This is a genomic window from Vreelandella gomseomensis (assembly GCF_031451645.1).
Lineage (GTDB): Bacteria > Pseudomonadota > Gammaproteobacteria > Pseudomonadales > Halomonadaceae > Vreelandella > Vreelandella gomseomensis.
Genome location: NZ_JARWAI010000014.1, coordinates 1 through 56402, shown reverse-complemented (window position 1 = coordinate 56402; position 56402 = coordinate 1). Strand labels below are relative to the sequence as shown.

At 60.8% G+C, this 56402-nt stretch carries 52 protein-coding genes, 5 tRNA genes and 1 pseudogene (1 of these 58 running past the window's edge); 38 read left to right on the top strand and 20 right to left on the bottom strand.

Annotation, left to right across the window (positions count from 1 at the left end; all coding sequences use genetic code 11):
• The 4 genes from QC815_RS16130 to QC815_RS16115 form a co-directional block, all read left to right on the top strand.
• Positions 1 to 659, top strand: partial view of a glutamate racemase gene (locus QC815_RS16130; RefSeq protein WP_310540920.1) — the 3' portion only. The gene continues 187 nt to the left of window position 1, outside the view; 659 of the gene's 846 nt are visible here — the last part of the coding sequence; its start codon lies off the left edge, out of view; it ends in the stop codon at positions 657 to 659.
• A 66-nt stretch (positions 660 to 725) separates the two neighbouring features.
• Complete coding sequence (trmA, locus tag QC815_RS16125) at positions 726 to 1829, top strand: tRNA (uridine(54)-C5)-methyltransferase TrmA (protein ID WP_230447552.1); 1104 nt, start codon at positions 726 to 728, stop codon at positions 1827 to 1829.
• Positions 1830 to 1986: 157 nt separating this feature from the next.
• Positions 1987 to 6810, top strand: coding sequence for an NAD-glutamate dehydrogenase (locus QC815_RS16120; protein WP_230447553.1), 4824 nt, complete (start codon positions 1987 to 1989; stop codon positions 6808 to 6810).
• 106 nt (positions 6811 to 6916) lie between these two features.
• Complete coding sequence (locus tag QC815_RS16115) at positions 6917 to 7930, top strand: quinone-dependent dihydroorotate dehydrogenase (RefSeq protein WP_230447554.1); 1014 nt, start codon at positions 6917 to 6919, stop codon at positions 7928 to 7930.
• Between the two features lie 50 nt (positions 7931 to 7980).
• Here QC815_RS16115 and rmf read toward each other — a convergent pair whose 3' ends face one another.
• Positions 7981 to 8190 carry a ribosome modulation factor gene (gene rmf / locus QC815_RS16110; protein WP_230447555.1) on the bottom strand — a complete coding sequence of 70 codons (210 nt, stop codon included), beginning with the start codon at positions 8188 to 8190 and terminating at the stop codon, positions 7981 to 7983.
• Positions 8191 to 8532: 342 nt separating this feature from the next.
• Here rmf and rlmKL point away from each other — a divergent pair, with 342 nt between their 5' ends.
• Together rlmKL and QC815_RS16100 are read left to right on the top strand one after the other, a co-directional pair.
• Positions 8533 to 10725 (top strand): bifunctional 23S rRNA (guanine(2069)-N(7))-methyltransferase RlmK/23S rRNA (guanine(2445)-N(2))-methyltransferase RlmL, encoded by a 2193-nt coding sequence (rlmKL, locus tag QC815_RS16105; protein ID WP_310541027.1) that lies wholly within the window; start codon positions 8533 to 8535, stop codon positions 10723 to 10725.
• 24 nt (positions 10726 to 10749) lie between these two features.
• Entirely contained in the window at positions 10750 to 11085 is a 336-nt protein-coding gene (locus QC815_RS16100) for a glutaredoxin family protein (protein WP_230447556.1), read from the top strand.
• 18 nt (positions 11086 to 11103) lie between these two features.
• Here QC815_RS16100 and QC815_RS16095 read toward each other — a convergent pair whose 3' ends face one another.
• Entirely contained in the window at positions 11104 to 11385 is a 282-nt protein-coding gene (locus QC815_RS16095; protein ID WP_027335173.1) for a hypothetical protein, read from the bottom strand.
• Positions 11386 to 11469: 84 nt separating this feature from the next.
• Here QC815_RS16095 and pdxB point away from each other — a divergent pair, with 84 nt between their 5' ends.
• Entirely contained in the window at positions 11470 to 12618 is a 1149-nt protein-coding gene (gene pdxB, locus QC815_RS16090; protein WP_310540914.1) for a 4-phosphoerythronate dehydrogenase PdxB, read from the top strand.
• Between the two features lie 92 nt (positions 12619 to 12710).
• Here pdxB and htpX read toward each other — a convergent pair whose 3' ends face one another.
• The 3 genes from htpX to ylqF form a co-directional block, all read right to left on the bottom strand.
• Positions 12711 to 13616: a protease HtpX gene (htpX, locus tag QC815_RS16085; RefSeq protein ID WP_230447558.1), complete on the bottom strand. Its 906-nt coding sequence runs from the start codon at positions 13614 to 13616 to the stop codon at positions 12711 to 12713.
• A gap of 147 nt (positions 13617 to 13763) precedes the next feature.
• Positions 13764 to 15011 (bottom strand): pyridoxal phosphate-dependent aminotransferase, encoded by a 1248-nt coding sequence (locus QC815_RS16080; RefSeq protein ID WP_310540911.1) that lies wholly within the window; start codon positions 15009 to 15011, stop codon positions 13764 to 13766.
• 58 nt (positions 15012 to 15069) lie between these two features.
• Complete coding sequence (gene ylqF / locus QC815_RS16075; protein ID WP_230447560.1) at positions 15070 to 16023, bottom strand: ribosome biogenesis GTPase YlqF; 954 nt, start codon at positions 16021 to 16023, stop codon at positions 15070 to 15072.
• A 166-nt stretch (positions 16024 to 16189) separates the two neighbouring features.
• Here ylqF and QC815_RS16070 point away from each other — a divergent pair, with 166 nt between their 5' ends.
• Positions 16190 to 16651: a YeeE/YedE family protein gene (locus QC815_RS16070; RefSeq protein WP_230447561.1), complete on the top strand. Its 462-nt coding sequence runs from the start codon at positions 16190 to 16192 to the stop codon at positions 16649 to 16651.
• Positions 16648 to 17067 carry a DUF6691 family protein gene (locus QC815_RS16065; protein ID WP_230447562.1) on the top strand — a complete coding sequence of 140 codons (420 nt, stop codon included), beginning with the start codon at positions 16648 to 16650 and terminating at the stop codon, positions 17065 to 17067. The genes QC815_RS16070 and QC815_RS16065 overlap by 4 nt, the downstream gene beginning before the upstream one ends.
• A 12-nt stretch (positions 17068 to 17079) precedes the next feature.
• On the opposite strand, the gene dsbG is transcribed toward QC815_RS16065, so the two are convergent.
• Positions 17080 to 17901 carry a thiol:disulfide interchange protein DsbG gene (gene dsbG, locus QC815_RS16060; RefSeq protein WP_230447563.1) on the bottom strand — a complete coding sequence of 274 codons (822 nt, stop codon included), beginning with the start codon at positions 17899 to 17901 and terminating at the stop codon, positions 17080 to 17082.
• Positions 17902 to 18011: 110 nt separating this feature from the next.
• Positions 18012 to 19775, bottom strand: coding sequence for a sugar phosphorylase (locus tag QC815_RS16055; RefSeq protein WP_310540908.1), 1764 nt, complete (start codon positions 19773 to 19775; stop codon positions 18012 to 18014).
• Between the two features lie 143 nt (positions 19776 to 19918).
• Here QC815_RS16055 and nrdR point away from each other — a divergent pair, with 143 nt between their 5' ends.
• From nrdR to QC815_RS16005, 10 genes are all read left to right on the top strand, one after another.
• A complete protein-coding gene (gene nrdR / locus QC815_RS16050; protein ID WP_230447565.1) occupies positions 19919 to 20395 on the top strand; it encodes a transcriptional regulator NrdR in 477 nt (158 codons plus the stop codon).
• Positions 20392 to 21558 carry a bifunctional diaminohydroxyphosphoribosylaminopyrimidine deaminase/5-amino-6-(5-phosphoribosylamino)uracil reductase RibD gene (ribD, locus tag QC815_RS16045; protein ID WP_340331307.1) on the top strand — a complete coding sequence of 389 codons (1167 nt, stop codon included), beginning with the start codon at positions 20392 to 20394 and terminating at the stop codon, positions 21556 to 21558. The genes nrdR and ribD overlap by 4 nt, the downstream gene beginning before the upstream one ends.
• A 43-nt stretch (positions 21559 to 21601) precedes the next feature.
• A complete protein-coding gene (gene ribBA, locus QC815_RS16040; RefSeq protein WP_230447567.1) occupies positions 21602 to 22759 on the top strand; it encodes a bifunctional 3,4-dihydroxy-2-butanone-4-phosphate synthase/GTP cyclohydrolase II in 1158 nt (385 codons plus the stop codon).
• A gap of 14 nt (positions 22760 to 22773) precedes the next feature.
• Positions 22774 to 23265, top strand: a complete 492-nt coding sequence (gene ribH / locus QC815_RS16035; RefSeq protein WP_230447568.1) for a 6,7-dimethyl-8-ribityllumazine synthase — start codon at positions 22774 to 22776, stop codon at positions 23263 to 23265.
• Complete coding sequence (gene nusB, locus QC815_RS16030; protein ID WP_230447569.1) at positions 23258 to 23761, top strand: transcription antitermination factor NusB; 504 nt, start codon at positions 23258 to 23260, stop codon at positions 23759 to 23761. The genes ribH and nusB overlap by 8 nt, the downstream gene beginning before the upstream one ends.
• A gap of 59 nt (positions 23762 to 23820) precedes the next feature.
• Positions 23821 to 24798, top strand: a complete 978-nt coding sequence (thiL, locus tag QC815_RS16025) for a thiamine-phosphate kinase (protein ID WP_230447570.1) — start codon at positions 23821 to 23823, stop codon at positions 24796 to 24798.
• A complete protein-coding gene (locus QC815_RS16020; RefSeq protein ID WP_027335189.1) occupies positions 24795 to 25268 on the top strand; it encodes a phosphatidylglycerophosphatase A family protein in 474 nt (157 codons plus the stop codon). The genes thiL and QC815_RS16020 overlap by 4 nt, the downstream gene beginning before the upstream one ends.
• A 48-nt stretch (positions 25269 to 25316) precedes the next feature.
• A complete protein-coding gene (locus tag QC815_RS16015) occupies positions 25317 to 26573 on the top strand; it encodes a DUF945 family protein (protein WP_230447571.1) in 1257 nt (418 codons plus the stop codon).
• Between the two features lie 91 nt (positions 26574 to 26664).
• Complete coding sequence (gene lon, locus QC815_RS16010) at positions 26665 to 29109, top strand: endopeptidase La (protein WP_310540900.1); 2445 nt, start codon at positions 26665 to 26667, stop codon at positions 29107 to 29109.
• Positions 29110 to 29326: 217 nt separating this feature from the next.
• On the top strand, positions 29327 to 31492 hold the full coding sequence (locus tag QC815_RS16005) for a methyl-accepting chemotaxis protein (RefSeq protein WP_230447573.1): 2166 nt from the start codon (positions 29327 to 29329) through the stop codon (positions 31490 to 31492).
• A 57-nt stretch (positions 31493 to 31549) separates the two neighbouring features.
• Here the strand turns inward: QC815_RS16005 and msrB are convergent, their stop codons facing one another.
• From msrB to QC815_RS15980, 5 genes are all read right to left on the bottom strand, one after another.
• Positions 31550 to 31948, bottom strand: a complete 399-nt coding sequence (gene msrB / locus QC815_RS16000; RefSeq protein ID WP_230447574.1) for a peptide-methionine (R)-S-oxide reductase MsrB — start codon at positions 31946 to 31948, stop codon at positions 31550 to 31552.
• Positions 31949 to 32062: 114 nt separating this feature from the next.
• On the bottom strand, positions 32063 to 33649 hold the full coding sequence (locus QC815_RS15995) for a gamma-glutamyltransferase family protein (RefSeq protein ID WP_310540897.1): 1587 nt from the start codon (positions 33647 to 33649) through the stop codon (positions 32063 to 32065).
• A gap of 30 nt (positions 33650 to 33679) precedes the next feature.
• Complete coding sequence (locus QC815_RS15990) at positions 33680 to 35005, bottom strand: TRAP transporter large permease (protein WP_310540896.1); 1326 nt, start codon at positions 35003 to 35005, stop codon at positions 33680 to 33682.
• A gap of 3 nt (positions 35006 to 35008) precedes the next feature.
• Complete coding sequence (locus QC815_RS15985; protein WP_310540894.1) at positions 35009 to 35518, bottom strand: TRAP transporter small permease subunit; 510 nt, start codon at positions 35516 to 35518, stop codon at positions 35009 to 35011.
• 1 nt (position 35519) lies between these two features.
• Entirely contained in the window at positions 35520 to 36623 is a 1104-nt protein-coding gene (locus tag QC815_RS15980; RefSeq protein WP_310540892.1) for a TRAP transporter substrate-binding protein, read from the bottom strand.
• A 303-nt stretch (positions 36624 to 36926) separates the two neighbouring features.
• Here QC815_RS15980 and QC815_RS15975 point away from each other — a divergent pair.
• The 10 genes from QC815_RS15975 to QC815_RS15930 all read left to right on the top strand — a co-directional run bounded on the left by QC815_RS15975 (position 36927) and on the right by QC815_RS15930 (position 41391).
• Positions 36927 to 37002, top strand: a tRNA-Glu gene (locus QC815_RS15975).
• A gap of 24 nt (positions 37003 to 37026) precedes the next feature.
• Positions 37027 to 37101: transfer RNA gene (locus QC815_RS15970), tRNA-Gly, on the top strand.
• A 96-nt stretch (positions 37102 to 37197) separates the two neighbouring features.
• Positions 37198 to 37273, top strand: a tRNA-Glu gene (locus tag QC815_RS15965).
• A gap of 22 nt (positions 37274 to 37295) precedes the next feature.
• Positions 37296 to 37370, top strand: a tRNA-Gly gene (locus QC815_RS15960).
• A 147-nt stretch (positions 37371 to 37517) separates the two neighbouring features.
• The gene (locus QC815_RS15955; protein WP_230446471.1) at positions 37518 to 38486 is read left to right on the top strand and encodes an ABC transporter ATP-binding protein; all 969 of its coding nucleotides are present in this window, start codon (positions 37518 to 37520) and stop codon (positions 38484 to 38486) included.
• Positions 38483 to 39256, top strand: a complete 774-nt coding sequence (locus QC815_RS15950; protein WP_230446472.1) for an ABC transporter permease — start codon at positions 38483 to 38485, stop codon at positions 39254 to 39256. Before QC815_RS15955 ends, QC815_RS15950 begins: the two co-directional genes overlap by 4 nt.
• 2 nt (positions 39257 to 39258) lie before the next feature.
• Positions 39259 to 40092, top strand: a complete 834-nt coding sequence (queF, locus tag QC815_RS15945) for an NADPH-dependent 7-cyano-7-deazaguanine reductase QueF (protein WP_310540889.1) — start codon at positions 39259 to 39261, stop codon at positions 40090 to 40092.
• Between the two features lie 48 nt (positions 40093 to 40140).
• Positions 40141 to 40701 (top strand): nitroreductase family protein, encoded by a 561-nt coding sequence (locus QC815_RS15940; RefSeq protein ID WP_310540888.1) that lies wholly within the window; start codon positions 40141 to 40143, stop codon positions 40699 to 40701.
• 2 nt (positions 40702 to 40703) lie between these two features.
• Positions 40704 to 41210 carry a YiiD C-terminal domain-containing protein gene (locus tag QC815_RS15935; RefSeq protein WP_310540886.1) on the top strand — a complete coding sequence of 169 codons (507 nt, stop codon included), beginning with the start codon at positions 40704 to 40706 and terminating at the stop codon, positions 41208 to 41210.
• Positions 41211 to 41303: 93 nt separating this feature from the next.
• A tRNA-Ser gene (locus QC815_RS15930) sits at positions 41304 to 41391 on the top strand.
• A gap of 137 nt (positions 41392 to 41528) precedes the next feature.
• Here the strand turns inward: QC815_RS15930 and QC815_RS15925 are convergent.
• The 4 genes and pseudogenes from QC815_RS15925 to QC815_RS15910 all read right to left on the bottom strand — a co-directional run.
• A pseudogene (locus tag QC815_RS15925) lies at positions 41529 to 42129 on the bottom strand (IS3 family transposase); the annotation flags it as partial.
• On the bottom strand, positions 42123 to 42323 hold the full coding sequence (locus QC815_RS15920) for a hypothetical protein (RefSeq protein ID WP_199285533.1): 201 nt from the start codon (positions 42321 to 42323) through the stop codon (positions 42123 to 42125). The pseudogene QC815_RS15925 and the gene QC815_RS15920, both read right to left, overlap by 7 nt.
• A gap of 169 nt (positions 42324 to 42492) precedes the next feature.
• Entirely contained in the window at positions 42493 to 42837 is a 345-nt protein-coding gene (locus QC815_RS15915; RefSeq protein WP_092825976.1) for a hypothetical protein, read from the bottom strand.
• A 30-nt stretch (positions 42838 to 42867) separates the two neighbouring features.
• Positions 42868 to 43071 (bottom strand): DUF2933 domain-containing protein, encoded by a 204-nt coding sequence (locus tag QC815_RS15910; protein WP_092825701.1) that lies wholly within the window; start codon positions 43069 to 43071, stop codon positions 42868 to 42870.
• A gap of 347 nt (positions 43072 to 43418) precedes the next feature.
• Here QC815_RS15910 and QC815_RS15905 point away from each other — a divergent pair, with 347 nt between their 5' ends.
• The 9 genes from QC815_RS15905 (at position 43419) to QC815_RS15860 (ending at position 53060) form a co-directional block, all read left to right on the top strand.
• Positions 43419 to 43925, top strand: a complete 507-nt coding sequence (locus tag QC815_RS15905) for a Spy/CpxP family protein refolding chaperone (RefSeq protein WP_092825699.1) — start codon at positions 43419 to 43421, stop codon at positions 43923 to 43925.
• 330 nt (positions 43926 to 44255) lie between these two features.
• On the top strand, positions 44256 to 44621 hold the full coding sequence (locus tag QC815_RS15900) for an NADH-quinone oxidoreductase subunit A (protein ID WP_233337241.1): 366 nt from the start codon (positions 44256 to 44258) through the stop codon (positions 44619 to 44621).
• A gap of 50 nt (positions 44622 to 44671) precedes the next feature.
• Complete coding sequence (locus QC815_RS17395) at positions 44672 to 46576, top strand: heavy metal-binding domain-containing protein (protein ID WP_422828729.1); 1905 nt, start codon at positions 44672 to 44674, stop codon at positions 46574 to 46576.
• Positions 46573 to 47469, top strand: coding sequence for a complex I subunit 1/NuoH family protein (locus tag QC815_RS15885; protein ID WP_092825693.1), 897 nt, complete (start codon positions 46573 to 46575; stop codon positions 47467 to 47469). The genes QC815_RS17395 and QC815_RS15885 overlap by 4 nt, the downstream gene beginning before the upstream one ends.
• Positions 47469 to 48005: an NADH-quinone oxidoreductase subunit J family protein gene (locus QC815_RS15880; RefSeq protein ID WP_092825691.1), complete on the top strand. Its 537-nt coding sequence runs from the start codon at positions 47469 to 47471 to the stop codon at positions 48003 to 48005. Before QC815_RS15885 ends, QC815_RS15880 begins: the two co-directional genes overlap by 1 nt.
• Positions 48002 to 48313, top strand: a complete 312-nt coding sequence (gene nuoK, locus QC815_RS15875; RefSeq protein ID WP_092825689.1) for an NADH-quinone oxidoreductase subunit NuoK — start codon at positions 48002 to 48004, stop codon at positions 48311 to 48313. The genes QC815_RS15880 and nuoK overlap by 4 nt, the downstream gene beginning before the upstream one ends.
• Positions 48310 to 50211: an NADH-quinone oxidoreductase subunit 5 family protein gene (locus tag QC815_RS15870; RefSeq protein WP_199283600.1), complete on the top strand. Its 1902-nt coding sequence runs from the start codon at positions 48310 to 48312 to the stop codon at positions 50209 to 50211. The genes nuoK and QC815_RS15870 overlap by 4 nt, the downstream gene beginning before the upstream one ends.
• 15 nt (positions 50212 to 50226) lie before the next feature.
• Complete coding sequence (locus QC815_RS15865; RefSeq protein ID WP_092825685.1) at positions 50227 to 51696, top strand: complex I subunit 4 family protein; 1470 nt, start codon at positions 50227 to 50229, stop codon at positions 51694 to 51696.
• The gene (locus tag QC815_RS15860; RefSeq protein ID WP_310540880.1) at positions 51696 to 53060 is read left to right on the top strand and encodes an NADH-quinone oxidoreductase subunit N; all 1365 of its coding nucleotides are present in this window, start codon (positions 51696 to 51698) and stop codon (positions 53058 to 53060) included. Before QC815_RS15865 ends, QC815_RS15860 begins: the two co-directional genes overlap by 1 nt.
• 479 nt (positions 53061 to 53539) lie before the next feature.
• Here the strand turns inward: QC815_RS15860 and QC815_RS17440 are convergent, their stop codons facing one another.
• From QC815_RS17440 to QC815_RS15840, 4 genes are all read right to left on the bottom strand, one after another.
• Positions 53540 to 53752 (bottom strand): tyrosine-type recombinase/integrase, encoded by a 213-nt coding sequence (locus QC815_RS17440; RefSeq protein WP_442786520.1) that lies wholly within the window; start codon positions 53750 to 53752, stop codon positions 53540 to 53542.
• A gap of 450 nt (positions 53753 to 54202) precedes the next feature.
• On the bottom strand, positions 54203 to 55588 hold the full coding sequence (locus QC815_RS15850) for an MFS transporter (RefSeq protein WP_310540878.1): 1386 nt from the start codon (positions 55586 to 55588) through the stop codon (positions 54203 to 54205).
• 33 nt (positions 55589 to 55621) lie between these two features.
• Entirely contained in the window at positions 55622 to 55927 is a 306-nt protein-coding gene (locus tag QC815_RS15845) for a metal-sensing transcriptional repressor (protein ID WP_310540876.1), read from the bottom strand.
• Between the two features lie 165 nt (positions 55928 to 56092).
• The coding region (locus QC815_RS15840) for a hypothetical protein (RefSeq protein ID WP_310540874.1) at positions 56093 to 56402 on the bottom strand (310 nt) is incomplete at its 5' end.

The window sequence follows — 56402 nt, the reverse complement described above, 5'->3', positions numbered from 1 at the left end:
CGGCCTGCCGGCCCAGCGTTCTGGTGGTGGCGTGCAATACCGCGAGTACCCTGGCGCTTGAAAATCTGCGCTGGCATCTGAGCATCCCCGTGGTGGGCACCGTGCCCGCGATTAAACCGGCAGCGGCCCTCAGTCGCACCCGGCATATCGGCTTGCTGGCGACCCGCGCCACCGTCGGCCGTCCCTATACCCAGGAACTGATCAGCCGCTTTGCCAGCGATTGTGTGGTCACGCGTGTGGCCGCAGACGGCCTGGTCAGCGAGGCCGAAGCCTGGCTGGCGGGCCGATCGCCGGATACGGCGCGCATGCACGCCGCCTTGGCCCCGCTCTGGCAGGCTGCCGCACCGGGGCAGGCAAGTGGCGCGGCGGATTCGCCGATCCTTGATAGAACGTCGCCTGATCAACCGTGGCTGGATACGGTGGTACTCGGGTGTACGCATTTTCCGCTGCTGAAACCATGGCTTACCGAGCTTGCCCCGGTGCCGCTTGACTGGGTTGATTCCGGTGATGCCATCGCCCGGCGGGTGGCGCAGGTGGCCGCGCCGCTGATGTCGAGCGAGCCCGACGGGCGCTGTTTTACCACGGCGCCGGCCGTTGCGTTGAGCGCGGGCCTGGCGCGCTATGGCTTTCAGCCTGCGCAGCCGTTATCCCTCATGTAGTCACCGCTTATTGATCATTGATGCGATGATGTCACCTTTACCTGAACAAGATGAGAAGGAGCCGCCTTGGCTATCCCCGTTGTTGACCCCGACCGCTACGGCGAACAGTTAGCCGACAAGCGTGCCTATGTCGAACGTCTTTTTGCGTCTTTCGAGCCGCCTAAACTTGAGGTTTTTGCCTCGCCGCCCAGTCATTACCGCCAGCGCTGCGAGTTTCGTATCTGGCACGAAGGCGATGATCTTTTCTACGCCATGTTCGAGGTGCCCCCGGGCGATCCCAAGCGCAAGCGGGTTATCCGGCTCGACCAGTTCCCGGTGGCCAGCGAGTCGATCAACCAGCTGATGCCGGCGTTGCGCGCCGCCTTCCTGGCCAGCGATGAGCTGCGCCGTCGGCTGTTTCAGGTCGAATTCCTGACCACGCTCTCCGGCGAAGCGCTGGTCACGCTGATCTACCACCGCCCGCTGGGGGATGCCTGGGAGGCCGAGGCGCGCGCCCTCGAGGCCGAACTGGGTATCATGATCATCGGGCGCTCGCGCAAGCAGCGTCTGGTACTCACTCGCGACCACGTCTGGGAGCGGTTGCAGGTAGAGGGGCGTACGCTGCACTACCAGCAGGTCGAAAACAGCTTTACCCAGCCCAATGCGCATATCTGCCAGGCGATGCTTGGCTGGGCAAGCGACGTCACGGCGGGGCGCCAGCAGGAAGACCTGGTCGAGCTTTACTGCGGTAACGGCAACTTTACCATTGCGCTGGCGGAGAATTTTCGCCGCGTGCTGGCCACCGAAATCTCGCGCACCTCGGTGGCCAGTGCCAACGTCAATCTGGAGGCCAACGGCGTGACCAACGCCCGGGTGGCAAGAATGTCTGCCGAAGACTTCGCCCAGGCGCTCAAGGGCGACAAGACCGGGCGCCGTGTGGCGGAGATGGGGCTTGAATCCTATGACTTCTCAACGGTGCTGGTGGATCCGCCCCGCGCCGGCCTTGATCAGCAAAGTTGCCGACAGCTCAGCGAGTACGCCCATATCGTCTATATTTCATGCAACCCGGTAACGCTGGCGGAGAACCTGGCCCAGCTGACGCACACCCACGACATCGTGCGGTTTGCGCTGTTTGACCAGTTCCCGTTTACCGACCATTGTGAATGTGGGGTGTGGCTGAGGCGGCGCTGACCGTCAGGGATGATGCAAAAGTGGTATGCGTCATGAGTAACCCGACAGATGGCTAGGGCAATATAAACGGGTAGCGTAAGCTGACCGCATATTGGCCTAAAGGCCTATTGTCCTTCGTTTTTTGGCCAGATGATGGCCCCGGCAGCAGAGGTGATGGATGCATTACGTTGCGATTGAAGAAAGTCGGCAGGATTTACTCAAGCAGCTGCAGGAGCGGCTGCATGACCGCTTGGAGCCGACCCGCGCGGCGGCCGTTGATACCTTTGCGCGACACTTCTACGCGACGGTGCCGGTGGAAGACCTCATCGACCGCCGCCTTGACGATCTTTACGGGGCGACGCTGTCGATCTGGCAGTTTCTGCAGAACCACGACCCTGAAAGCCCCAAGATTCGGGTCTTCAATCCCGATTTCGAAGAGCATGGCTGGCAGTCGACCCACACCTTTGTGGCAGTTCTGCACGAAGACATGCCGTTTCTGGTCGACTCGGTGCGCATCGAGCTGAACCGACGCGGCCTGACGGTGCACGCGATTCAAAATTCCGTGCTGGCGGTGGGGCGGAATTCTGACCACCAACTGCAGACAATGAGCTCGCCGCGGGACGCCAAGGCGAACGAGGCACGTGAATCGCTGATCGTGATCGAGGTCGATCGCCACACCGACCCCGAGCTGCTCGAGACCATCGAGCACAACCTGCATGATGTCCTGCGCGACGTGCGCACCGCCGTGCGCGACTTCGATGCCATGTGCGAGCAGATCCGCGGCTCCATTCAGGAACTCGAGAAGAACTGCCCGCCGCAGATCGATCCCGACGACCACGAGGAAGCCATCGCCTTCCTTGAGTGGCTGCTCAAGGATAATTTCACCTTCCTCGGCTACGACGAGTACCAGCTGAAAGACGGTGAGCTGACCCGCGACCCCGATAGCCTGCTGGGGGTCTTCCGGCTGGATCAGCCGCGTTACCAGGAACGGATCCGCACCGAGGAAGGTATCGGCGACGACAACGACTACGTGCTGGTGCCGCAGCTGCTGTCATTTGCCAAAAGCGCCCATCACTCGCGGGTTCACCGGCCCACCTATCCGGACTACATTACCGTCGACCGCTACGACGACCATGGCAATGTGATCGGCGAGCGGCGTTTCTTCGGGCTGTTCACGGCCACGGTGTACAACGAGTCGCCGCGCAATATTCCGCTGCTGCGTCGCAAGCTCAAGGCGGTGATGGACATCGCCGGCTTCAATCTCCAGGGGCATAACGGCAAGCAGCTGCTTCAGGTATTGGAGGTCTACCCCCGCGACGATCTCTTCCAGATGAACACCGAGGCGCTGGCCAGCACGGCGCTGGGTATTCTCGATATCCGCGAGCGTCGCCAGGTTCGGCTGTTCATTCGTGCCGACGTCAGCGGCAAGTTCTACTCCTGCCTGGTGTTTGTGCCCCGGGATGTGTTTTCCACCGATCTGCGTCAGCGTATCCAGCAGATGCTGTGCGAGGAGCTGGACGCGCGCTTTGGCGACTTCAACACCTACCTGTCGGAGTCGGTGCTGGCGCGAATCCAGCTGATTCTGCGCTTCAACGGCGACGCCCCCAGCGAGTACGACCTCAAGCGCCTGGAAAGCAAGGTCGCCCGGCTGGCACGCAGCTGGCGCGACGACCTGCAGGCCGCGATGATCGAAGGGTTCGGCGAAGAGCGCGCCAACCTCTTGATGGAACAGTTCAGCGAAGCGTTTTCTGCCAGCTACCGCGAGGACTTTTCCGCGCGAACGGCGGTGTTCGATATCCAGCACCTGCTGATGCTGGACAGTGGCGACAATCTTTCACTGTCGCTTTATCGACCGCTGGAAGAGCAGGGCGGTGGGGTCAACCTGAAGCTGTTCCACCGGGACACGCAGATTCCACTCTCCGACGTGCTACCGATGATGGAAAACCTCGGCCTGAGGGTCATCGGCGAGCGCCCTTACGATATCAACGGGCCCCAGCAGCGCTACTGGATTCATGATTTCGAGCTGGAGCACAGTGGCGCCGAGGTCAGCCTGTCGGACATGCGCGAAACCTTCAGCGAAGCGTTCAAGCGCATCTGGGCCGGTGAAGCCGATAACGATGCCTTCAACCGCCTGATCATCGGCGCCGGCCTGGACTGGCGGGAAGTTGCCATGCTGCGCGGCTATGCCCGCTACCTGAAGCAGATCCGTTTCGGCATGTCCCAGCACTACATCGCCACGACGCTGGCCAACTATCCGGCGATCACTCAGGCCCTGGTCGAGCTTTTCCAGCAGCGTTTCGACCCCGACCTGGACGCCCACGATGCCAGCGACTGCGTGGCGCGCATTCACGAACACCTGGAAGCCGTCGCCAGCCTCAACGATGATCAGCTGCTGCGTCGCTTCATGGAACTGATTCAGGCGACGCTGCGCACCAACTACTACCAGCAGAACGACGATGGGCGCCCAAGGGACTACATCGCCTACAAGCTCGAGCCCTCCAAGGTCACCGGCATGCCCAAGCCGCGCCCGGCGTTCGAGATTTTCGTCTGCTCGCCACGGGTCGAGGGTGTCCACTTGCGCGGCGGCAAGGTGGCGCGCGGGGGGCTGCGCTGGTCCGATCGTTTTGAAGATTTCCGTACCGAAGTGCTCGGCCTGGTCAAGGCGCAGCAGGTCAAGAACGCGGTGATCGTGCCGGTGGGCGCCAAGGGCGGGTTCGTCTGCAAGCGCATGCCGGAAAACGCCGACCGTGAAACCCAGCAGAAAGAGGGCATCGCCTGCTATCAGCTGTTCATTCGCGCGCTGCTGGACGTGACCGACAACCTGGTGGCGGGAGATGTCGTACCGCCCGAACGCGTGGTGCGCCACGACGACGACGACGCCTACCTGGTGGTCGCCGCCGACAAGGGCACGGCCACCTTCTCGGATATCGCCAACGAGATTTCGCTGGAGTACGGCCACTGGCTGGGTGATGCCTTTGCTTCCGGCGGCGCCAACGGCTACGACCACAAGAAGATGGGGATTACCGCCCGCGGGGCCTGGGAATCGGTGAAACGCCACTTCAAGAACCTGGATCTGGATACCCAACGCGACGAGTTCAGCGTCATCGGTGTCGGCGACATGGCCGGCGACGTGTTCGGCAACGGCATGCTACTGTCGGACAAGATCCAGCTGGTGGGCGCCTTCAACCACCTGCATATCTTCGTCGACCCCAACCCGGATGCCGCGGCGACCTTTGCCGAACGCCAGCGGCTGTTCGACCTGCCGCGCTCCAGCTGGGAGGATTACGACCAGTCGCTGATTTCCCAGGGCGGCGGTATCTTCAGCCGCAGCGCCAAGTCGATTGCCATTACCCCTGAAATGCGGGCTACTTTTGGCATTGACGAACCCCGGCTGTCGCCCAACGAACTGATCCGCGCGATGCTCGTCTCCAAGGTCGATCTGATCTGGAACGGCGGGATCGGTACCTACGTGAAAGGCTCCGAAGAGACCGATGCAGACGTCGGCGACAAGGCCAACGACGCGCTGCGCATCAACGGTAATGACCTCAACTGTCGCGTGGTCGGTGAGGGCGGTAACCTGGGGCTGACCCAGCGGGGCCGGATGGAAGCCGCCGCCAAGGGCGTGCGGGTTTACACCGACTTTATCGACAATGCCGGGGGCGTCAACTGCTCCGACCACGAGGTCAACATCAAGATCCTGATCGATGAAGTGGTCAAGCGCGGCGACATGACCGACAAGCAGCGCAACCAGCTGCTTGCCGAGATGACCGACGAGGTAGCCGATCTGGTGATTCTGGACAACTACCGCCAGACCCAGGCGCTGGATCTCTCGGCCATTCTGTCCCAGCAGGGCATGGGGCCTTACCGGCGCTTCATCAGCGAGCTGGAGTCGGCGGGGCAGATCGATCGTGAGCTTGAGTTCCTGCCCACCGACGACGTGCTCAAGGAGCGCGGTAGCCAGCAGCAGGGCATGCGTCTGCCGGAGCTCTCGGTGTTGATCTCTTACGCCAAGAGCACTCTCAAGGGCGATCTGATTGCCTCCGAGGTGCCCGACGACCCCTATATCCACCGCCATCTCGAACGGCTGTTCCCGGCGGTGCTGACCGAGCGCTACCAGCCGGAAATGTACGATCACCGCCTGAAGCGCGAAATCGTCGCCACCCAGGTAGCCAACGATCTGGTCGATCACATGGGCGTCGTCTTCGTGCGCCGACTGATGGATTCCACCGGGGCCGGACGGGCGGATATCGCCCGCGCTTACGTGGTCGCCCGGGACAGCTTCAATCTCCCCGCGCTGTGGAGCGAGCTGGAAGCGCTGGATAACCAGGTGCCCAACCGCGTGCAGTACGCGATGATGCTCGATCTGATGCGCATGATCCGCCGGGCGACACGCTGGTTCCTGCGTCAGCACATGGGGCTGTCGACCCAGGACACTATCGATTACTTCCGCCCCCGCCTGTCGCAGCTGCAGGAAGGCATCGACGAGCTGCTCAGTGGGGAAGAGCTGGCCGCCTGGCAGCAGCGCTTTGAAGAGCTGCAGCAGGCCGGGGTGCCGGATCACCTGGCGTCGACGGTCGCTGCGGCTCCCAGCCTGTATGCCGGTCTGGGGATCATCCAGGCGGCGCGGTCCACCAACGAGAAACCCCAGCGGGTGGCCGAGGTGTTCTACGAGATCGGCAGCCGGCTCGAGCTGCCCTGGATGATCCAGCAGGTCACCCAGCTCGAGGTGCGCGACGCCTGGCAGGCCCAGGCGCGGGAGACCTTCCGTGACGACATCGACCGCCAGCAGCTGGCGCTGACCACCAGCGTCCTCAAGCTGGAAGCGGGCAGCCGCGATACCCAGGAACGGGTTGCCCAGTGGCTGGAACAGCATGCGGATCTGCATCGCCGCTGGTGTCGCCTGATCGACGAGGTGCGCGGCGGCAGCGAAGGCGGCTTTGCGCTGTTCGCCGTGGCCATCCGTGAGCTGGTCGACCTGGCAGAAAGCGACAGCGAAAGCTAGTCGCCGTTGACGCCACGACACAGCGCGCTCTGGTTCTCCACCAGGGCGCGCTTTTTTACGTTACAATAATGCCCGCTTTAATGCCGCCCGCTTCAAGAGACTTGCCATGTACGCCCTTGCTCGCTCGCTGTTATTTCGCCTCGACCCTGAAACCGCTCACGGTATTGCGCTGGGCACTCTGGATTCGCTGCATCGAGTGAGGAGCGTCAAGCGGCTGGTGGGGGCGCCGGTGGATGATCCGGTCGAGCTGATGGGGCTGCGCTTTGCCAACCGCGTCGGCCTGGCAGCGGGGCTGGATAAAAACGCCGATCACCTGGATGCGCTGGGCGAGCTTGGTTTCGGTTTTATCGAGGTCGGCACGGTGACGCCGGTGGCCCAGCCGGGCAACCCCAAGCCGCGCATGTTTCGGCTGGCGGCGCACGAGGCGATCATCAACCGCTTCGGGTTCAACAACCGTGGCGTTGCGCATCTGGTCGCGCAGGTGAAAAAACGTCACTATGACGGCGTAGTGGGCATCAACATCGGCAAGAACCTGACCACCTCGGTAGACGCGGCGCTTGACGACTATCTGGCCTGCCTGGAGGCGGTTCACGGGGTCGCCGACTATGTGACCGTGAATATCTCCTCGCCCAATACGCCGGGGCTGCGCACGCTGCAGTTCGGCGCCCAGTTGGATGGCCTGTTAGGGCCCATCCGGGCGCGTAGCCTGACCCTTGATGAGCACACCGGCCGCCGAGTGCCGCTGCTGGTAAAAATCGCCCCGGACATGACCGACGAGGAAGTAGCGCTGGTGGCGGGCAGCATCGAGCGCAACGGCTTCGACGGGGTCATTGCCACCAATACCACGGTGTCGCGCGACGGCGTGCAGGGCGATCCGCAGGCGGAAGAAGCCGGAGGGCTTTCCGGCAAGCCGGTATTTGAGGCGTCGAACCGGGTGATTCGTTTGCTACGCGAGCAGCTGCCTGCGCTGCCGATCGTTGGCGTGGGCGGAATAGATAGCGGCGAGGCGGCCATTGCAAAGCGCGTGGCCGGCGCAGATCTGGTGCAGCTCTATTCCGGGCTGATCTACCGTGGGCCCAAGCTGGTCAGCGAGTGTGCCCAGGCGTTGAAGGCGCAATAAAAAGCCCGCTGGCTTGAGCGGGCTTACGCTGCATTCGTTAGAGGTAAAGGTTAAGTCATTACCGTGGGGTTTTTGTGGATGCCGGACACGCCGGTCATGCCATCCCACTGGTCGCCGCGACCTTCACGCCAACCGCTCATCCAGTATTCGCGTAAATTGACCTCTTGACTGGGACAATCATCACGGGAGCGACCCGTAATGCCCGCTTTGTAGCCGTGAACATAAGCCCGCTGGAAGCGATCACGTTTTTGTCGTTTCATTGGCTAACCTCTTTTCATGAAAGCCTTGTAGATGAAATAACGGGGGACGTGATACAGGGCCAACCGCCCCTATGCCTCGCCGCCACTATTTCGAGAGCTGACCTCAAGAGTGAACTGCCGATCCGGTAAAATGGTCTAGCACTCACGTGCTGAACCCACCGTACGGCTGGTTCGTAAACGCCATAGGTCGTTGAGACCCTGACAGGCAACGCATGCGTTTTCAGTAGCTACTCTTTTATTGATAGACCATGATGGGGTCACTTGTCGACCATCAAATTGTCATAAGACGTAAACTCATTTGCCATATACAGGAAATACGCGCGCTTACGCGCAGCCATCATGATGACCGAGCCGAGCCCAACCGCCCCCCTCAACCTGCTGGCGACCTGCCCCAAGGGCATCGAGAGCCTGCTTGCCGACGAACTGGCAGCGCTGGGCGCCACCCCCGGTAAAACTACCGTGGCAGGCGTCTATTTCACTGCGGATCAGTCCGTCGCCTACCGTGTCTGTCTGTGGTCGCGGCTTGCCAACCGCATTGTCCTGATCCTTGCGCGTGAGCCGATGATCGAGACCCCCGAGCAGCTGCGCGATGTGGTCGCACGGCTGGACTGGACCCGGCAAATAGCCCCGGGCAAGACCCTGGCGGTGGACTTTCACGGCCGCAGCGAGCATATCCGCCACACCCGCTTTGGCGCCCAGACCGTCAAGGACGGCGTGGTGGACGCTTTACAGCTGGCCGGCCAGGAACGCCCCACGATCGATACCAAAGCTCCGCACCTGCGCCTTTATGCCCACCTGCACCGGGCCAACGCGACGCTGGGTATCGACCTCTCGGGGGAAAGCCTGCACCGCCGAGGCTACCGGCGCGACGTGGGTCACGCACCGCTGAAGGAAAACCTGGCCGCAGCTCTGCTGGTGCGCGCCGGCTGGCCCGAGCGCGCCAAGGCCGGCGAGCCGCTGATCGACCCGCTGTGCGGCGCGGGAACGCTGCTGATCGAGGCCGGTCTGATGGCCGCCGACCAGGCGCCTAACCTGCACCGCGAGCGTTTTGGTTTCCACGGCTGGGCAGGCCACGACGAAGCGATTTGGCACGAGCTCAAACGCGAGGCCGACGCCCGGGCATCGATTGGCCGCAAGCGCTGCAAGACCTATCTCGCCGGTTTCGATGAAAGCCCGGCGGCGCTGTCGGCCGCCAAGGCCAACGCCATGCGCGCCGGTATTCCGGCGCTGATACATCTCCACGGCCAACGGCTTTCACAGCTGACGCGGCCTGCCGAGCTGACCGCCGAACAGGGACTGTTGATCACCAACCCGCCCTACGGCGAACGCCTGGGCGAGTTGCCCGAGCTGGTGCAGCTCTACGCGCAGCTGGGTGACAAGGCCAAGGCGCTGTTCCCCGGGTGGACGCTTGCGGTGTTTACCGGCAATCCGGACCTCGGTCACCGCCTCGGTCTGCGTGCCCACAAGCAGTACGCGCTGAAAAACGGCGCGCTGGACGCCAAGCTGTTGCTGATGGCCATTGACCCCCATACCGCTCAGGATACGGGCGATGCTGAGTCCTCCGGCACTGAAGCAAGCACCGCGCCCAAGGTATCAGACAACGCGCAGATGTTTGCCAACCGGCTGGCCAAAAACCAGAAGCGGCTGAAAAAGTGGCTGAAGCAAAGCGGTGAAAGCTGCTACCGGCTGTACGATGCCGATATGCCGGAATACGCCCTGGCGGTCGACCGGTACGCGGATCGGGTGCACGTGCAGGAATACGCCGCGCCGCGTTCGGTGGACCCCGCCCAGGCGCAGAAGCGTCTGTTCGATGCGCTGGAAGTCATGCCCGACGCGCTGGGCGTCGACCCCGGCAAGATTCACGTCAAGCGCCGCGAACGGCAAGCCGGCAGCGCCCAGTATCAGAAGCGCGAGGCCAGCGGCGAGCGCTTCGAGGTACAGGAGGGCGCTGCCCGGGTGTGGGTCAACCTGCGCGATTACCTGGATACCGGACTGTTCCTCGATCATCGCCCCGTGCGGCGCATGCTGGGTGAGATGGCCGACGGCAAGCGCTTTTTGAACCTGTTCTGCTATACCGCCACCGCCACCGTTCAGGCCGCCCTGGGGGGTGCCAGCGACAGTGTCAGCGTGGATATGTCCAATACCTATCTGGACTGGGCGCGGGATAATTTCGCCCTCAACAAGCTGGATCCGCGGCTGCATCGGGTGGTGCGCGACGACTGCTTCCGCTGGCTGGAAACCGCCAACGCCGAGTTCGACCTGATCTTCATGGATCCGCCGACATTTTCCAATTCCAAGAAGATGCGCGATACCCTTGACGTGCAGCGTGACCATCCGCGTCTCGTGGAACTGGCCATGGCGCGCCTGGCGCCCGGCGGCACCCTGGTGTTTTCCAACAACCAGCGGCGCTTCACGCTGGATGCGTCGCTGAGCGAGCAGTTTGCGGTGGAGGAGATTACCGCGCGCACCTTTGATCCGGATTTCCAGCGGCGCAGCAACGCTCACCACGTGTTCCTGCTGCGTCACCGCGAATAACGTGTTTTGACGGGTAGCGGCGAGATGATTCGGTTAACGCTTTATACCACCGAAGGCTGCCATCTATGCGCCGAACTCGAGGCGCGAGTGGCGGCGTTGACCTTAAGGCCGGTTGCCTGGCAGCGGGTCGAAGTGAGCGAGGATGAAACGCTGCTGGCGCGCTACGGCGAGCACATTCCCGTGCTGGCAGACGAGGCGGGACGAGAGCTTGCCGGCAGCATCGAGCTCGTTCATCTGAGCGACTGGCTGCGGGCGCGGGGCTGGCTGGATGAGGCGGCTCTGGAAGCGCTTACCGAAGCTGGCACTGTCTCGCCGCCGAAGGGGGTGCATCAGCGTCGCGGGCGGCGTTTTCTGGGGTGATGGGTTGGGTAATCGGCATCAGAAAGCGTCAAGCAGTGATAGCTGGCGCATGGCCTCCTGGCCTTCCGGGGTGTGGTCGGCCACGTCCAGCACCTTGCGAAAGCCTCGCGACGCCTGGATGGTGGCTTCGTCTTCCAGCCACATGTGGGCCTGGGCCAGGGTGTCGGCCAGCTGATGTTTCAGACCGCCAAACTGGGTGCCGATCTGCCCCCAGGCGCGGCTGAAAATCCAGTCGCCCAGCATGTCCTGGTGAATGTGCACCAGCACGTAGTCATGGTCGGTTTCCCAGCGTACGATCAAAACATTCTCCTTAACTACCTCTTGAACCTGCCTGCACCACAAGCCGTTGCGGGCACATTGTAAAGCTCGGATAAGCAAACGCCTATGAAACTTGTTGTCGACGCGAATATCCCCGCCGCCGAGGCGTGCTTTGGGGCCTTTGGCACGCTGACCCGGATGGCCGGGCGTGAGATAAGCGCCGCCGATGTGGCGGACGCCGATGCCTTGATCGTGCGCTCGATCACCCAGGTCGACCGGGCGCTGCTCGCCGGCAGTCAAGTGGGGTTTGTCGGCACCTGCACCATCGGCACTGACCACGTCGACCAGGCGTTTCTGGCCGAGCAGGGCATCGGTTTTGCCAGTGCGCCGGGCTGCAACGCCGAGGCCGTGGTGGATTATGTCTTGAGTAGCCTGCTGACGCTTGCCGAGCGCGAGGGTTGGTCACTCGCCGAGCGTACCGTGGGTATCGTGGGCGTTGGGAACGTGGGCAGCCGGCTGCTGGCGCGTTTGACCGGCCTTGGCCTGACGGTGCTGGCTTGCGACCCACCCAGGGCCGAGCGTGAGGGCGCCGAGGGATTCTTGGCGCTGGATGAGTTCATTGCCCGCTGCGACGTGCTGTGCCTGCATACTCCGCTGGTGACGTCAGGCCCCCACGCCACCCGGCATTTGCTGGATGCCCAGCGGGTCGACGAGCTGGCGTCGGGGTGTGTCCTGCTCAATGCCGGGCGCGGTGATTGTGTCGACGGCCTGGCGTTACGCAGCCGGCTGTCGGGCAAGGGGGATATCACTGCCGTGCTGGACGTCTGGGAGCAGGAGCCGGCGATTGATCCCAGTCTGCGCGACCTGGCGGCGCTGGCAACGCCGCATATCGCGGGCTACAGCTTGGATGGCAAATTGCGTGGCAGTTGGATGATCCATCAGGCCCTGGCACGCCATCTGGGCGCGTCGAGCAGTCTGGCGTTTAGCGATTTGCGCCCGCCGCCGGCCCTGGCAAGCCTCAGGCTTGAGCAGGCGCTGCCGGTGGATGAGGCGCTCAGGCTTTGCGCCCGGGCGGTCTACGATACACGCCGGGATCACGACAGCCTGCAGCGTGAGGTGTTGCGGTTGGGCATGGCGCGAGGGTTTGACCGCTGCCGCGCAGATTATCCGCTGCGCCGTGAGTTCGCGACGCTCGATGTCCAATTGGCCGGTGATGCAACGTCGCTTTATGCGCCGCTCAACGCGGCGGGATTTCAGGTTAGCCGCTTGCCATGATCCTGATCCCGTCTCTCAGGCACCTGCACAAAGGCTGAAAACAACGAGGCCCGCTACCAAGCGGGCCTCTGTGCATCATGAGCTATAAACCATCATTGGCGATAGGCGGCTTCTTTCAGCGCGCGTATGCGGTCGTCCAGCGGCGGGTGGCTGGCAAACAGCTGCTCGACCAGCGAGCGTGTCTGGCCCTTGGTGATGGCCATGGCGCGTAGCGTATCAGGCATCTGATCGGGCATTTCGGTTTCGGCCTTCAGGCGTGCCAGGGCGTTGACCATGGCGCCGGTGCCGGCAAGCCGTGCGCCCGCTTCGTCGGCGCGGTATTCGCGAAAGCGCGAGAACCAGGCGACAATGGCCGACGCCGCGATGCCAAAGATAATCTCGGCCACCATGACTACGGCAAAGTAGCCCATGAAGCCGAGGCCGCCTTCACCATCGCTGCGGCTCTTCAGGAAGCCGTCGATCAGGTGGGCGACGACGCGGGCAAAGAACATCACGAAGGTGTTCACCACGCCCTGGATCAGCGCCAGGGTGACCATGTCGCCGTTGGCTACGTGGCCGATTTCGTGGGCCAGCACGGCGCGTACTTCCTCGGGGCGCATGCGATTCAACAGGCCGGCGGATACCGCGACCAGGGCGTCGTCCTTGTTCCAGCCCGTGGCGAAGGCGTTGGACTGCTGGGCGGGAAAGATACCCACTTCCGGCGTCTTGATGCCGGCTTCCTGGGCAAGCTCGGCCACGGTGTCGAGCAGCCACTGCTCGGTGGAGTTGGACGGCTTTTCGATGATCACCGTGCCGGTACTGCGTTTAGCCATCCACTTCGAGATGAACAGCGAGATCATTGACCCGGCCATGCCGAAGATAAAGCAGAAGATCAGCAGGCTGGTGAAGTTGATGCCTTGGGCGTTGAGATAGCTCTCGACTCCGAGCAATCGTAGCGTCAGGCTGGCAACCAACAACACCGCAATGTTGGTGCCTAAAAACAGCAATATGCGCATCATGTGGCGGATTCTCCCTTGGGTGTAACCGTCTGGTGTTTGACTGCGTTGAGTAGGCCAGTCGCTGTTGTGTCGTACTGGTTTGTTTAGATACGTCCGCCACGTTCAGGTTTCAAGTGGACGTGGCGACGGTTTATCGGCGAGCCGGGATTACTGCCGGTAGCGCGCCAGAAAATTCGCGAAGCGATCCAGCGCATCACCCAGTTGATCGGCCCAGGGCAGGGTGACGATGCGTACGTGGTCGGGGTCGGGCCAGTTGAACGCCGTGCCCTGAACCAGCAGGATTTTTTCCTGGAGCAGCAGATCGAGCACCAGCTGCTGGTCATCCTTGATGTTGAACACCTTGGGGTCGAGACGCGGGAACGCATACAGCGCCCCCTTGGGCGTCACGCAGGAAACCCCGGGAATGGCGTTGAGCTTCTCCACGGTGATGTCGCGCTGCGCCAGCAGGCGACCGCCGGGCAGGATCAGGTCGTTGATCGACTGATAGCCGCCGAGCGCCGTCTGAATGGCGTGCTGGGCGGGCACGTTGGCGCACAGGCGCATCGAGGCCAGCATGGTCAGCCCCTGAATGAAATCGTGGGCGTGGAGCTTGGCCAGGGTGCCTGAAATGGTCATCCAGCCCGAGCGGAACCCGGCGCAGCGGTAGCTTTTCGACAGCCCGTTCATGGTGATGACCAGCTGGTCGTCGTCGGCCAGCGCGCCGGTGGCGGTGTGCTCGACGCCGTCGTAGAGAATCTTGTCGTAGATCTCGTCGGAGAACACCACCAGGTTGTGCTGCTTGGCGATGGCCAGCGCTTCGCGCACCACCTCGGGCGGATACACCGCGCCGGTGGGGTTGTTGGGGTTGATCAGCACGATAGCCCGGGTGCGGCTGGTGACCTTGGCGCGGATATCGTCCATGTCCGGCGCCCAGTCGGCCTGCTCATCGCACAGATAATGTACCCCGTGGCCGCCGGACAGGTGGGCGGCGGCGGTCCACAGCGGGTAATCGGGCGCCGGGATCAGCACTTCATCGCCGTCGTTGAGCAGCGCCTGCATGGCCATCACGATCAGCTCCGACACGCCGTTGCCGATGTAGATGTCCTCGATGCCGACGCCGGGTATCTCCTTGCGCTGGCATTCCTGCATGATTGCCTTGCGCGCCGAGTAAAGGCCTTTGGAATCGCAATAGCCCTGGGCGGTGGGCAGATTGCGCATCACGTCCTGGAGAATCTCCTCGGGGGCCTCAAAGCCAAACGGCGCGGGGTTGCCGATGTTGAGCTTGAGAATCCGCTGGCCTTCCTCTTCCAGACGTTTGGCGTGGTCGAGTACCGGGCCGCGAATGTCGTAACAGACGTTACTCAGCTTGTGCGATTTCTTGAGCGTGGGCGGTTCTTGTGATTGCGGGGTGTCCATGAGCCGTTATTTCCAAAAAGAGTCCAGTGGCCGGGCGGCATTGCCGGTCGATGCGTCATTATGCGTCGGAATGCGAGGCGCTGTCTTCGTCGTCGCGTGCAGGCGGCGGCGGAATATCGTCGGGGGTTTCCAGCGTCAGCCTGCCTAGCTTGCCGTCGCGCAGTTCGTGCAGCAAGACCTCCGCACCGCGGTGCAGGTCGACTTCGCCGCCGGGGCGCAGGCCGCCGCGCTTGCCGGCGATTTCCTTGAGGATCGCGTGGCCGTCAAAACCGGCAAGCGCCAGGAAATCAGGCCTTTGTGGGCCGTCGGCGTCGACCTCATCGGCGCTGGGCGGCGCGTAAGCGGGCAGCGCTTTGAGCTTGTAGCGGGCGGTCAGTGCGTCCGGATAGCGCTTGGCCAGTTCGGCGCTGGTGACGATGGCCACGTCGGTGTACTCGATGGCGGTATCACGGATCGCCCCGCTGGCGGCCAGCCGATAGGCGCTGGCCTGGTCTTCGATCTTGGGCCACAGCACCCCGGGGGTATCGACCAGCGCCACGCGACCGTCGATGCGCACTTTTTGCTGGCGCTTGGTCACTGCCGGCTCATTGCCTGTCTTGGCAATCTTGCGCCCGGCCAGGCCGTTGATCAGCGTCGACTTGCCCACGTTGGGAATGCCCATGACCATCACGCGAACGTCCCGGTCGGCGCGTACCGCGCCGGCCAGTTCGTGGCACAGCTTGGGGATTTTCTTGAGTTCGCGGAGATTGGTGGTGGTCACCGCCAGCGCGCGCATGTCGTCCTGGGCGTCGAAAAACGCCACCCACTCATTGGTGCGATCCGGGTCGGCCAGATCCGCCCGGGAGAGAATCTTGAGCACCGGCTTGTGGCGGGTCAGCTCGGCCAGCATGGGGTTGGCGCTCGAATACGGCAGGCGCGCATCGAGCACTTCGATGACCACGTCGATTTCCGGCAGCGCCTCCTGAATCTGGCGGCGGGCCTTGTTCATATGTCCGGGGAACCAGCCGAGCATGGGTTTCTCCTGCAGATAACAAATGCGCTGTATCTTAACAGAAGGTGGTCGATAAACGGTTGTTGACACGAGATCTCACCCGTTTATTCATTTGTGGTATAAATTTATAATTGAATAGGCTTGGCGTCGCCGCGACGCCATCGACATAGACATCCAGGAGGGCAGCATGGAATGGGCATCGAGCTTGCAGGGGCTTGTAGGCGGTATCTTGATCGGTATCTCGGCGGTATGGCTGATGGCAAGCCTCGGGCGCATCGCCGGGATCAGCGGTATTGTGGGTAACCTGATCGCTCAGCGACCCAAGGGCGATAGCGCCTGGCGAGTGGCGTTTCTCGTTGGCCTGGTCAGCGGGCCGTTGCTGTTGATGGGCCTTGGCAGTGAGTGGGGCAATGTGGTCAATCATCCTGGCGCGGTCGTCGGCCAGCCGCTGGGCGGCGTGCCGCTGATGTTGGTGGCTGGCCTGCTGGTCGGGCTGGGCACCGGGCTTGGCAGCGGCTGTACCAGCGGTCATGGGGTGTGCGGGCTGGCGCGTCTCTCACCGCGCTCGTTAGCGGCGACGGTTACCTTCCTGGTCGCTGCGCTGGTGACCGTTTACATTGTGCGTCACGTCCTGGGAGGTGGGGTATGAACAAACAGCCTCTGACCCTGTTGGCGAGCTACGTAGCCGGCCTGCTGTTCAGTCTGGGACTGGCGGTCTCGGGCATGACCGATCCGGCCCGGGTGGTCGGCTTCCTGGATGTCGCCGGCAACTGGGATCCGACACTGATGTTCGTGCTCGGCGGGGCGGTCATTACCACCTTCATCGGCTATCGCTTTGTGCTGAAACAGCCGGCCCCCATGCTGGCCGGGCGCTTTGCGTTGCCCAGCAGACGAGACCTGGACACTAAACTGCTTGGCGGGGCGGCTTTGTTCGGCGTGGGCTGGGGGCTCTCGGGCTACTGCCCGGGGCCGGCCATTGCGTCCCTGGGCGGCGCCTCGATACCGCTTCTGGCGATGCTGGCGACCATGGTGCTGGGCTGGCTGATCGCCAGGCGCATCGCCTGAAGGAGCTATCGCTTACTCGGGCGCCGGGCCGCCCATCATCGCTTCCAGGCGCTCGTCATCCGGCATGCCTTCGACGCGGTCCAGTCGGGTGACGCCCTCGTCGGTCTGGCGCTTGAAAGCGCTGGTCGGGGTGGCGTAGAGCCCCAGCCCTTCGAAGAGCTGGTTGTTGGCGTATACCTGCTCTTCGATGTCGCGGGGCTGGGCGCTGGCGCTGATCCGCTCGCCTTGCTTGTGGTCAGCCAGCGCGGCGCTGGGATCGTCCGCGCCGAGCAGCGCTGCGGCCTTGCCAGGGCTGTCGGCGGCCAGAATGCCGACCATGATATGGCGAAGCTGCACGTCACCCGCCTCGACCCAGGGCCTTGCCGCTTCCCAGAAGGCCTGGCAGTAGGGGCAGTTCGGGTCGGTAAAGGTATAGATCACCCGGGGCGCGTCGCGCTCGCCATCCTGAATCCAGTGGCTGTCTTCGAGCAGTTGCCAGGTCTGCGCCTCAAGCGGTGCACGGACGTGTTTATCCAGCGCCGCTTCTTCAAGCTGATTGTCGCCGTCCTTGTCGGTGAGCGAGCCGGTGATGGCGTGCTCGCCATCCGGCGTCAGGTACAGGGTGACTTCCTGGCCCTGGCGGCTGGCGCCAAAGCCGCGTAGCCCGCCGGGGGCGTCAAACTCGCCGTGAATCTCCAGCCCTTGATCCGCCAGCGCCTGGATCGGGGCGGGCAGTGAGTCCGCCAAGGCGCTCGGCGCCAGTAACAGACCCGCGACGGCGCTGCCCAGAACGGTCAGGCGGCGTGATGCCAAACGGGCAGGAGATAAGCGGGTCGGGGATACACAGTCGCGCATAACGCTCCTCGGTTTTTGCAGAGTCATCGGTGCAGAGTCAGGCGCGTAGACTAACGCGGGCGGCGTCTCCAGACATCCCTTTCTTGTCCCCGGCGGCTATGGTCATGTCTTCAGCCATGGCTGACCAGCCAGCGCACGGCGTAAGGTGGCAGCGAGGCCGTGGGCGGCTCCGGCGCCTGCTCGTCGAGGTCGTGCCAGGGGGCTGACGATAACGCCTGCTGAACGTCTGCGCCGAGCTGGTCGAACGCCAGCGGCAGTTCCGTGACGTTATACAGCGCCAGCAGGCGCCGGCCGTCGGCGAGGGGGCCGCGCTCAATGGCCAGCAGCGACGGGGGAGAAGGCACCACTCGCTGTGCCGCATTGGGATGAAAGCAGGCTTCATGACGCCGTCGCGCGAGCAAGCGACTGAGGGCGTTGAACACGTCGTGGGTGGGCGTGGCGGTGCTGTCGAGCAGCAGGTCGAGCTCGCGGCGCTGCCAGCGGCGACGGTTGATAGAGCGCAGTCGGCCGCTGCGTTCGACGCCTTCCACGTCGTTGAGCGTGCCGGTCAGGGTGTGGATGTACAGGGCAGGGATGCCCTGGAGGCTGAGCATGATCGCCTGGCTGCACAGGAAACGTGCGATTTGCCACGGGTCGGGCCCTTTGCGAGTACCCTGCATGGCTTCGAACCAGGTAATGTTGATCTCGTAGGGCGTGTCGCTGCCGTCGGGGTTGCTGCGCATGCTGACAAAGCCGCCGAAACGGTGCATCAGCTCGAGCAGGGCATCGCGTTCGTGGTCGGGCAGCAGGCCTTCCAGCGGCCGCACGCCGATGCCGTCGTGGCTGGCGGTGAAGTTGAGATAGGTACAGTGATCGGGCAGCGGCGGCAGGCTTGCCAGCCAGGCCTGCAGGGTGTCGGTTTCGCCGCGGGTGAGGGTGTGCAGCAGCAGCGGCGGCAGGGTGAACTGATAAATCATGTGGGCTTCGTCGGGCGGGCCATCGGTGCATCGGTCCAGCCCGAAGTAGCTGATGTTTTCGTGGTGCGGCACGTTGGTTTCGGTGACCAGCAGGGTGCCGGGCGCCGCTTGGTCGACGATGGCGCGCAGCAGGCGGACCACGGTGTGGGTTTCGGGAAGATGGATGCAGGCGGTGCCCAGGCGTTTCCACAGGAAGGCGACGGCATCCAGCCGCACGATGCGGGTGCCTTGTTGGAGGTAAAACAGCAGGATGCCGACAAATTCCAGCAGCACGTCGGGGTTTTCGAAGTTGAGGTCGAGCTGGTCCTCGGAAAACGTGGCCCACAGATAGCGGGTGCCCCGACGAGTGGAAATGGGCACCAGCAACGGGCTGCTGCGTGGGCGCACGACGCCTGAGACATCGGTATCCGGGTCGACGTCGATAAAGTAATCGCGGCCCGGCAGGCTGCCGCTCAGGTAGTCGACAAACCACAGCGATTCGCGGGAGACGTGGTTGAGCACCAGGTCCGCCATCAGATCGTAGTGGCGGGCGAGGGCTTGAATATGCGGCCAGTCACCGAGATCGGGGTTCACTTCACGGTAGTGGATCACCGAAAAACCATCGTCGCTGCTCCACGGGAAGAACGGCAGTACATGGACGCCGCTGATGAGGTCGCCGAGGCGCGTCTGCAGAAAATCATCGAGCACCGCGAGTGGCGGTGTCTGCTCGTCAATGATGGAGTCACCATAGGTGATCAGCCATTGATCCTTTTCGCACCATGAAGGTGCAAGCTCGGCTGTCTGTCGGGCCGTGGGCTGGCGCTGGGTGGCCGCGAAAAAGTGGTCAAGATGCTGATTGAGCCGACGCTGGATCTCGCCGGCGCGGGGGCCGTAGAGATGCTCCAGGTAGTCGTGAACGCGGGCGTCGAAGGCAGTCATAAGGATGTCCGGTAAACAGGCTTCCATAGACGGTGCAGCTTGTGTGCCAAAACGTTACAATAGCTGGCTAATAACGTTTTAACAGGTCATATTTTGCTTGCTCGTGCAGCGTTGACGCGCGGGCCGATAACAGGTTGAACGCCATGCATTGCCCTTTTTGTGGTGCTAACGATACTCGAGTAAGCGATTCGCGGCTGGTCGCCGATGGCGACCAGGTGCGCCGCCGCCGCCAGTGTGCAAGCTGCCAGGAGCGTTTTACCACCTACGAAACCGCCGAGCTGATCATGCCTCGCGTGGTCAAGTCCGACGGCTCGCGGGAAAGCTTCAACGAAACCAAGCTGCGGGCGGGCATGCTGCGGGCGCTGGAAAAGCGTCCGGTAAGCGCCGAAGCCATCGAGGCGGCCGTCGAGCGCATACGCCAGACACTGCGCGCCCGGGGCGATCGGGAAATCGACGCCCGCGATATCGGTGAGTCGGTGATGCAGGCGCTGAACAACCTGGATCAGGTGGCCTATATCCGCTTTGCCTCGGTATATCGCAAGTTTCAGCACCTGGACGAGTTTCGGGCTGAAATTGATCGTCTCTCCCAGGAACCCACGGACGGTGGGCCGTTGTCGTGAGCGTCGCGTCGTTTAGTACCCAGGATCACTGCAATATGGCCCAAGCGCTTGCGCTCGCTGCGCGCGGGCTGTACACCACCGATCCCAACCCCCGTGTGGGCTGTGTGATAGTGCGTGACGGTGAGGTGGTCGGCGAGGGCTTTCATCGCCGGGCGGGGGAGGCTCATGCGGAAATCCATGCGCTCGCCGCGGCGGGCGATCGCGCCCGGGGCGCCACCGTTTATGTCACGCTCGAACCCTGCTCGCATACCGGGCGCACGGGCCCTTGCGCCGAGGCCCTGCAAGCCGCCGGGGTGGCCCGGGTGGTGGTGGCGATGGTCGACCCCAACCCCCTGGTGGCGGGTCGCGGTATCCGCCTGCTGGAGGAGGCGGGTATCGAGGTGGCGGTAGGGTTGTTGGCCGACGATGCGCAAGCGCTCAATCCCGGGTTTATTGCCCGCATGGCCGCCGGGCGGCCCTTTGTGCGCCTGAAAATGGCGATGAGCCTCGATGGCCGCACCGCCATGGGTTCAGGCGAATCCCAGTGGATTACCGGTCCCGAGGCGCGCTGCCAGGTCCAGCGACTGCGTGCCCGGTCAAGCGCAATCCTTAGCGGTGTCGAATCGGTGATCATGGACGACTCGCGGCTGACCGTTCGCGCGGAGCAGTTGGGTCTGGACGACGCTGCCGCGATCGCCAGCCGCCAGCCGCTCAGGGTGATCGTCGACAGCCAGTTGCGGCTGCCGCTGGCGGCGGCCTGTTTGCGAGCGCCGGGGCGGACGCTGGTGATGACTACCAGCGACGACGTCGACAGGCGCGCACGGTTGACCGACGCCGGGGCCGAGGTTCAGACCCTGCCCGCTGACGCCCAGGGCCGCGTTGACCTGCCCTCGTTACTTGCCTGGCTGGCGCGCCACGAAGCGGTCAATGAGCTGCTGGTCGAGACCGGCGCGACCCTGGCCGGCGCAATGCTCAATGCCGCCTTGATCGATGAATTGCAGCTGTTCGTCGCGCCTACGCTGCTGGGCGGAGAGGCGCGGCCGCTGTTTGCACTGCCGGGGTTGACCCTGATGGCCGACCAGCAGCGCCTTGATATTCACGATATTCGCGCCGTGGGGCAGGACTGGCGGATTATCGCCTCGCCCCTGGTGACTGGCGCAAGGGACGATACCAAGGTACCCTGACGCGCGAAATCGCACCCAATGCGACAACCTTTTTGGAGATTCCATGGCGCACGCTTCCTCTGGGGAACTAGCCCCCATTGCCGAACTGGTCGACGATATTCGCCAGGGCAAGATGGTGATTCTCATGGACGATGAGGATCGCGAGAATGAAGGCGATATCATTATGGCCGCCGAAAAGGTACAGGCCGAACATATCAACTTCATGGCCCGGTTTGCGCGCGGCCTGATCTGTCTGCCGATGACGCGGGCACGCTGCGAGCAGCTGAGCTTGCCGCTGATGGTGCGCGACAACGGATCGGGGTTCGGCACCAAGTTCACCCTGTCCATTGAAGCCACCGAAGGCGTGACGACGGGCATTTCTGCCGCTGACCGGGCGCGTACCGTCCAGGCGGCGGTAGCCCCCCACGCCAAGCCGACGGACATCGTCCAGCCGGGGCATATCTTCCCGCTGATGGCCGAGCCCGGCGGTGTACTGCGTCGCGCGGGGCATACCGAGGCCGCCTGCGACCTGGCCGCCCTGGCAGGCTGTGACCCGAGCGGTGTCATCTGCGAAGTCATGAACGACGACGGCAGCATGGCGCGTCGCCCCGAGCTGGAAGCATTTGCGGCGACCCATGGCATCAAGATGGGCACCATCGCTGACCTGATCCACTACCGCATCGTCAACGAGCAGACCGTGGATCAGGTGGAAACCTCACCGATCATGACCGCCCAGGGCGAGCTCACCCTGCACGTGTTCCGCGATCGCATTCAGGGTGCCCATCACCTGGCGCTGGTCAAGGGCCAGCCCACGCCTGAAACACCGACCACGGTGCGGGTTCACCTGGCCGATACGCTGCGTGACGTGCTGGGGCTCACCAAGGACGAACAGGGTCGCTGGGACGCCCAGCGGGCGCTGGTGGAAATCGCGGCGGCGCCGGCCGGCGTACTGGTGCTGATCGACGACGGCCGCCCCCATCAGGATCTCAAGGATCAGCTGGATATCTTTCTGGAGCGCGTGCGTCAGCCGCGGACCAGCGATTCCGATGGGGCCGGCAACTATCTCACCATCGGCACGGGCTCGCAGATACTGCGCCACCTCGGCGTGGGGAAAATGCGGCTTCTCAGCTCGCCGTGGAAGTTCTCGGCGCTTTCCGGCTTCGACCTGGAAGTCGTCGAGCGGCTGGGGCCGAACGATACTTCCGATGAGCCAACTCTTTAAGCAGGAATACATTGATGCAATCCCTTTCTCAAGTTGAAGGCACCTACGTCGACGTCGACGGCCGCTATGTCATCGTGGTCGGGCGTTTCAACCACCATGTGGTGGACAGTCTGGTGGAAGGTGCCGTGGACAGCCTGGTGCGCCACGGCGTCGATATGGAGCATATCGACATTGTGCATGTGCCCGGCGCCTGGGAGCTGCCGCTGGCCGTCAAGCGCGTGCTTGGCGTGGTGAAGCCCGATGCCGTCATCGCCCTGGGCGCGGTGATTCGCGGTGGCACCCCGCATTTCGAGTATGTGGCAGGGGGGTGCAACACGGCTCTCAACCAGCTTCAGCTCGAGTTCGACACGCCGATTGCCAACGGCGTACTGACCGTTGAGTCCATCGAGCAGGCTATCGAGCGCGCCGGTACCAAAGCCGGCAACAAGGGCACGGAAGCGGCGATGGCCGCGATGGAAATGGTCTCGTTGCTCCGCGCGATTACCTCAGGTGAAACCCATGAGTGAGCGTCGTGAGCGCAAGCCTTCCGCTGCCCAGCAGGGCCGGCAAGCGGCGCGCGAACTGGCGGTGCAAGGGCTTTACCAGTGGCACATGACCGGCAAGTCGATCAGCGCCATTGAAGCCGAATTCCGCAGTCACGTGCCCGATGACGACATGGAAGACTTCGAGAACTGGGCCAAGGTCATGGAGATTGCCGACAAGGCGCTGTTCCATGAGCTGTTACACAACACGGCCCGCTTCCGTGCCGAGCTGGACCGGGAAATATCGCCGCTGCTCGACCGCCGTCTGGAAGACCTGGACGCCGTTGAGTTGGCCATCCTGCGCCTGGGGGCATACGAGCTTTCCCGGCGTATGGAAGTACCCTATCGCGTCGTCATCAACGAAGGCGTGGAGCTGGCCAAGTCATTTGGTGCCACCGACGGCCATAAATACGTGAACGGTATTCTCGACAAGTTGGCGATTCGCTTGCGGAGTGCCGAGGTCAGTGCGCGTCGTCGCTAACCGACCCTCGGGATCGGGTGATTTCGCGCTCGTGCTGACGCTGCGTTCAAGGGGCCTTTGTGCTTGCCGAATTTGATGTGATTCGACGTTATTTTACGTTGCCGTCCGACGATGCCTGCCGGCAGGGTGTGGCATTGGGCGTCGGCGACGATGCGGCCTTGCTTGCCCCGCAGGCGGGGCAGCAACTGGTGGTCAGCGTGGATACCTCGGTGGCCGACGTCCACTTCCCAAGCGATGCGCCCGCTGACGCCATCGGCCACCGTGCGCTGGCCGTGGCGCTGAGCGATCTGGCGGCGATGGGCGCCCGATCGCGCTGGTGCGTGATGGCGTTGACGCTGGATCAGGCCTGGTTTGCCGATGATCAGGCGGCGCATGCCTGGCTTGCCGACTATGCGCAGGGTTTCAGCGCGCTGGCGAAGCAGCACGCCACCGCGCTGGTCGGCGGTGACGTGACCGCAGGCGGGCTTTCGATTGGCGTGACGGTCATGGGCGAAGTGCCGGTTGGTGAGGCGCTGACCCGACGTGGCGCCCGGCCCGGCGATATCATTGCCGTGACCGGCGCGTTGGGCGGCGGCGCTGGCGGTCTGACGCTCTGGCAGCAGGGCAAGCGTGATCGGAAACATCCCCTGCTGGCCCGCTACCTATGGCCGACGCCGCGCCTGGCCGCCGGCGAAGCGCTTCGCGAGTGGGCAACCTCGGCAATCGATATCTCCGACGGCCTGCTCGCCGATCTGGGGCATCTGCGCGACGCCTCCGGCGTCGGGGCGTCGCTTAATATGGAGGCTCTGCCGCTGAGCGAGGGCCTGGCAGACGCCATGGGCCAGGATGCCGCGCGTCAGGCGGCATTGACCGGGGGCGACGACTATGAACTACTGGTGACGCTGCCCGTCGCGCACGTCGAGCCGGCACGCCAGCGGCTTGCGGCGCTAGGGGTGGCCCTCACCGTGATCGGCGAGTGCAGCGATACCCCGGGCGTGCATGGACTTCCCGTTCAGCGCTATCAAGGCTGGCAGCATTTCAAGGGAGAAACGCCATGAATCGTGCCCCCGCGAGCGTCTGGCGCCGGCCCACGCATTTTTTTGCGTTCGGATTGGGTAGTGGTGCCGTTCCCTGGGCGCCGGGCACGTTCGGCACCCTGGCGGCGATCCCCTTTTATTGGTTAATGGCCGATTTATCACTAGGCTGGTACCTGAGTATCGTGTTCGTTGCCTTCGTCATTGGCGTCTGGCTGTGCGATAGAACGTCCCATGATCTCGGGGTGCATGACCACTCGGGGATTGTCTGGGACGAATTTGTAGGGTACTGGATTACCATGGCGGCGGTGCCGTTTTCATGGGAATCCGCGCTATGGGGGTTTGTGGTGTTCCGTATCTTCGACGTGTTCAAACCCTGGCCCATTCGCTGGGCGGATCGGCGGGTAGCCGGCGGGTTCGGGATCATGATCGATGATGTGATGGCAGGGATTTACGCCTGGAGCACCATGCACCTGTGGTTTTGGCTGCACTGATCGTTCAAAAACGCCGCTCGTTGGCGCGTTTGGCTCAAGGGAGATGCCGTGCGCAAGGAACGTCTGATTGTCCCTGCCCTGGCCGTCATTGCCGTGCTGTGGATGGCCGCGCAACTGCTTTCCAGCGTGCTGTTCGAACGCAGTCTGCGCCAGGCGCTGGACGATCTGGCTGCGCGCGGGGAGTGGCGCGTCACGCGTACCGAGAATCAGCAGGGGTGGCTGAGTTCCCATGGGCGGCTGATTCTATCGCCGTTGCTGGGGCGCCCCTGGCGGCTTGAGCTTGACTATACCGCCCGCCACGGCATCCTGAGCACCGACGTGGAAGGCACCGTGCTGCCGCGCCTCGATACGGCGTTGCAGCAGGCGCTGGGGGAGGTGTCGGCACCCTCGGTGCCGCGCTGGGAAGGGCGTTACCACACCCTGAGCGGACGCAGCGATCTGCGCCTGGCGTTGGCGCCTTTCACTATCCAGCAGAGTGGCAGAGAGCTGAGCGTGCGCGGTGGACGGCTGCACCTGGAAGGCGTTTACGGCGACTGGCGGGTGCGCGCGATGATGGATCAACTGACGCTTACCGACGATCCGGCCGAGCTCCGGGTTGGCCCTGCCATGCTGGAAAGCCGCTACACTTACACCGAAGACGCCTATCACTTCACCCAGCATGACTTCCTGCATATCGACAGCCTGGCATTGTCGTACCCCACCTTCGATATCCTGGCGGCGCCGCTCGACCTCAATAGCCGCATGATGCTTGACGAAGACGAGCTACGCATCAAAGGCGAGCTGCGCGTGGGCGAGGTCATGGTGCCTTCCGAAACGCCTGACACGCCGCTTTTGCAAAACGGCAGCATGGTCATGGAGCTTTCCCGAATCAATGCGGATGCGGTGCGCGACACCATCCGCCAGCTGCGTCAGGAGGCCGCCTGGGGGGATGCCCGCTTGCCCATGGCGGAAGGCACCTTGACACGACTCGAGCCGGAATTGCGCCAGCTGTTGAGCGATTCGCCGCGCCTGGATGTCTTCACCGTCACCGTGGACAGTCCGCTGTTGGGTATCCGTCTGGACGCTGACGGCGCGCTGTTTTTCGATAATCGCCGGTTGGACGAGCTGCAGGTCATGGAGTTGGGCGAGCCCGAGGAGCAGGCTCGCTGGCGGGAACGGATCGACGGTGACTTCACCTGGCACGATGCGCCCACCGTCGCCGCCCTTTGGTTGGGGCTGCCGCTGGGCACCCGCGAGCTGCAGTTCGACGTGGTTCGCGGCCAGTGGCGGGTCAACGGCCGTCCCATGCCCTCGCTATGGCCCTGATCGCCAGCGGTTGAAGTTTGTCCGATGCGCCCGCATTTCCATCACAAAGCCGAGCGGCAATCGCCTCCGGCAGGTGCTGATTGGAGGGTGCATGAGCGACCAGGAATTCGACCGAGACGACCACTTTGACGTGCAGGATGACAACGCCCCGGCCTCGCAGGACGAGGGCGATCAATTCCGTTCTGACGGCGAGCGGGATAACTCGCTGGTATCCGCCAGCGATATGCTTCCCGAGCGTATCTACCTGCTGCCTATTCATAACCGGCCTTTCTTTCCCGCCCAGGTGCAGCCGTTGGTGATCAACCGCGAGCGCTGGGAAGAAACCATGCGTCGCGTGGGCAACACGCCGCACCACACCGTGGGCGTGGCGTTTGTCGGCGAGCAAGGCGTGGACTCGCTGGACAGCGATGGCTTTCCGTCCATCGGCACGGCGGTCAAGGTTCACAAGATGAAGGGCGAGGATCATCAGATCCAGTTCATCGCCCATGGCGTACAGCGTTTCAAGATCCAGCGCTGGCTGTCCACCACGCCGCCTTACCTGGTGGAGGTCAGCTACCCCAAAGAGCCGGTAGATGCCGAAAACGAAGAGACTCGCGCCTATGCGATGGCGATCATTAATGGGATCAAGGAACTGTTGCCCATTAATCCGCTGTACGGCGAAGAGCTCAAGCACTATCTCAATCGCTTCAGCCCCCATCAGCCGGGGCCGCTGACCGACTTTGCCGCAGCGATTACCTCGGCCAAGGGGCCGGAACTTCAGGACGTGTTGTCGACCCTGGACGTCGCCGAGCGGATGCAGAAAGTGCTGCCGCTGTTGCGCAAGGAAATCGACGTTGCCCAGCTGCAAAGCGAAATCAGTGAACAGGTCAATGCGCAGATGCAGGACCGGCAGCGCGAGTTCTTCCTGCGCGAGCAGCTGAAGGTGATTCAGCGCGAGCTGGGCATCTCCAAGGACGACCGCGAAAACGACGTGGATACCTTCCGCGCCCGGCTGGAATCGCTGGTGGTGCCCGAGCGCGTCCAGTCGCGCATCGACGACGAGCTGGACAAGCTGAGCGTGCTGGAAACCGGCTCGCCGGAGTACGGTACCACCCGTAACTACCTGGACTGGCTGACCTCGCTGCCCTGGGGCGTGACCAGCCAGGATCAATTGGATCTGCCCCATGCCCGGGAGGTGCTGGATCGCGACCACGACGGCCTAAATGACGTCAAGGAGCGGATCGTCGAATTCCTCGCGGAAGGCTCGTTCAAGGGCGACGTGGGCGGCTCGATCCTGCTGCTGGTCGGTCCACCCGGGGTGGGCAAGACCTCCGTCGGCCGCTCGATCGCCGAAGCGCTGGGCCGCCAGTTCTACCGCTTCTCCGTGGGCGGCATGCGCGACGAAGCCGAGATCAAGGGGCACCGCCGCACCTACGTGGGAGCCATGCCGGGCAAGCTGGTTCAGGCCTTCAAGGAAGTGGAAGTCGAAAACCCGGTGATCATGCTGGATGAGATCGACAAGCTCGGTCAGTCCTTCCAGGGTGACCCGGCCTCGGCGCTGCTCGAAGTGCTCGACCCGGAACAGAACGTCGACTTCCTCGACCATTACCTGGATGTCCGTATGGACCTCTCCAAGGTGCTGTTTGTGTGTACGGCCAACACGCTGGATTCCATACCGAGTGCGCTGTTGGACCGGATGGAGCAAATCCGCCTCTCAGGCTACATCGCCGAGGAGAAACTGGCGATTGCCAAGCACCACCTGTGGCCCAAGCTGCTGAAGCGCGACAATCTGCCCAAGAAGCGCATTCAACTCAGCGATGCGGCGCTCAAGCAGGTGATCGAGGGTTACGCCCGGGAAGCCGGGGTGCGTCAGCTGGAAAAGCAGCTGCACCGCATCGTGCGCAAGGCCGCGGTCAAGCTGCTGGAAGACGATATCGAAACGGTCAAGGTATCGGTGAAGAACCTCGAGGAATTCCTGGGGGCGCCGACCTTCCGCAAGGAAAAGGTTCTGAAAGGCGAGGGCGTGGTCACCGGCCTGGCCTGGACCGCCATGGGTGGGGCCACCCTGCCGATCGAGGCGGGCAAGGTGCACTCGCTGGATCGCGGCTTCAAGCTTACCGGCAAACTGGGCGATGTGATGCAAGAGTCCGCCAACATTGCCTACAGCTATACGCTTGGCCATCTGCAGGAGTACGGCGCGGACAGTGACTTCTTCGATTCCGCGTTCGTTCACCTTCACGTGCCCGAAGGGGCGACGCCCAAGGACGGCCCTTCGGCCGGGGTAAGCATGACCACGGCGTTGCTGTCCCTGGCCAGGCACCAGGCCATTGACCGGCCGCTGGCCATGACCGGCGAGCTGACGTTGACCGGTCAGGTATTGCCGGTGGGCGGCATTCGTGAAAAAGTCATCGCCGCCCGCCGCAGCGATATCTTCGAAGTCATTCTGCCCGCGGCCAACCGGCGCGATTACGATGAGCTGCCCGACTACCTGAAAGAAGGCATGACGGTGCATTTCGCCGACCGCTACCGCGATGTCGCCAAGGTGGTATTTAAATAGTCGAACAAGCCAGCGATGTCATGTGAGTCGTCATACGGCCATCGATACTTAGCGTTAAAGCCATATGCTTAGCCTTTAACGTTAAGCCGGGTATAACCTTAAAGCGCTATCTATCTGATAGCGCTTTTTTCTTTGTAAATCACTATTTAGTTTTTTCGTTGCAGGCCGATAGGTATAAAAAGTTTTAAGAAAAAACATATCTTCCTCAAGGATCGCTATGCGCAATAATCAACCCGTGACCCAGCAAGAGTACCCGTTGACCGATGAGACTGTGCTCATCTCGCGTTCGGATTTGAAAGGCAACGTCACCTACGCCAACCCCAGCTTTGTGGAGGTCAGTGGCTACTCGCGGGACGAGCTGATTGGCGCACCGCATAATCTGATTCGTCATCCCGACATGCCGGAAGCGGCCTATGCCAACCTGTGGAAAACCCTAAAGGAAGGCACGACCTGGCAAGGGCTGGTGAAAAACCGGCGTAAAAACGGCGATCACTACTGGGTTCACGCCACCCTGGCACCGCTACGCGATGGCGATCGCATCGTCGGCTATACGTCGGTGCGCCGCAAGGCCAACCCCAAGGCAGTGGCCAAGGCGGAAAAAATCTACGCCGAGATGCGCAAGACGGGTAAGTCACGACGCTACACCCTGGTACGCGGCGCGCTGCGTCGCAAGGGGCTTACCGGCACCATCTCGCGCTTCAGATTTACCAGCCTGCGTGCCAAGTTGATCGGCATGGTGCTGGCATCCGTGGTGCTGATTGGCATCGCCGGCGGACTGGGTATCTACGGATTGATGGTCTCCGGGGATCGCCTGGATACCCTGAGCCGATCGGGACTGGATGACGTCGCGAGCCTTCAGGCCATCGAGCAGGCCGCCGGGCAGGTGGTCGGTGAGCTGGATCCCGCCGTGCTCAATCCGCGCGCCGTGGACGCCGAAGAGTTGGCCGCGTCGGTCGAGACCAAGCTGGAAAGAATCGAGGCGCGCTGGGGCGAATACCGCGCCGATGAAGACCCCGACGGTCAGGCGCTGCAGTCCTTTGGTACGGCGCTTGGCAACTGGAGCGACGGGGTCGATCAGGCAGTGACCGCTCTAGTCGAGAAGGAAAGCTACGCCGCCTTTGTCGCCTTCAACGATATTGTCAAGCCTGGCATGGAAACGTTGCAATCCGAGGTCAGCCAGCTGGTTGAAAGTGAACGGTCACTTGCTGCCGAGATGCTGGCGGAGGCGGATCAGGGTCGCCAGCAGATGATGATTGCCCAGCTGGTGCTGATGGCGCTTGGCGCGGCGATCATGATCGGCTTGAGCGTGCTGATCCTCAAATCGGTATTGCGCAGCCTCGCCGGCGCGCGCTACGTGACCTTCCAGATTGCCGCCGGTAACCTGGCCGCCCGGGAGCGTCGCCAAACCGGCGATGAGCTGGGCGAGCTGCTTTACTCGCTGGACACCATGCGCTTCAGCCTGTCCGGTATCGTTGGCGACGTGGAAAACCGTGTCTCGGTGGTGACCCCGGCCATTCAGCAGATTGCCGCCGAAAACGAGGAGCTGGCCTCGCGCACCGAGCAGCAGGCGTCTTCGCTTCAGGAGACGGCCTCCAGCATGGAAGAGATGACCTCGACCGTACAGCAGAACACCGACAACGCCCGTCAGGCGAGCGAGTTGGCGGTTCAGAATGCGAAGAGCACCCAGGAAACTGGCGATCAGATGCAGCAGTTGGTGGAACGCATGCAGCGGATCGCCCAGAGCGCTGAAAAAATGACCGAAATGATCAGCGTGATCGACGGCATTGCGTTTCAGACCAACATTCTTGCTCTGAATGCCTCGGTTGAGGCAGCACGGGCAGGCGAACACGGCCGTGGATTCGCGGTGGTGGCCAGCGAGGTGCGCAATTTGGCCGGCCGCAGCGCCGAGGCGGCTCAGGAAATTCGTCGCATGATCGATAGCACGACGGAAGAGGTCACCGGCGGCCGCAGCGCGGTTGAAATGGCCGAGAAGGCGATTGATTCGGTGATGCGTCAGGCCAGCAAGGTGAGCGAGCTGATGGAGTCGATCAGCACCGCGTCCAGCGAGCAGAGCAGCGGCATCGGTCAGATCAACTCGGCGATTGCCGAGATGGACGACGTGACCCAGCAAAATGCCACCAAGGTGCAGTCGATCGCGGCGTCGGCGGATAACCTGTCTATGGAAGCGTTCGAATTGGCTAACGTGGTGGATGCGTTCCGCCTGGAAGGGGCTCAGGAAGAGAGCATCAAAATAGCTCGCGCCCATCTGGAAAGGATGAATCAAGCGACCGCAAAAACGGCCAAGTCACTACCCAATCACTCTTCCACTTCAAAAGGTCGCGAAGTGGAAGGTGACACAGCTGATCAGTGGGATGAGTTTTAACGCTGGGATGCGCCCCGGCCATTGCGCCCGCTACTTGGCGGGCGCAATGAATAGCGTTCACTCGTCCGGGTGAAACTCCAGTGCCACCGAGTTGATGCAGTAACGCAAGCCGGTGCTCTGGGGAGGGCCGTCAGGAAAGACGTGACCCAGGTGGGCATCGCAGTGGGAGCACACCACCTCGGTGCGCACCATGCCATGGGAGCCGTCCTGGTGTTCCTCGACGCAATGACTGCCCAGCGGGCGGTCAAAGCTGGGCCAGCCGCATCCGGCGTCAAACTTGTGCTCGTTCTCGAACAAGGGGGCATGGCAGCACACGCAGTGGTAGATGCCTTGCTTGTCGCTGACCTGATAATCACCGGTGAACGGTCGTTCGGTGCCTTTTTCGCGAGTCACGCGGTATTGCTCCGGGGTGAGCTGTTCTTGCCACTGATCCGGGGATTTCTCGATTTTTGCCATGGGGGTCTCCTCTCCCGCTGAAATCTCGCTGGCTGATTCCATCACTGCCAATGACAGTGATGGTCTGCCTGAGTTCAGGATGCGCAATATTGAGCAAAATCGCCAGCCTTGCCGTTATACGCTTGCCGCGCCGCCGTTGCTCCGGGGGTCATGAGCGCTTTCAATCAGCCCGTCAGGGTGATGCACGATGCCCCCTGCATGGCCCATGGAATCGCTGAACGGCTCATCGAGGACTTCCACATCGTGGCCTGCGGTCTTCAGCGCCGCTACCAGCTCGTCATCGAAGCGATCTTCGAGCTTGAGGTTCATGCTGGACTCGCCCCAGGTGCGGCCCAACAGCCAGCGCGGCGCGCTGACCGCCTGCTGCAGCGGCATGTGATGAAACGCGTAGCGCGAGAACACAGCGGCCTGGGTCTGCGGCTGCCCCTCGCCGCCCATGGTGCCGTAGACCATGGTGCGCCCATCGCGGAACCGGGCCAGCGCCGGATTGAGCGTATGGAATGGTTTGCGTCCCGGGGCGAGTCCACGCAGCGCCTCGGGGTCGAGGGAGAAGCTGATACCACGGTTTTGCCACAGCACGCCGCTTTCCGGCAGCACCACGCCGCTGCCGAATTCCCAGTAGATGCTTTGGATAAAGCTGACCGCCCGGCCCTGGTTATCCACCGTGCCCATCCAGATGGTATCGCCTTTTTCGGCCTGATGGGGCCAGGGCAGCGCCTGGGAAGCGTCGATTTGCGCAGCCTCGGCGTCAATTCGTTCGTCGCTGAGCAACGCCTGGAGCGAGCCGGGGACACGCGCCGGGTCAGTCACGTACTGGTCGCGCAGCATGAAGGCGCGCTTGGTGGCCTCGATCACCCCGTGCAGATGACCAAACCCATTGGGCTCGGCGGCTTTCAGGCGTTCGTAAATGGCAATGATCATCAGCGACGCCATGCCCTGGGTGGGGGCCGGCAGGTTGTAGACACTGGCATCGGCCAGGCTGACTTCGAGCGGCGTGACGCGCTGGGCGCGGTAAGCGTTAAAGTCGCTCAACCGCAGCGGACTGCCCAGGGCTTCGAGGTCGCTGGCCATGCTGGCGGCCAGCGCGCCGCGATAGAAATCATCCAGCCCGGCGGTGGCCAACTGATTCAGCGTCGCGGCCAGACGTGGTTGGCGCAGGCGTTCGCCTTCGCGTGGGGCCTTGCCGTTCACCAGCAGCGCCTCGCTGAAGCCGGGGCTTTGCGATAGCCGTTCAAGGTGCTTGGCGGTCAGGGTTTCCTGGCTCTTGGTTACCGCCACGCCGTTTTGGGCATGGCCGATGGCATCGGCGAGCAGGGTGGGCAACGGCATGGCCGGCCCCCAGTCGGCGGCGACGGACAGCGCTTCCTGCCAACCGCTGACCGTGCCGCCCATGGTGAGAGCGGCCTTGGGGCCGCGCTCGGGAATCTGCGTTTCGCCGGCATAGAAATCCGCGTTGGCCAGACCCGCGGCGGGGCCGCAGGCGTCGATGGCCACCGGTGCCTTGCCGGGCTCGTGGATTAACCAGAAACCATCGCCGCCCAGGGCATTCATGTGCGGGTAAGCCACGGCAATGGTCGCGGCAGCGGCGACCATGGCCTCGACGGCGTTACCACCTTGCTTGAGGATGTCGCGTCCGGCGCTGGCGGCGAGGTGGTGCGGTGCGACACAGCTGCCGCCGTAGCTACGTTGGGTATGAAGCATGATGGATCCTTTTATTATTGAGCCCGTTGACTACCAGCCAATGGCGTCGGGTAGCCAGGTGGCAATGCCGGGAAATAGTACCACCATGGCAATGGCAATAAACTGCAAGGCGATAAACGGTAACACGCCGAGGTAAATGTCCAGCGTTGTCACCCCTTTGGGAGCGACGCCTTTCAGGAAAAACAGCGACCAGCCAAAGGGCGGCGTCAAGAACGAGGTCTGCAGCACCAGGCCGACGAGGATGCCGAGCCATACCAGGTCGACGCCTAGCTGAATGAAAAACGGCAAAAATAGCGGCAGGGCAATATAGCTGATCTCGATCCATTCGAGGAAAAAGCCGAGAATGAACATCAGCAGCAACATGAACAGCAGGGCGCCTATCTCGCCGCCGGGTACCCACTCGAACAGGCGAGCCACCAGGTGCTCACCGCCCAGTCCACGAAACGCCAGACCAAACACCTGCGCGCTGATCAGGATGAAAAACACCATCGCGGAAATGATCAGGGTGGCCTTGGCGACCTCATTGAGTAAGTGAAGGGTAAGCCGCCCGGAGCAGGCGACAAATACCAGGGCGCCCAGCGCCCCCATGGCCGCCGCCTCGGTAGGTGCAGCAATGCCGCCGATGATCGAGCCGAGCACAGCCACGACGAGCCCCACCGGCGGGCCCACGACCACGATGACCTTGCGCAGCAGCTGTGACTTGCTCAGCTGCGCGCGTTCCTCGGCTGGGATGGGCGGCATCAAATGCGGTTTCCAGGCCGCCAGAGCGAGAATTGCCATCATGTACACCGCCGCCAGGGTCAGCCCTGGGAGCATGGCAGCGGCAAACATGGTGCCCACCGACTCACCGAGGATTTCCGCCAGCAGAATAAGCACCAGGCTGGGCGGAATAATCTGCCCCAGGGTGCCGGAGGCGCAGATCATGCCGCAGGCGAGCGCTTTGGGGTAGCCACGACGTAGCAGGGTGGGCAGCGTGAGCAGTCCAAGCGTGACAATGGTGGCACCGACGATGCCCGTGGCCGCCCCGAGCAGCACGCCGACGAAGATGATCGCCACGCCCATACCACCCGAAACACTGCCGAAAAGGTGGCCGACCACGTCGATCAACTCATCGGCGAGCTTGGATTTTTCGAGCATCACGCCCATGAAGACGAACAGCGGAATCGCCATGAAGGTGTAGTTGGTCACCACGCCATAGATACGCGACGGCAGCAGGTTGAAGAGCATCGGGCCAAAGCCGATGAAGCCAAACACGAACGCGGTCGTCGCGATGCTGATCGCCACCGGTATGCCAATCAGCAGCATGACGAAAAAGGCCCCGATCATGCCGATCGCGAGCCATTCATTTAAAGACATAGGTCAGTCACCTTGTGCGGGAATCGCCAGCGCATTGCGCAGCGCATGAGCCAGCCCTTGCAGTGCCAGCAGGGTGAAGCCAAACGGGAGAAAGGCTTTCAGCAGCCAGCGCCAGGGGAGGCCGCCGGGGTTGGGTGAAGCCTCCCCACGGCCAAACGACTGGGCGACCCAGGGAAGCGTCAGCCAGGCAATGTATAGCCCCATCACCAGCAGTGTGAGGCCGCCCAGCACTTCGATGGTTCGTTTCACGGCGACCGGGAAGTGCTCGTAAAACACATCGACCCGAACCTGTTCGCCATTGAGCAGTAGGTACGCCATGCCAAACAGGGCGATGGGCGAGATCAGGTGCCATTGCAGCTCCTGCAGCCATACCGCACCGATATCGAACAGGTAGCGCAGCAAGACATCGCTGGCGACCATGAAAACCAGCACCACGCAGGTCCAGGCGGCGATCCGGCCAAATAGCCGGACCAGCGCCTCGATGCCGTAAACCAGGTTTTCGACGGCTCGCATATCAGACTCCGATGATATCGCTTAGCCAGGCGCGCTCGCTGGCACCTGCCCAGCGATCGTGCTTGGCTTTAAAGGCCATGTAGCTGTCGTGAATCTTGCGTACCGCCGGGTCGGCGTTCGCCTCGGTTTCGAGGGTATCCAGGGTGGCCTCGCGCAGCGCATTGACGATGGGTTCAGGTAGTTGGTTGGCGATAACGCCGTGGTTGTCGACAAGGTCGGTGAGGGCTTCGCCGTTCACGGCTTCGGACCAGGTCAGGCTTTCAAGGCAGGCCGCCATGCACGCCGAGCGCACGATCATCTGCAGGTCGGTCGGCAGGCTGTCCCAGTGGGATTTGGATATCAGCAGCTCGCCGGTGGTGGAAGGCTCGTGCCAGCCGGTGGTGTAGTAGTACTTGGCGGCATCCTGAAGCCCCATGCGACGGTCCTGGTAGGGGCCGACGAATTCGGCGGCGTCGATCACGCCGCGCTCCAGCGCCGGGAAGATCTCGCCGCCCGGCAGTACGCGGGCATCCACGCCCAGCGAGGCGTAGACCTTGCCGGCCAAGCCGGGCACGCGCATGCGCAGCCCCTCAAGCTGGCTGATCTCCTCGATGGGTTCGCGGAACCAGCCGGTCATCTGTACGCCGGTATTGTTGAGGGGGAAGGCGACCATACCGAAGGGTTCGTAGAGCTCGTGCCACAGTTCAAGGCCGCCGCCGTGGTAAAGCCATGCCATATGGCCCATGAAGCTCATGCCGAAGGGGACGGTCGTGAAATACTGCGCGGCAAAGGTGGTGCCCGACCAGAAATAGCTGTTGGCCGCGTTCATTTCGATCGTGCTGCTCTGCACGGCCTCGAAGCCTTCAAGCGCCGGAATTAGCTCGCCGGCGGCGAAATGCTGAATGGCCAGGCGCCCACCGGACATGGCGTTGATTTTCTCGATGACATCGGTGGGGCTGCCCGGCCCTTCGACATAGAAGGGGGATCCTGGCCCGTAAGCGTTGGTCATTCGCCAGTTGAAGGTTTCAGACGACTGGGCGCGTGCAATGGAGGGGGCTCCCAATACCAGCCCGGCAGTAGAGGAAACGGCAGCGGTGGTCAGGAACTTGCGGCGTGTGAAGGTCATAGGGCACCTCGTGGTGGCAGTCGATGAGTAAGTGTTGTCCCACTGAGGTGTTAGCAATCGGCGTGCCATAAAATCGATTTTATTTAAAATAAAAGATTTTTGCCGCCGTTGTCGCTTGTTACCCGTGGTTAATCGATGGTTCTTGCACTAGCGTCGCGCAGCCTGCGGCGGTAAGCGCACTGCTTTGAGGCATTGGGCGGCAGGTCGGCTTGGTGCTGAGAAAGCGGGGAAGGTGATGCGGACTACTTGACAGGTTAATGGGGTCTGGGTAATATACGCGCCACCTCGACGAGGCAAAGCGACGTCCCATTCGTCTAGTGGTCCAGGACACCGCCCTTTCACGGCGGTAACAGGGGTTCGAACCCCCTATGGGACGCCAACTGAATCGTTAAGGTATCGGAGTGCGGGAATAGCTCAGTGGTAGAGCATCGCCTTGCCAAGGCGAGGGTCGGGAGTTCGAATCTCCTTTCCCGCTCCAATTAGGTGTGTGGTAAAGCAGACGAGGGTCGTGAGCTGGAACGCCAGCCCGGTCGAATCTCCTTTCCCGCTCCAGTTAATTTTATGCTTGCACAGTGTCCCATTCGTCTAGTGGTCCAGGACACCGCCCTTTCACGGCGGTAACAGGGGTTCGAACCCCCTATGGGACGCCATCTCGTACTTGCCTATTGCGTTGCGGGAATAGCTCAGTGGTAGAGCATCGCCTTGCCAAGGCGAGGGTCGGGAGTTCGAATCTCCTTTCCCGCTCCAAGCGCACCCTCCGTTATCATCTCTATCTCTCGCCTCTTCAGTATCTGCCGCATACGGCAAAAATCCGATTGAAAAAAAAGTTTGCGCCCTAATATCTAGTGCTTACGCACTCAATGACTTTTTTCATTTTGCTGACAGGACATGTTCATGGCCGAACCGGCATTGTCGATACGTGGCCTTACCAAAGAGTACGGCAACGGCTTCCAAGCGCTAAAAGGGATTGATCTCGACGTCCAGCAGGGCGATTTTTTTGCGTTGTTAGGTCCCAATGGCGCAGGCAAATCCACCACCCTGGGCGTTGTTTGCTCATTGGTTCAGAAGACGCAGGGTAAGGTGTCGATCTTTGGTATCGATATCGACAAAGATTTCTCCAAAGCGAAATACCAGATCGGCGTGGTGCCTCAAGAGTTCAACTTCAACCAATTCGAGAAAGTGCTGGATATCGTGCTGGCCCAGGCGGGCTACTACGGCATGACGCGTCGCGAGGCGCTGCCTCGTGCTGAGCAGCTGCTGACCGATCTCGGGCTATGGGACAAGCGTAACGGCAGCGCCAGAATGCTGTCCGGCGGCATGAAGCGCCGGCTGATGATTGCCCGCGCCTTGATGCACCGTCCCAAGCTGTTGATTCTCGACGAGCCGACGGCGGGCGTAGATATCGAGCTGCGCCGGAGCATGTGGGAATATATGCGGCGGATCAATCGCGACGAAGGCACCACCATTATTCTCACCACGCACTACCTGGAAGAAGCCGAGAGCCTCTGCCGTAATATTGCGATCATCAATCACGGCGAAATCGTCCGTAATACCAGCGTGCGTGAGCTGCTCACCGAGCTGGATACGGAAACCTTCTTGCTGGATCTTGCCGCGCCAGTCAGCGACGCCCCCGTGGTGAAAGGATTTGATATTCAGCGGGTGGAGGCATCGCAGCTGTCGTTGGTGATGCATCGCGGCCAGCGGCTCAACGATGTGTTTGGCGCCTTGACCGACCAGGGGCTGCAGGTGGTGTCCATGCGTAACCGCGCCAACCGCCTGGAAGAAATGTTTGTATCGATGGTGGAGGGCAGTCAGAACGCCATCGACCAGCGGGCCGCAACGCAAAGGGAGGCGCGCGTATGAACGCTACTCAAACGCTCATCGCCCTGTGGACACTGGTCATCAAAGAGATCAAACGCTTCACGCGCATATGGCCGCAAACCCTGTTGCCGCCCTCCATCACCATGGCCATGTACTTTATTATCTTTGGCAACCTGATCGGTTCGCGGATTGGCGCCATGGATGGTTTCACCTACATGGATTTTATCGTTCCCGGCCTCATCATGATGTCGGTGATTACCAACAGCTATTCCAATGTGGCCTCTAGCTTCTTTTCGAACAAGTTTCAGCGTTCGATCGAAGAGATGATGGTGTCGCCCATGCCCAACTGGGTCATCTTGGCCGGTTTTATTCTGGGCGGTATGGCGCGGGGCCTGGGGGTCGGGCTCATCGTGACGCTGGTATCGCTGTTCTTTACCCGCCTGACCGTCGAGCATCCGCTACTGACCGTGCTGGTAGTGGTGCTTACGTCGGCGCTGTTTTCCATCGGTGGCTTTATCAACGCGCTTCTGGCCAACAAGTTTGATGATATCTCGATCGTGCCCACGTTTATTCTGACGCCGCTGACCTATTTGGGTGGGGTGTTTTACTCGATTTCCATGCTGCCCGATCTGTGGCAGGGCGTATCGATGCTCAACCCTATCTTGTACATGGTCAATGTCTTCCGTTACGGCTTCTTGGGGGTCTCGGACATTCCCGTTGGCTGGGCGCTTGCCGCCATAGTAGGCTTTATCGTGGTGCTTTTTGTGGTGGCGCTGCGCATGCTGGAGAACGGTAAGGGAATCCGGAGTTAATCATGTCGCATCGACCCGAAACGCTGGCGCATGCCCCGCTGGGCCGCGAGTCTGCCTATCCTGCCCAGTATGACCCCGCGCTTCTGTATCCGATTCCGCGCGCGGCCAACCGCGGCCCGCTGGGCATTGTCCAAGGCCAGCTACCGTTTATCGGTGAAGATGAATGGCACGCTTTCGAGGTGTCGTGGCTGAACGGGCGAGGCAAGCCGATCGTGGCCGTCGCACGCTTTCGGCTGCCTGCGGAATCGCCAAACCTGATTGAGTCGAAATCCTGGAAGCTTTATCTCAACAGTTTCAATCAGACCCGTTTTGCCGATCGTGACGAGGTCATTGACACGCTGGCCAGGGATTTGGCGCAGGCCGCCGGCGCTCCCGTGGGCGTCGCGCTTTTCGACGTGGACGCCGATGCCTTGACGCCCAGGCGCTTGCCGGGCGAATGCCTGGACGGGCTGGATATCGATGTCAGTGACTACACACCGAGCGCCGACCACCTGGCGGTCGGTGATGAGGTGGTGGAAGAGACGCTTTACTCGCACCTTTTGAAATCCAACTGCCCGGTCACCGGCCAGCCCGACTGGGGCAGCGTGATGATTCGCTATAAAGGCCACAAGCTTGACCGTGAAGGGCTGCTGCGCTACCTGATCGGCTATCGCCAGCACCAGGATTTTCACGAGCACTGCGTCGAGCATATTTTTACCGACCTGATGCAGCAGGCGGAGCCAAGCGAGCTATTGGTGCTGGCGCGTTACGTACGCCGGGGCGGGTTGGACATCAGCCCCTGGCGGGCAACGCCCGGGCTTGCGCCGCCGAGTCCGCTACGCCTGGCAAGACAATAAATGATTGCGCTAACCTGGCGCTCATACCATTGATCAGATGGAGTCATCATGGACGCACTTACGCTGCTGCACGAACGTAGCTCCATGGGCAAGTTGATGGAGCCTGCCCCCACCGCCGAGCAGCTCAGCGCTCTCTATCAGGCCGCCCTGCGCGCGCCCGATCATAAAGAGCTTCGCCCCTGGCGGTTTATCGAATTCAGCAGGGAAGGGCGCGAGCGTCTGGGCGAGCTATTCGCCGAGGCCGAGTTTCAGGAAGACCCGCATGCCGACGATAGCGCTCTCGACGCGGCCCGCAAGAAACCCCTGCGGGCGCCGATGGTGATCGCCGTTATCGCCAAGGTCACGCCGGATATTGCCAAGGTGCCCAAAATGGAGCAGGTGATATCGGCCGGCTGCGCGGCGCACGGGATTCTGCTGGCGGCCCATGCGCTCGGGTTGGGCGCCATGTGGCGCAGCGGCAAGTACGCCTTTGACCCCGTGGTACGCAAGGGATTGAGCCTGGAGGAAGACGACGAGGTCGTCGCGTTTATCTATCTGGGGACGCCCGGCGGACGCCATAAGCCGCTGCCGCAGCATCAAGCCGATGATTTTGTTGAACGCTGGGCGTAGTCATGGTCGTTACTCGCAAGGCGGGCGTATCGCATCCCCGTTTACCGCTACCCGAGGGCCCGGATGACCTTGTTGCCTTTCAGCAGTGGTTGGCTGAGGCAATTCCCATGGTCGGTTCGCTGGGTATCACGCACATGGCGCGTGAGGGCGATAGCCTGACCTGGCGCTTAGCGCTCGCGCCAAGCTTGAATGACAAGGGAACCGGCTTTGGTGGGGCGCTCACCGCACAAACGACGCTGCTGGGGTGGTGCTGGGCGACGCTCTGGCTGCGCGAGCGTGGCTTGGCCCGAGACGTGGTCGTGGCGGAAAGCAGTCAGCGCTTCCATGCGCCGGTCAAGGGTGATTATCGCCTGATATGTACCCCGCAAGATCCTCAAGGCCCCGACGCACTGGCTGTAAAACTGCGCGAGCGCGGCAAAGGGCGCATCGCGCTCGACCAAACCTTGTACTGCGGCGATACGCTTTGTCTCAGTGCCGCCGGCAGCTATGCCGTCCTGCCCGAGGCCTGATCCGAAAATGGCTTGCTATTTCGCAGCTTAGGCCATAGAATATGCGCCGTTCTGTAGGGAAAGGCAGCGCCTGTCTCTAAGGGCAAACAATGCGGAGGAGTGTCCGAGTGGTCGAAGGAGCACGCCTGGAAAGTGTGTAAGTCGAAAGGCTTCGAGGGTTCGAATCCCTCCTCCTCCGCCAAAAACATAGATTAAGCCGCTGATTTCAGCGGCTTTTTTGTTTCCTGCTTATAGCTGACCCACACCTTGGCCCACACTTTCGTATTGGCTTCTACAGAATCACAGTGAACGCCTTTGAACGATTCTCCTTTTTAGACATCGCAAATTTATCGGCTCGTAGTGGATTGTTTCCACTTTCATTGAATGGATGAAGCTTTCCACGCAGGCGTTTTCCCAGCAGTTGCCTTTAAGGCTCATACTTTGACGCAACTGCTGCGTTCGCAGCCGATCCAGGTAGGCGCGTGAACAGTACTGGCTTCCATGGTCACTGTGACAGATCACCCCGATGCGGAAATTACGTCGCCACAGCGCCATTTCCAGCGCATCGCAGACCAGGTAGGTCTGCCGTCATCTTGGTATTCATGGACCAGCCGACGACAGAGCGCGAATACAGGTCAATGATGACGGCTAGATACAGCCAACCTTCAGAGCTCATCAGGTACGTGATGTCACCGGCCCACTTCTGGTTCGGGGCGGTTGCCACAAAGTTCTGCTCCAATAAGTTGGGCGACACAGGCAAGCTATGGTCGCTGTCTGTGGTGACGACGAACTTGCGGGCAGCCTTTGGCACCTACGACTGGCGCCGCATAATGGCACCTATCTTTTTGACATCATATGGGTGACCATCGGTCGCCAGTGTAGCCTGAATGCGTCGAGCCCCATTGAGCTGCTTGCTCTGGCCGAATTCCTCTTTCACGCGACGAGCATCATGTCATGAGATATGACATTGAGTTTGTAGCTGGGTCGTTCGGGTTGCTCGCGTGCATTGCGTCGCTTCAACAGCAAAGAGTTGCTGATCACCGACAGCGAGCTGGTGGTCATGTCGATAACACCAATTATGGGGTGCAACAGGCTGATGGCGGCGCGTTTGTTGGTGCCGGCGATCATCATCACGACGTGGAGGCCCGAGGTCATGCATGACGCGAATGGCTGCTACCAACTCCTGCTTGAGGGTATCAGCCACGGCCACCTGACACAGAGCCTTACCACCGACGGCGATGGTTACCACGTTGCCCCTTTTTTCTAGTCCCTACTACAGTACCGATTAACGAAAGACTGCGTTTTAATGACAACTCCAAGGCTCTTTCTTGGCGTTGTCTTTAACGTTCTGGTCGACGAAGCGGTAATACTCTTCCTTGAAGCGGTTCCATCGGTCAGCGCTGACCTCGATCCCATGGCGTATAAGGATCTTTTCGACATCATCAATGCATAGCCGCAGCGCATCGTAAGCGAGACAGATATGCCTGTGTTTTTCGTCGTAGACTACCTTATCTATCCCGTAAAGCTGATCGATATCCGCTATTGCGTCGTCGATGCGCTCACGCTCATGGCGTTGGATTTTTAAATTCCGAGTCACTAATGTGTTTTCGGAAACGCCTAAGCGATGCTCTTGATGTTTCGGTTTCATAATGATCCCCCGCATGATTTAAAGGGTGTTTCACTCCTTATCTGCTTTATCGCCGTGCCCACCGTGATGTCGATGCATAAAAAAATGCATCAATGGACAGGCTGCCAAAAAAAGTAAAGGTAAGGCCTGAAAGAGGTGAAAGCGGTGATCTGTTCCCATCAAGTAACCCACCAAAATGACAAACCCGGCAAGCGGTATCCACATCATCAGCAGACGGCTAGTTTTTTGACTCATAGGCACTCCTATAGCACTTCCGGAGGTAAAGAGGTAACGGTTGTTTGTCGATGGTTATATGCCCACGTTACCCCAAAAATAGCCCGTTAATCTGAATTTAAACTGAAATTACACGCCGTAGTTATCTGAAGTCGCCTAGTTTTTTATAACATATCAACCTGAAACAGATTTCAAAACGGTCGACAAAAATTGACTTGTGACAATATTGAGGTATCGGGTTTGGTTTCTCTTTGACCTGCGGGCTACCTATAGGTTGTAGGCTTATAACGGAAGTTAACTCTGTCTTCTTCCATTTTTATTGGAGTAAGGCGACTTCTCGACCCGCAACACGATGAGAGGAAATTGATATGGCTAAGTATAAGAAGATCGTTGCCATTGCGTTGGCTGCAAGCCTTGGTGCCACAAGCAGCGCCACCTTCGCTCAAGGCATGAACCAAGGCGCCCAAGGTCAGGGCGGAATGATGGGCGGCCAAAGCGGCATGGGTCCTGGCATGATGATGGGAGGCCAAGGTGGCATGATGCCTTGCCCCATGATGGGTGGTATGGGTCCGATGTCCGGCATACTCGACGACGAACAAATGAGCTCGATGCGCGAGATGCGCCAGGAACATCGCTCTACTCAATTGGAGCGGATGGGCGAAATGATGAAACTGAGTGATGACATGATGATAATCATGCAGGCCGAGCGGCCTGATCCGGAGGAAGTAAAAGCGCTGCACGGTCAAATGGCTAACCTACATGGCGACATGATGGCCGATAAAGTGAGCATGCATAATCAGATGCAGGACCTGTTGACCGACGAGCAGCGACAACAGATGAAGGGAAACATGCCAAGCCACCATGGCCAGCAATAAGCCTTGGTGAGTACCACTTTGTGAATTAGGAGTGATGCCATGTGCCGATGGAAGCTGTGATGGCACTGTTTGACCAAAAACCGGATATCGACGGTACTGGTTTAGCCGGTATTGCGATTGATACACCGTGTACACCGAGGCCGCAAGACGAGCCTTACTAGGTATTCGCGTTTACGGATCAGGGACATAAACCCTCTATAATGCTATCAGTGGGGGCGGGCTATTCTCCCAGGCACGGCGCATAGCTTGCGGGTGCTCTACTATTTTTCGACTCTCGGTGGTCATCGACTTAGGTGCGGGACATGCTTGGTTGATTAATCAGGAGGTCAGATGATGACTCTTTTGGAGCAATACAGATTACTGCTGGCACTGGCGATTGGCGTCGTAGGCAGCGTTTTCTGTCTGTATTCGCTTGCCCGCGCGATAGGCCTGACACGTCAGGAGCCGGGCAAGGATGTGCCGGCGAGTTCCGGAGCTCTGTCGCGGGATCCGGTATGGGGGCGCTATCACGCCCGCTACTACGGATATGGGTTGCTGTTTCTGGCCTTTGATATGGAGATGGCGTTCATGTACCCGTGGGCAGTGGTTTACAAGGAAGTAGGGCTGGTTGCCTTGCTTGATATGGGCGTGTTTCTGGCGATTCTCTTTCTTGGCCTGCTTTACGGATGGAGCCAGGGGGCTTTCAGGCGGCAATGAGTTTTGATTCAGCAATAAACATAACGGGCGCACGACAGAAACGGCCCTCAGTGCTGCAGAAGCTGGTTTCTCGGGCCCTGGCGCGTAATCTGGGCTGTCTGATCGTTCCCGGGCCTGAGATTGCCCTGGCGCATGGTCTGGACGTGACCGCGGCAGGCATGCGAACCAGTACTACGCCTCGCGATGCAAGCGTGCTCATGATTGTTGGAGAGCTGTCGGAGAAAATGGGCGACGCCGTGGCCGTGCTCTACGCGCAGATGCCCCGGCCGCGTGCCATTCTCATCGTAGGCGGGCAGACACCGTCAACTTTACCTGGTGCCGATATTTCTGCAGGTCTCTCGCAAAAGGGACTGACCGAAGCCGTAGTTCGACTACAACGTGCATTCGCTGACGGTGCCTTTGTAGCCTCGCCGGAGGCGTTCGACGCCGATGTCCTGCACGCCAAGATTGAGTATGTCTGCCCCATGCATCCAGAAATTGTCGAGGATGAGCCGGGTAGCTGCCCCAAATGCGGCATGGACCTGGTAGCCCGAGAGGCAGGGGAGTCCACGCCCGACCACGATCATGAACACCAGCATGATCACGAACACCAGCACCATGGCCACAAGCATGACCATGAGCACGAGCACGAGCATTGCCATGATCAAGATCATAAGGGCCACCATGAACATCATCATGGCCATGATCACGAGCACAGTAACGAGCACCAACAGGAACACGCGCACGAAAATGCAGCGGCCGAATATACCTGCCCAATGCACCCGGAAATCGTTCGGGACGAGCCTGGAAGCTGCCCCAAGTGCGGTATGGATCTGGTAGCCCGTGAGGACGCGGAAGATGAGGGCGCCTCAGAAGAGGGCTCCGGGCACGGCCACAATCATCAACATAGCGAATCTGACCACCACTCAGAACATGAACATTCAGGCCATGATCATGGAGAACACGATCATGGTGGGCATAAGCATGGAGGGCACGATCACGGCGCCTCGGGATTCATGTCCATGATTGAAGTCACCAAAGATCTGCCACGCAGCGCCGATGGCCTGCAGATGGATTGGCTTGAGGTGCCGTTCGGCCCAGTCTTTCCGGGCTTACCAGGCGGACTGAAATTGACGTTGACCCTTGATGGTGACGGGGTGACAGAAGGGCAGGCGACCTCCCTGGCGGGTATGACCATCGAAGTTGAAGAGGGTGAAGAAAGCGAAGAGATAGATGTCGAGACCTTCATCGACCATCTGGCCACGGCAATGCCGCTGGCGCCGGTGAGCTATCGTCTGCTGGCCTGTCTTGCGATCGAGCAAGCGGCTGGGCTGAATGACGATCAGGCGACCACTCAGGCCCGGAACGGCGGACTTGAGCGTGAGCGCATCGCCAGTCATCTTGGTTGGCTGGCGCAACTGGGGCGCCAGCTCGGATTCGCTTGGCTGACGCAGCGGGCTTCGACTCTGCAACTGCAAGTCAGAGAGGCTAACCGGTACAGGCTTGCTGAGCTGGAACCAGCGTTGCGCACATTAGGAACCCGTCTTGGACGGACGCCTTTGCTCAAATCGCGGCTGAAGGATATCGGCGAACTCTCATCAGAATTTTCTGATCTGCGCGGCCCCTTAGCACGTGCTGCCAGCGAAGGCGGAGACGCCTGGGCTCGCCTGTGGCAACGTCTGGCCGAAATAACCGCCAGTCTCGACCTTATAAAGGCGAGCAGCGAACCGGCGCTGCCATCCCTGCGCGACATTGGCGATTTATCAGGAACCGGTGAGGTAACCGTTGATACGCCCCGCGGCGAAGCCCGGTTAAGTCTGAAACTGGAGCGTGGAAAGGTGAAATCCTACAAGCTGGACACCCCCTGCAGTCACCATATCGACCTGGTCCCGAAGCTTGTTGAGGGCCAGGAGTTGGGCGATGCGCTGCTGGCAGTCGGCTCACTGGATCTTTCGCCCTGGGAGGTGATCTCGTGACCGTCGCTAGCGTTCTTCTCGCATTGCTTGGCAGCACTTGGCTGCTGGCCGTGATCGAGGGCTGGATGACCACTGGCCGCCTGAGTCCGGCGGCGCCACTTTTTAGCGGGCTGGCGCACCTCGGTCGTGAATCCATTCTCCCGCGCTCGCCAGACCGGGTGTTTTTCGAGGCAGCGCCGGTGCTTCTCCTGGTTGTGGGGGTACTTGGTATGGCGGTCCTGCCGCTGGCGCCGGACCTGATCATTGCGGACCTTGGTACTGGTGCGCTGTTCATCAACGCGGCCCTGGCCTATGTGCTGGTCGCGGTGATCATGGCGGGCTGGGGACCGGACGGCGCCTACGCGATGATCGGTGGCTGGCGCTTTCTGGGCCAGCTTATTGCCTATTCCATGCTTATTGTCATGCCGATCACGGCCGTGGCCATGCGCGCCGAATCCCTGTTGAATACCGCGATCGTTGGCTCCCAGGCGGGGCTGTGGAACATCGTCTACCAGCCCCTGGGCTTCGTGCTGTTTTTCATTGCGGCCATGGCACTGGCGTTCCGGGCCCCGTTTGATCTGCCAACCGCAGAGGGAGAGCTTGGCGGGGGCGTGGACGCCGAATACACCGGGGTGCGCCTGGCAGTGCTTCGCCTGGCCCGACTGACTCTGGTGGTTACCCTGGCTTCCGCAACCACGGTCTTCTACCTCGGCGGCTGGCATGGGCCGCTACTGCCACCTTGGGCCTGGAGTCTGGTGAAGACCCTGGCCGTGGCCGTGTCGATGTTGCTGGTCGGTCACTATCTGCCACGCATTCGCGAGGCGGATCTGATGCGGTGGTGCTGGATTCTAGGCATCCCCCTTGCACTGGTGAATATCATTGTCGTCGGCTTACTGATTCTGGTGGTTCCCTAATGTACGCACAGGCTTTTTTCGTTGCCGTTTTCGGGTTGGCTGCCATCGGCTTTGGCGTGGTGGTGTTTCGCACATCGTCCATGGTCCGTTCTGCGCTGGCTCTGTTGTTTTCGCAGACCGCCGTCGGCTGCATGTTTCTGGCGATGCAGACCGAATTTCTGGGCGTACTGCAAATCATGATGATGGCCACGGAGATGAGTATCATGGCCATCTTCATGGTGATGTTCATGATGGATCCCGGTGGGCTTGGCGGTATGGACATGAGTCACCAGAAGCGTTTCTCTATCGGTGCTGGGGTGAGTGCGGCCGTTGTTGCTATCGCCGTTGCGCTGCTGTCCGACTGGGGCCCCGCAGCAAAGCAGGTGGTGGATGCGGAAGCGCAGACACGGGCGTTGGGCATGGAGCTGCTCGGGCGCTCGATGATGATCTTTGAAACCGCTGGTATCACCATCCTGACCGCAATGATTGCGGCCACCGCGGTGGCGATTCCGGTGCAGAACCTGGCGAGTAAAAGAGCCAAGGAGGCATCGGAATGACCGCAGTTCTGATAGTAGCGCTTGTGACCGGCGCCATCCTTTTCGGTATCGGCGTCTATGGCGCACTGTCCCAGACCAATCTGGTGATGATCATGATGGGCGTGGAGCTGATGCTGGCGGGGGCCATGGTGAATCTGGTGGCTTTCTGGCGCTTTCTACATCCCGAAGCTTATTCCGGCCAGATGTTCGTGCTGGTGGTGATGACGGTTATGGCACTGGAGATGGCCGTCGGATTTGGCGTCGCCATTGCGCGCTTCCGGGTTAAGGGCTCGGTTGAGATGGAAGAAGCGGAGGACCTGAAAGGATGAATGCAGTGCTCCTGCCAATACTACCGCCGCTGATCGCCGCCCTGGCTGTGTTGTTACTGCGCCGTGGGAGTGCTGTGTTGGCCCTGGCTGGTGCGACGCTCAACCTGGCAGGCAGTCTCTGGCTGATAGCCCGGGTGGTTGACGTTCAGACCGAAACCCTACTTCTGCCTGGGCTGCCGGACATGCCACTGCGCCTGGTCGCCGGGCCGATGACCTCGCTATTGACCGTGGCAGTGGCCACGGTGGCTACATTCGTTCTGATTTATGCCGTCGGTTATATGAAGCGGGAGTCCGGCCAAGCGCGCTTCTATGCCGTGATGTCGCTGTTCCTGGCGGCCATGCAGGCACTGGTGCTGGCGGGCGACTGGATTCTGCTGCTGGCGAGCTGGGAACTGATCAGTCTGTGCAGCTACCTGCTGATCGGCTTCTGGTTCCAACGCCCCGAAGCCGCGAACGCAGCCACACGCGCTTTCCTATATACCCGCAGCGCGGATCTCGGGCTTTACGTTGCGATATTCATACTCATAGGGTCAGCAGGTACCAGTGAGATTGCCGCTTCCCTGGAAGCTGACGCTGGAGCGCCCACCATTGCCGGGCTTCTGTTGCTGCTGGCCGCCATGGGCAAGTCGGCCCAGGTTCCCCTGCAGGACTGGCTTATGCGCGCCATGGCGGGCCCGACACCGGTCTCGGCGTTGCTGCACTCGGCCACACTGGTGGCGGCGGGCGCCATTCTGCTGATCCGCTCGGCGCCACTGCTGACGCCTGAGGCACTGTTCGCTGTCGGTCTTGTCGGTGGTATCACCACGGTGGCTGCCGGGGTGATTGCGCTGGCTGAACGTGATCTCAAACGTGTGCTGGCGGCTTCCACGGCCAGCCAATACGGCCTGATGCTCATCGCAGTGGGCGCGGGGGTTCCACTGGCCGCGCTGTTGCATCTGCTCGCCCATGCCGCTATTAAAAGCACCCTGTTTCTTGCCGCCGGTGACTTTCAACATGCTCGCGAGGGTACCGGTTTCGATCAGTTGAAGGGCGTTGGCCGCGCCAGGCCCTGGTCCTTTGGCGGCTTTGCACTGGCAGCGATGGCACTGGCGGGCATCCCACCACTGAGTGGGTTCTTCTCCAAGGATGCGGTGATCGCCGCCGCTCTGTCTGCGCCGGGCGCCGTCTTGCTCGGCGCTCTGGCCCTGGTCGGCACTCTGCTGACCGGCGCCTACATGGCCCGGGCTCTACGGGTGCTATGGCAGGGCTCGGGCGATACCCGGCCGGTCGAAGGTACTGGCTGGATGCGCGCTGGCATCTGGGGCCTGGCGATCCCTGCCGCTGTCCTGGGTCTGGCCTTTGGTCCCCTCGAAAAAATGCTTGATCTGGCGGCTCCGGAAACTGCGGGCATCGTCGTCATAGTGCTTGGGCTGGTCGCCGCGTTGGGTGGGCTGGCCTTGGGTTGGTTGGTGCCGGCCCAACGCCTGCTTGGCCCTGCCCATCAATGGGCAGAGTCGGGGCTGGTGGTGGCAGGCGGGCTTACTGCCTGGGTAGGTCGGCCCGCGATGGCGGTTGCCGGGGGATGTAACCGTCTGGAAAACCATCTGTACGCGGCCGCACTTGGCATTGGCGATGCTGCTCTCAGCATCGCCCGTGGGGGCGAGCGCCTGGAAAAGCGCCTGTATCAGGACGTGCTTGGCGTCGGCCGAGCAAATCTGGCGGTGGGTCGCTGGGTTCGGGGCGGTGATGAGCGCGGAATCGACGGTCTGATCTTCGCGCTGGTGGCCGCTGTGCAGGCCCTGGGCGCCCGGGCAAGATCCCTGCAAAGCGGCATGATCCACCACAGTCTGGCGATCAGCGCGGTAGCCATCGCTGTGCTTTTTGTTGTCATCCTGTTTTCAGCTTCACTGAGTTTCTAAAGGAACCCTGTACTCATGTTACCACTCGTATCCCTGACCCTCTTTCTGCCTCTCGTCGGCGCCGTGCTGATTCTGTGTCTGCCGAAACCGACGGCGCGCACGGTGCATGGCATCGCGATCGTCAGTGCCGCCCTGACGCTGGTTGGCGCTCTGGCCATGTGGCTGCAGGGGGTAAGTGGTGACGGCTTTTCCCAGGTCGAAGAGCTGGAGTGGATGCCGGTCATCGGCGCCGCCTACCGGGTCGGGGTGGATGGCATCAGCCTGCCGCTGGTGCTGCTGAGTGCCGTGCTTTTCCTGGTTTCTCTCATCTATGCGTCGTCGCTTCGCGATCGCCCGCGTGCCTATGTGGCTCTGATCCTGCTTCTTGAGACCACGGCAATCGGCACCTTTACCGCCCTGGACGGCATTCTTTTCTATGTCTTCTTCGAAGTTTCCCTGGTGTCGATGTACTTCATGATTGCCGGCTGGGGGCACGAGGACAGGCAGCGTGCCGCGCTGATGTTCTTTATCTACACCCTGCTGGGCAGCTTGCCATTATTGCTCGCGATTCTGGGGCTTTACCTCGGCAGCCCTGATCCTACCTTCGATATGCGGGCCTGGATTGCCAATCCTCCCCTGGAGGGAGCGGTGGCCATGTGGGCACTGATTGCCATGCTGATTACCTTTGCGGTCAAGATTCCTGCGATACCTTTGCATACCTGGTTACCTGCGGCCCACGTTCAGGCACCGACAGTCGGCAGTGTCATCCTGGCGGGCATCATGCTGAAGTTCGGTACTTACGGGCTGGTGCGCTTCGCCCTGCAAATGACCCCTGACGCTTTCCGCGAGGCCGGAATCGTTGTTCTATTCTTCGGCGTAGTTAGCGCAATTTACGGTGCCTTTGCCGCCCTGGCACAGACCGATCTCAAGCGCCTGGTGGCCTATACCTCAGTCAACCACATGGGCTACGTCATTGTCGGCGTCGCTGCGGCCGCGTTGACGCTGGATCCAGCGATCCGCGCCACCGCTCTGGATGGCGCCGTGCTGCAGATGTTCAGTCACGGCCTGGTCACCGGTGCCTTGTTCCTGCTGGTGGGCATGATTCAGGAGCGCACCCATACCCGCGAAATGGGGGAGTTTGGCGGCCTGCTCAAAACGGTACCGTTACTTGGCTGGTTCTTTGTGCTGGCGGCCTTCGCGTCGCTGGGTCTTCCGGGCTTGGCGCACTTCCCGGCCGAGTTCCAGATATTCCTCGCGACTCTCGGCACTGCTCCCATTGCGGTTATCGTGATTTTGGGCATTGCCATTATCGCCGGAACCTTTCTCAAGGCTCTGCGTGAAATATTTCTGGGTGAGCCCCGGGATCGCTGGAATAGAATGCCGGACCTGAGCCCACGCGAAATTCTCGCGGTGGCGCCCTTGCTGGTGCTCACCGTTGCCACTGGCGTGGCGCCATCCTGGGTGCTGGACGTCATTCACCGCACCACATCAGCACTGGTGCTGTAATGGGTCATGATCTCGCACTATTAATTCCGGAAATTGCCGTTCTGTTGACGGCTGTCGGTGCGCTGATCGCGGAGATGCTGCGCCGGCCACGAATTTCACTGGTCGTTGCCGTCATTGGACTGGTCGTCGCCACGGGGCTGACCCTGCGACTACTCGGCACAGACACCACGATATTTGGCGGCAGCTTCCGTATCGATACATTAAGTATCTGGGCCAAGCTCATTCTGCTGCCAACTACAGTGCTTTCGATGCTGCTGGCGAGAGTTGATGTCCGGGGTAGCGCCCGCGAGGGTACGGTCTACAGCCTGCTGATTTTTTCCACCCTGGGTGCCCTGGTGCTGGCGGGAGCAGGGGACACCATGTTCCTGGTGCTGGGCACACTGCTGACCGGCCTGGCGACTTTTGCCCTGGTTGCCTACCCGGACACCGACCCGGCGACCGAAGCCGCCATGAAATTCTTCGTGTTCGCTTCGGTCACCACATCGATCATGATTTTCGGCCTGAGCTACTGGTTCGGTGCCTCTGGCTCTACGCTACTCGTCGATCTGCCGGGCATGGATACGATGCCGCTGGCTGTGATTCTTGGGTTCGTGGCTGTGGTTGTGGGTCTGGGCTATAAGGCATCACTGGTTCCGTTCCACTTCTGGGCACCCGACGCCTATGAAGGTGCACCCCTGTCAATTGCCGCCTATCTGTCGGTAGTGCCCAAAATTGGTGCCCTGTTTGCGCTGGCGCAGGTGGTTCGTGAGCTGCCCCTGGAAACTGGCTGGACGGTAGTCATGGCGGGCCTGGCCGTGCTGAGCATGACCTATGGCTATCTTGCGGCGCTGGTGCAGGACAACGTTATCCGGCTGCTGGCCTATTCATCGATTGCCCAGTCCGGCTATTTCCTTCTGGGCATCCTGGCGGTGGGCTCCAGTGAGCTTGCCTTACCATCAATCATACTGTTCGCTGCCGCGTATGTGGCCATGAACCTGGGCGCATTCTCAGTTACTGCCACCACCGGGCGCACTCTGAGTGATTTTGACGGGTTGGGGCGCACGCGACCGCTGATGGGAATCGCAATGGTGATTTTCCTGTTGTCGCTGGTCGGCATTCCGCCACTGGCCGGCTTCGTCGGTAAGTTTATGCTTTTTGCTACAGCCATCGATGTCCAGTTTACCTGGCTGGCTGTGGTGGCAATCATTAACAGCGTGCTGTCTCTCGCGGTATATCTCCGCGTCATCGTGCCGATGTACCGGGCTGGGGAGTCGACGTCCGCGGCAACGGACCCATGGCACGGAATCGCAGTGATAACGGCGCTTGCGGCTACGCTTATCATCGGCTTCGCTGCTCAGTTTTTCCTGGTCAGGGCATTTGCTTAGTGGCGCAGGGCTACGTGCGGACGTATCTTATCTTTCCAATAAACTATGAATATCGGGAGATAACAGCGTCGTGTAGGATCAATCGCGCTATCGCAAATACCGATCTTGAGGCCGTGGACAAAAGACAGCGTCAGGCGCTAACCGATCACGGTTCGGGATGCTGACGGAAATTGACATCTAGGTCACCATGCAGAAAAAGCTGGATAAGAAAACAGTAAACGCGTGCTTTTGATCACATTTGTCCATCTGGATTACCGATATAGCATGCCAATATGTCATTGCAGCCGATGGATTTTTTGATTGGTGAGCTTTCCTGTATGTGGCCTAGGAATAAATGGATGACTGAAGCCAATTGGAGCAAGTGGTCGCATTCTTCGTTGCTCTATATGGAATTTGCTTCTGAAATTATACCAGCCTTCGCTAAAAGACCGCTTTTGGCCGGACAACGACGGCCCGAAATAGGCCGTCGTTGATCCTCATCAAACTTCTGTCTGTTCAGCCATTTCCAACGCGTCATTTACCTCTATCCCTAGATACCTGACAGTGCTTTCCAGCTTCGTGTGACCCAGGAGCAGCTGCACTGCCCTTAAGTTTTTCGTGCGACGGTATATCAGCGACGCTTTGGTGCGGCGCATCGTGTGCGTGCCATAGATTGACGCATCTAAACCTATTTCGGTGACCCAGACTTTCACGATACGGGCATATTAGCGCGTGGAGAGATGCTTTGCGCTATTGATTCGGCTAGGGAGCAAGAAGTCTTCGTTTCTGAGTTGAGCAAGCTGTATCCAGTCCATAATAGCGATACGGGTTTGCTCGGTTATTTCGAACTGGACAGGTCGATGCGTTTTTTGCTGCATCACGATGGCTCGTGGGGATATGCGTGCACCATGGGCTATATCGCGTACTCATAAATTGACGAGGTCGCAGCCCCTTAATTTGCTATCGATGGCTAAATTGAAGAGGGCAAGGTCTCTCGTCTTTTTCGCAAGTTGTAGCCGAACACGGATGGCCCAGATATCTCTGAGGCGTAGAGGTGTCTTCTGCCCAACCAACTTGCCTTTATTCCCAGGAGTAAAGGGGGGTTGAGTCGAAACGTTCATGGCAAGGTCCTCCATCGGGTGGAGATCGAAGAATGGAACATTTCACCTAAGCTTGTGCTGTGATGGCCAGTGTGCATGGTGGTCATCAATAACAAAAACGTGTCTATGCGAGCCTCGAGAATGATGGTGGGAATGGCGATGAGGTTCCGGCCCCTCCCACCCTTCATGATCGTGTTTATGGTGTTCATCGTGATAGTGAAGATGGCTATGACCTATAGGCGAGTGCTCATGCGCAATCTCTCTTGGGTCACGACGAGGCCAAGCAAGCATCGCAAGCCCTGTCGCGGTTAAAGCCAATGTCCCGAGCAAAACGAACGTTTCCGTCAGTCCCAGGTTCACCCCCAGCCAGCCAGCCAACGTATAAGTGAGCAGCCAACAGCTGTGTGACAACGAAAACTGGGCAGCAAACAGCGCAGGACGATCCTCCGGCTGGCATGAGCGCTTAAGCAAGCGACCGGTGGGCGTCATGACCAATGAGGCCCCTGCGCCCAGCAGTAACCATAGCCCGACAAGCCCCGCAAACGATGGTCCCAGCCAGCCCAGGTAGAGACTGAGTGCCATCATAACGCCACCTAGCAGCATGACTGGTCTTTCTGTCACTCGGTCCAGTATCTTGGGTAGCAGTAAGGCCACCAGCATGGAGCCCCCGCCTGCGGCAGAAAAGGCCAAAGCTACTTCTTTCTCGCCAAGTCCCAACATAGAGCGCACAAGCACGACCGTATTGACGATCTGCATCGCTCCGGCGGCTGAGACCGCCAAGTTCAATGCCAACAGCCCCCTCAGACGAGGTGTTTTTAGATAAATCCGTAAGCCGTGAGAAACGCGACGCCAAACGCCGGGAATTTCTTCTAGTGTTTGTGACTCAGGCAACATCACAGATATAGCCAAGGAAGCTGAGATCACGAACGCCAGGGCGTTGAGTACAAACAGGACATCAAAACTCATCACCATCAGCAATGCGGCTGCCACCATCGGGCTAAGCAGATTCTCTAAATCGTAGGCAAGACGTGACAGGGATGATGCTCGCGTGTACTGATCTTCGTCTTCTAGGATGTCCGGTATTGTCGCCTGGAAAACGGGCGTGAAGGTTGCAGAGCAAGCATTGAGTAGAAAGATTAGCAAATAGATTTGCCATACTTCTGTAACTAAAGGCAGTGCGCAAACCACGGCTGCACGCAGCAAGTCGAGGCTAACCAACAACATGCGTCGTGGCAGGCGTGAGGCGTAAGCACCCACCAGTGGCGCAATGCCCACGTAGGCGACCATCTTAATTGCCAGCGCTGTGCCTAATACGACACCCGCCTGCCCTCCAGCAAGATCATGAGCCAGTAACGCTAGGGCAACGGTGCTCAGACCGGTGCCAATCAGTGCAATGACCTGAGCGAAAAAGAGATGGCGATAGACGCGATGGGCGAGTACACCGATCATAGATCGCTCCTCAATGAGAGGGCTTAGATGCATTCACAGGTAGCGGGCGATGGCCTTAAAATCCCTGACGTGCTCACGCTGAGTCGCCGTTAAGGGACCTATCGCCTCCTCCATGCAGTGGTCGATATGGTCTTGCACCAAGGTTTTTTTGGCCTGTTGAATGGCCTTTTCGACGGCGTGCAGCTGCTGAGCAATGTCCAGGCAGGCGCGGCTGTCCTCTATCATCTGAGTCACGCTTTGCAGATGTCCGCGTGCGCGGTTCAGGCGCTTGATGATATCTGGGTGCGTCTGGTGCGTCTGGTGCGTCTGGTGCGTCGTTTGGTGGTTAGACGTTGTCATATTTTCCTCTTATTTGTTCCCATCCCCCTGGAGGGGATGTTAGGCTATTCGCCGTGTGATTGCCAGCAGTAGCGGTTCAATGGCTGAGAATGCACGCCGGTTACCGATTAAATGTGGGTAGTTTTTATGCTCCTTTACGTACGACACCGCCTTGGTTGCCTAATATTACTGCTGTTGGTCATGCAGGGGCTGGTTGTGTCTGGCGTGGGAGAAGCCCTGGTCCACGGGCCGGAAACCGCTGCTGACACAGGCCATTCGCATGGTGCTGTTAGTCACCAACCCAGCAGCCACCATGCAGAGGGGCGCGAGCAGGCAGCAGAATACAGCCCGCTGCATGTAGATGGCGGCAGTCACTTTCACGAATCGGCTGATCGACTGGCGATGTGCGTATTCCCCCCTATCGTGACCGCCCATTCCGTTTGAACGTGACCGTCTGTTCTGGATGATGGTGACCGCGCATTCCGTTTTATCGTGA

What these genes read in the sequence shown, in the direction of transcription:
- QC815_RS15910 (WP_092825701.1), bottom strand. Translation starts at nt 43,071, where the DNA reads ATGAGTCAAAAAACTAGCCGTCTGCTGATGATGTGGATACCGCTTGCC.
- rmf (WP_230447555.1), bottom strand. Translation starts at nt 8,190, where the DNA reads ATGAAACGACAAAAACGTGATCGCTTCCAGCGGGCTTATGTTCACGGC.
- QC815_RS16055 (WP_310540908.1), bottom strand. Translation starts at nt 19,775, where the DNA reads ATGACTGCCTTCGACGCCCGCGTTCACGACTACCTGGAGCATCTCTAC.
- QC815_RS15865 (WP_092825685.1), top strand. Translation starts at nt 50,227, where the DNA reads ATGTTACCACTCGTATCCCTGACCCTCTTTCTGCCTCTCGTCGGCGCC.
- QC815_RS15980 (WP_310540892.1), bottom strand. Translation starts at nt 36,623, where the DNA reads ATGACCTTCACACGCCGCAAGTTCCTGACCACCGCTGCCGTTTCCTCT.
- nuoK (WP_092825689.1), top strand. Translation starts at nt 48,002, where the DNA reads ATGACCGCAGTTCTGATAGTAGCGCTTGTGACCGGCGCCATCCTTTTC.
- QC815_RS15905 (WP_092825699.1), top strand. Translation starts at nt 43,419, where the DNA reads ATGGCTAAGTATAAGAAGATCGTTGCCATTGCGTTGGCTGCAAGCCTT.
- QC815_RS15900 (WP_233337241.1), top strand. Translation starts at nt 44,256, where the DNA reads ATGATGACTCTTTTGGAGCAATACAGATTACTGCTGGCACTGGCGATT.
- QC815_RS16080 (WP_310540911.1), bottom strand. Translation starts at nt 15,011, where the DNA reads ATGGACACCCCGCAATCACAAGAACCGCCCACGCTCAAGAAATCGCAC.
- QC815_RS16020 (WP_027335189.1), top strand. Translation starts at nt 24,795, where the DNA reads ATGAATCGTGCCCCCGCGAGCGTCTGGCGCCGGCCCACGCATTTTTTT.
- QC815_RS15940 (WP_310540888.1), top strand. Translation starts at nt 40,141, where the DNA reads ATGGACGCACTTACGCTGCTGCACGAACGTAGCTCCATGGGCAAGTTG.
- QC815_RS15845 (WP_310540876.1), bottom strand. Translation starts at nt 55,927, where the DNA reads ATGACAACGTCTAACCACCAAACGACGCACCAGACGCACCAGACGCAC.
- queF (WP_310540889.1), top strand. Translation starts at nt 39,259, where the DNA reads ATGTCGCATCGACCCGAAACGCTGGCGCATGCCCCGCTGGGCCGCGAG.
- ribH (WP_230447568.1), top strand. Translation starts at nt 22,774, where the DNA reads ATGCAATCCCTTTCTCAAGTTGAAGGCACCTACGTCGACGTCGACGGC.
- QC815_RS15985 (WP_310540894.1), bottom strand. Translation starts at nt 35,518, where the DNA reads ATGCGAGCCGTCGAAAACCTGGTTTACGGCATCGAGGCGCTGGTCCGG.
- lon (WP_310540900.1), top strand. Translation starts at nt 26,665, where the DNA reads ATGAGCGACCAGGAATTCGACCGAGACGACCACTTTGACGTGCAGGAT.
- QC815_RS16120 (WP_230447553.1), top strand. Translation starts at nt 1,987, where the DNA reads ATGCATTACGTTGCGATTGAAGAAAGTCGGCAGGATTTACTCAAGCAG.
- dsbG (WP_230447563.1), bottom strand. Translation starts at nt 17,901, where the DNA reads ATGCGCGACTGTGTATCCCCGACCCGCTTATCTCCTGCCCGTTTGGCA.
- htpX (WP_230447558.1), bottom strand. Translation starts at nt 13,616, where the DNA reads ATGATGCGCATATTGCTGTTTTTAGGCACCAACATTGCGGTGTTGTTG.
- pdxB (WP_310540914.1), top strand. Translation starts at nt 11,470, where the DNA reads ATGAAACTTGTTGTCGACGCGAATATCCCCGCCGCCGAGGCGTGCTTT.
- QC815_RS15880 (WP_092825691.1), top strand. Translation starts at nt 47,469, where the DNA reads ATGTACGCACAGGCTTTTTTCGTTGCCGTTTTCGGGTTGGCTGCCATC.
- ribBA (WP_230447567.1), top strand. Translation starts at nt 21,602, where the DNA reads ATGGCGCACGCTTCCTCTGGGGAACTAGCCCCCATTGCCGAACTGGTC.
- ylqF (WP_230447560.1), bottom strand. Translation starts at nt 16,023, where the DNA reads ATGCTCGGCTGGTTCCCCGGACATATGAACAAGGCCCGCCGCCAGATT.
- QC815_RS15850 (WP_310540878.1), bottom strand. Translation starts at nt 55,588, where the DNA reads ATGATCGGTGTACTCGCCCATCGCGTCTATCGCCATCTCTTTTTCGCT.
- QC815_RS16100 (WP_230447556.1), top strand. Translation starts at nt 10,750, where the DNA reads ATGATTCGGTTAACGCTTTATACCACCGAAGGCTGCCATCTATGCGCC.
- QC815_RS15990 (WP_310540896.1), bottom strand. Translation starts at nt 35,005, where the DNA reads ATGTCTTTAAATGAATGGCTCGCGATCGGCATGATCGGGGCCTTTTTC.
- QC815_RS16005 (WP_230447573.1), top strand. Translation starts at nt 29,327, where the DNA reads ATGCGCAATAATCAACCCGTGACCCAGCAAGAGTACCCGTTGACCGAT.
- nrdR (WP_230447565.1), top strand. Translation starts at nt 19,919, where the DNA reads ATGCATTGCCCTTTTTGTGGTGCTAACGATACTCGAGTAAGCGATTCG.
- rlmKL (WP_310541027.1), top strand. Translation starts at nt 8,533, where the DNA reads ATGACCGAGCCGAGCCCAACCGCCCCCCTCAACCTGCTGGCGACCTGC.
- QC815_RS15955 (WP_230446471.1), top strand. Translation starts at nt 37,518, where the DNA reads ATGGCCGAACCGGCATTGTCGATACGTGGCCTTACCAAAGAGTACGGC.
- QC815_RS15935 (WP_310540886.1), top strand. Translation starts at nt 40,704, where the DNA reads ATGGTCGTTACTCGCAAGGCGGGCGTATCGCATCCCCGTTTACCGCTA.
- QC815_RS15995 (WP_310540897.1), bottom strand. Translation starts at nt 33,649, where the DNA reads ATGCTTCATACCCAACGTAGCTACGGCGGCAGCTGTGTCGCACCGCAC.
- QC815_RS16065 (WP_230447562.1), top strand. Translation starts at nt 16,648, where the DNA reads ATGAACAAACAGCCTCTGACCCTGTTGGCGAGCTACGTAGCCGGCCTG.
- nusB (WP_230447569.1), top strand. Translation starts at nt 23,258, where the DNA reads ATGAGTGAGCGTCGTGAGCGCAAGCCTTCCGCTGCCCAGCAGGGCCGG.
- QC815_RS16070 (WP_230447561.1), top strand. Translation starts at nt 16,190, where the DNA reads ATGGAATGGGCATCGAGCTTGCAGGGGCTTGTAGGCGGTATCTTGATC.
- QC815_RS16115 (WP_230447554.1), top strand. Translation starts at nt 6,917, where the DNA reads ATGTACGCCCTTGCTCGCTCGCTGTTATTTCGCCTCGACCCTGAAACC.
- QC815_RS15860 (WP_310540880.1), top strand. Translation starts at nt 51,696, where the DNA reads ATGGGTCATGATCTCGCACTATTAATTCCGGAAATTGCCGTTCTGTTG.
- QC815_RS15950 (WP_230446472.1), top strand. Translation starts at nt 38,483, where the DNA reads ATGAACGCTACTCAAACGCTCATCGCCCTGTGGACACTGGTCATCAAA.
- msrB (WP_230447574.1), bottom strand. Translation starts at nt 31,948, where the DNA reads ATGGCAAAAATCGAGAAATCCCCGGATCAGTGGCAAGAACAGCTCACC.
- QC815_RS15870 (WP_199283600.1), top strand. Translation starts at nt 48,310, where the DNA reads ATGAATGCAGTGCTCCTGCCAATACTACCGCCGCTGATCGCCGCCCTG.
- QC815_RS15915 (WP_092825976.1), bottom strand. Translation starts at nt 42,837, where the DNA reads ATGAAACCGAAACATCAAGAGCATCGCTTAGGCGTTTCCGAAAACACA.